We start from the raw sequence: 57,671 nt of genomic DNA, 5'->3' as shown, positions 1-57,671 counted from the left end.
ACACTTACCACTTCCTTTACACGCTCATTTAAAAATACTGCAGGTAAAGAGCAAGCTATCACGGCTTATGCAAATAACATGAAACGAAAGCGAAGAAGCTCAATTACTAACAGCTTAGCTTTATTTGCTTAATTATAAATTAAACCTCCAGAATATAATTAATGAGCACAACCTCGTTGCAAACCTGAGGTAAGCACTCTTTACAACTAATGCTTAGCAAATTGTCCAAGAATAAACCAAATCCATCATTTTTAGTGTTAATTTGCATTTTAGTGGGCAAATATTATTCATACCTTAATATCCACACGCTCTTTTAGTTAAAGACCATATAGATTGTTAATTACGATTGAAAAATAAAACTGTGTGTCTTGTTTAGTTAAGTCGCGTATTGGCTGTAAGTAAAAGTTAAAGTGGGTGTCTTATTAAAAGAGTTTAAAAAGTGGATTTTACTAGGCTAAGTTATGCGTATCAGTGATAAGTACGCATTATCTATATGCAAAGCTCAACATTCATCACACAATCAATTTAATGCATAGTTACACCTGCAAAAACATAAAACCACACTTTAATTTGCAATAAAAACATACAAAAATGAAAATATAGAAAAATTAATGCAAAATAACACTTTTGCGGTTGACATCAGTTTCTAAAACACTTAAAAATACATCTAACATTTTTTAAACAACAGCCTTCTAGTCGGCTGTGATTTTTAGAAGAAATTAATAAACAATGAATATTAGCCGTCACCTTTTAGTCGTCAATGTACTCGTACTGGTCTTAGTAACAAGCCCAGCGGGAGTCTATTAAAAGGTGAAAGCACGCTTTTTAAAAAACCCCCGCCCTATGCGGGGGTTTTTTTATGCATTTATGCTTGCACACACAGAGGAATGAGGATGAGTACAACAGAATACAATGGATCCGAACTAGTTGTTCGGGCACTTAAAGAATTGAATGTAAAGTATATTTTTGGTTACCCTGGTGGTTCTGTACTTGATTTATACGACGCATTATTTCAGCAAGAAGATATTGAGCATATTTTAGTTCGACATGAGCAAGCCGCAACACATATGGCCGATGGCTATGCCAGAGCAACAGGTGACGTTGGTGTTGTTCTTGCCACCTCAGGTCCGGGTGCAACAAACTGTATTACGGGTATTGCAACCGCTTATATGGATTCTATTCCTATGGTGGTGCTTTCTGGGCAAGTGCCTACAGGTTTAATTGGTGACGATGCTTTCCAAGAAACAGATATTGTTGGTTGTTCTCGTCCAATCGTTAAACACAGTTACAACTGTCGCAGCGCTAAAGATATCCCTACTATTTTAGCTAAAGCATTTTACTTAGCGAGCACCGGACGCCCAGGCCCAGTTGTGGTTGAATTACCAAAGGATATGTTAAACCCTGAGCTTAAGTTTCCTTTTGAGTTTCCAAAAACAACTGAACTACGTACTTATAATCCAAATACCAAAGGTCATTCAAAACAAATTCGTAAAGCTGTCACAGCAATTTTAGAAGCGAAGAAATTAGTGATCTATTCTGGTGGCGGTATTATTTTATCAAATACCTCTGAGCAACTAACGCACTTGGTTGAATCATTAAACGCACCAATCACTAACACCTTAATGGGCCTAGGCGGTATCAGCGGCACTCACCCTAACTTTATTGGCATGTTAGGAATGCATGGTAGCCTTGAGGCAAATAAAGCCATGGCGAACGCGGATGTGATCTTAGCGCTAGGTGCACGATTTGATGATCGGGTTACGAATAACGTTAAAAAATTCTGCCCAAATGCAACCATAGTACATGTTGATGTCGATCCAACTTCAATCTCTAAAACAATTAAAGCGCATATCCCGGTTGTTGGCTGCTTAAAGACCGTACTCGAACAATTACAAGCGGCTATTGATAAGAGCTCAATATCGATAGACCGTTCTGCGCAAGAAGATTGGTGGCGACAAATCATCAGCTGGCGTGAGCAAAAATGCCTTAGCTACAGCACAGATGGCGATAAAATCAAACCACAAGCAGTTATCGAGGCAATTTACAAAGCAACCAATGGCGATGCTTACATCAGCTCTGACGTAGGCCAGCATCAAATGTTTGCAGCTCAATATTATCCATTTAAACATCCTCGCCAATGGATTAATTCTGGTGGTTTAGGCACCATGGGTTTTGGTCTACCAGCGGCAATGGGCGTTAAGCTTGCTTTTCCTGACAAAGAGTCAATCTGTGTAACTGGTGATGGTTCAATCCAAATGAACATTCAAGAGCTATCAACATGCTTACAATACAATTTAGCAGTAAAGGTTGTGTCGTTGAATAACCGCTCACTGGGCATGGTACGTCAATGGCAGGATATGATGTATTCAGGACGTCACTCATCTTCTTACATGGAATCACTTCCTGATTTCGTAAAATTAGTAGAAAGCTATGGCCATGTAGGTATTCGCGTTGATCATATTGATGAACTACAGCCTGCTATTGAAAAAGCCATGTCGATAAACGACAGACTGGTATTTTTAGATATCTGTGTTGATGAAAAAGAACATGTTTACCCAATGCAAATTAAGCTAGGGGCTGTAGATGATATGTGGTTACGTAAAGGAGTAAAAGCATAATGCGCCGTATTTTATCAATCTTATTAGAAAACGAACCTGGTTCACTATCGCGCATTGTTGGCTTATTTTCACAACGCGCTTATAACATCGACAGTTTGACTGTTGGTACAACTGACGATCATTCATTATCACGAATTACCATTACCACCATGGGTGATGATCGTATTGTTGAGCAAATCACCAAACAAGTTAATAAGCTAGTCGATGTACTAAAAATTATCGATCTAACTGAGATGGCACATATTGAGCGTGAACTGTTATTAGTTAAAGTATTCGCACAAGATGAGAATACACGTGCTGCTGTTACACGAGTTGTTGATGTATTCCAAGGGGCTATCTTAGATATGGGCCGTCACAGCTATACTCTGCAGCTTGTAGCGAGCACAGAGAAGGTTGAATCCTTCCTTGATACATTACGTCATGAAAGTGATTTGATTGAAGTAGTTCGCTCTGGCGCGGTTGGTATTGGTCGTGGTGATAAAGCGTTAAAGGCATAAGCCTTTTTCGCCACTTCGATTCAAATATAACAAATACAAAAAAAGGGCTATAAGCCCTTTTTTCAATATAAACCTAGTTACCCAATTATGGATTAACTTGGTCTTTAAGACCTTTACCCGCTTTAAAGCTTGGGATAGTTGCTGCTGCGATTTGAATTTCTGCACCAGTTTGTGGGTTACGGCCAGTACGCGCTGCACGCTCTTTTACTGAGAAAGTACCGAAACCAACTAATGCTACTGAGTTACCTTCTTTAAGAGAATTAGTAACTGCGCCAGTGAATGCATCTAGTGCACGCGTTGCTGCCGCTTTTGAGATTTCTGCATCAGTAGCAATTTTTTCAACTAATTGAGCTTTATTCATTGTTAGATTCCTATTCGTTATTATTTTGCCTTCGCAAAACCTATCTTTATGCATTTTTGAGAAGTTAGCAACAGCAAATTGCTATTTTTACGTAATTTGTTCAAAAATGACTACTATTTAACTATCAAAAACGAGGTTAGCGACGTTAATATTAATAAAGACTTAATTTAATCAACATCGCGAAGTTTTCTGGTAATTAAACGATTACTCGATTTTCTCGATAACTAAGGTTACTTCCCCGACCTCGATGCCAAACTTATCAATAGCAGTGCGGTTTATCAAGCGTGATTGTGTTACCAAGTACATCCAATCATCGAAATTTACCACTAAAGTACTATCATCATATGGAAGCTCGACAGAATATGTCCAATGGAACACACTGCCATTACTTTCACCTTTTGCTTCGCCAATAACATCTGATGCCGTACCTGTTATACTGCCATCATCATTAATGGTGATGTACCAAACACGTGTTTGCGTTTCACCGTCATCATAAACAAATTGCTCGTCAATCACGCCTTTGTTGCCATCCCAGCTTGCTTGCATGTCGACTACCAGCTTACGAGTTAATTCGCCTTTATGGTCCTGTACTACCCCATAGGCTTTTAGCTCACCACTAAAAAACTGCTTAAAGTTAAATTCAGGTTCTGTACCTCGATAATAATCAACATCGGGCGCAGAGCAGCTGGTAATTAACATTACCATAGCTAAAATAAGGATTGCTTTGAGTTTAATCATGTTTCCCTCCAATAAGCTGTTTGCGTAGTGATGGCTCAGAAGTCTCTGCGCTTAGCCAGATTGCTAAAAAGTTATCGGCAAACTTGTCATCATTTATCTGTCCAAGTGCCTTGCCATTAAAGTAAAAGGTCCCTATTGCCTGCTCATTTGTTTGAAACGTTAATGAATCGTTTTTAGAAATATCGGGCCATAAGTCCAACAGCTGTTTGTCGTAAGCCCCTACCATTTCATCTAAGCCTAAATGCTGCCATTGCTCGTTAGTGGCTTTAACAATGTCTTTGGCTTTAAAATCACGCAAATAGGTAAGTGTTAATTTACTAGGGTGTTGACCGAATGTGTAAGTGCCGTTGGGAGTCTCAAGTTTGGCGTTATAAACATCCCAAAATAAATACTCCATTTTAGCTTGGCCAACGGTTTTAAAACCATTTGCAGCAACATCTGCCATAAACAATGAGCACATAAATGCCGCTATAGTCATACACTGTTTCATCGTCTTATCCTAAAAAACTAGTTATGCAATGTTACGTAAAACCATCACTAACTGATCATTTAGCGGCTAAAAAACGCTTATTAAAGGTAATAATGCATACAAACATCGTTGCCCAGCCTAAACCGTAATACAGCCAAAAACTTACAACAGTCAGATCCGTGCTTAATACACCAAATCGTATACCTGCATAATAGCTAGCCGGAGCAAAGGCTAAACAAACCAACCAAGCGAAATACCAAGGAAGCTTTTGCAAAAACTGCATAGACGTATTAATGGTAAGTAATAGTGCAGCCCAAAGAAAAGCGAGCCATAGAGGCAATGGAGATACTTTATAATTAATTAGCTCAAAACCACTTGCAAGCCATTCATAGCCCAGCGCAATTGGTAGACCACATGCTAAAAGCAGTATGTCTTGCTTGCGTTGCTCTGATAAAAAAAGCATTAAACAAATAATAAAAGAGGCAGGGATTACCGCATCGCGCTCAAGGAGTAAGGCACTAAACCATACTCCTTGAAACAACACAAAATTAATAATCGAGCGCAATGCCATCGTCAGAGTGTCCAAATCGCGGTTTACGGGCTACGAGGTGCACAGTGCTTATTGCACGAGTTCTAAATGCACCTTCACAATAGGCTAGGTAAAACAACCATAAACGATAAAAGCGCTGATCAAACTTAACTTTATCAATTTCAGGCCAGCTGGCAACAAAGCGCTCTCGCCAATCAGCCAATGTTCTTGCATAGTGAACACCAATATCTTTTACACTATGTACCACCATGTCAGTTTGCTGTTTAATTTGCTTATTCATTTCGTCTAAGCAAGGGAGACAACCACCCGGGAAGATATACTGCTGAATGAAGTCAGAGTTTTTCAGGTAATGACTATAACGTTGATCAGCAATGGTAATGGCTTGGATCAGCATTGCGCCGCTGTCTTTCAACAAAGAGTGACATTTGGCAAAAAAGCCTGGTAAATATTCATGCCCAACAGCTTCAATCATTTCAATAGACACGAGCTTGTCGTATTTGCCCTCTAAGAGACGATAATCCTGCTTTAATAAGGTGATTTTATGCTCAAGATTTAGCTCTTTAACTTTTTCTTCAACATAGGCATATTGCTCATCTGAAATAGTTGTAGTCGTTACATGGCAGTCAAAATGCGTTGCCGCGTAAATCGCAAAGGCGCCCCACCCTGTGCCAATCTCAATTACTGAGTCACCTGGCTGTAGATCAACTTGCTCACAAATTAATGCCAGTTTGTGATCTTGGGCTTGTTCAAGAGTGGCTTGTTTTGAAGGGTACACGGCACATGAATACAACATTTCATCACTTAAAAATGCACTATAAAGGTCGTTACCTAAGTCATAATGCGCTGCGATATTTTTCTTAGAACCTTGAGCTGAATTTCGATTTCTAAAATGGTTTAAGCGATGAGCTATACCACTAAAAAAAGCGAATTTTTTCTCAAAAGCATCAAGCTCGTCTTGGTTTAAGGCAAATATTTCAATTAATTTAGTAAGGTTATCACAATCCCAGAAACCTAGAATGTAGGCTTCACCAGCGCCCACGCTTCCTGACAATGCAAACAATTTATACATAGCTGCATCGTTAACTGTAACAGTGGCGTGTATATCACTGGTTGTATCACCAAATTGTGTACGGTCATTTCCTTCAATTAAAGTAATGCGACCAATTTTGATGCTATTAAATGCACCTATTACTAATTTTTTGTATAGTTTTGCCACCCAACCTGTTGCTTGAGTCTCAGTCAAATTTGATACTTTTTCCATCACATCACCTAGTTTAATTCTCTTGTTTGCCCGAATGACCAATAAATGGCACACGTTTACAAAATAGTTTCAGCGCGTGAATATAAATACCTTTGAATATACTCAACGTCATTGCTGGAAACTGCTTGAGCACCGCACTCATCCTCTCTTTATTGAGTGGATGCTTTTGTAAACGTAGCGTTGCGTCAAACAAGAGTGTGTCGTCTTTTTTATTTTCAATATGAATCATGGTGTTATCAGGATTCATTCTGATATGCCAATAATAGTTCATATCTAAGTTCATGAAAGGTGATACGGAAAAAACCTTTTTAAAGTTCACTTTTTTTTCGAGCGGCACGACATAATAATGACGTTCATTCCACGGAGTATTACTTACTTCAGCAAGCATATGCGTGAAATTACCATCATTACTTTGGTAGAAAAAAAAGTTAACAGGACTGAAATATATTCCCATACAACGAAGTTGCCCAAGCATATACACTTTAGTAAAGGTTTGCTTTACACCTAATTCAGCTATCTTGGCGAGCGCACGTTGCTGTACTGATAGCTGCATGTTTGTCTGAAAATTAAAATAATCGCTTTGTTTAAACTTTAGAGGTTTAAAGCCTGAACAGCCCAGCCATGGGTGAATGTTATTAAGTTCTTCAGGCTGAGCTAAATCGACCCACATCATGTAAAGTGGGTATTTGAAATGATGTTTTTTAACTGCAAAACGTCGGTGTCTTACGTCACCGACATAAATGGCGCTATTCAAATTCAACCCCAAGCTGCTTTGCCACGTTGACCGCACTTCTTACACCATCTTCATGAAAGCCGTTATACCAATAAGCGCCACAGAAATAGCTATTATTTTTGCCGTCGATTAATGACTTTTGCTGCTGTGCGGCAATCGATTCTTTATTAAATACCGGATGGTGGTAGGTAAACTCGCGTAAAATTTTATCTTTATTGATACCGTCAAGGTGGTTAAGGGTTACACAAAATTGCGTGTCGCTTTGAATACCTTGCAGAATATTCATTTGATAAGTCACAACAGCCGCTTTGTCTGTGTTGTTATTCAACAAATAGTTCCAGCTAGCCCAAGCTGCCTTGCGTTTTGGCAACAACGCTGTATCAGTATGTAAAACCACTGAATTAGCAGTATAAGGAATGGCTGAAAGTACATTCTTTTCGTCTTCACTTGGGTCAAGTAATAACTTTAAAGCCTGATCAGAATGGCAAGCAAACACCACTTTGTCGAATATTTCACTATGACCATCATCAAAATGAACGTGAACACTGTCATCTTTTCGAGATACCGAGCTGATATTGCTATTTAAACGAATTTTATCAGCGAAGCCTTGGATCATGGGTTTAATGTATTCGCGAGAGCCACCCGGAATAACATACCACTGCGGACGATTAGTGATATCCAGCAAACCGTGGTTATAAAAAAACTTAACAAAAAACTCTACGCCAACTTGTGCCATTTCTTTAATACTGGTTGACCAAATAGCAGCGCCCATCGGCAAAATATAATGGAAGCGAAAGAACTCGTTAAAGTCATGCTCATCCAAAAACTCGCCTAATGTTTGATTGGCCTTGTAGTTTTGTTGTGCATGCAATGATTTACACACTTCATTGAAGCGCACTATGTCTTTTAAGAGTTTCCAAAACTTAGGACGAAAGATATTACGCTTTTGAGCGAACAAGCTCCAAAAAGTATGACCGTTATATTCAAAGCCCGTTTGCTCGTTATGCACACTAAAGCTCATTTGAGTTTTCTGACGCTCGACACCCAAACGCTTAAGTAATTTTTCAAAATATGGGTAAGTGCGGTCGTTAAATACAATAAAACCTGTGTCTACAGCGTATTCAACGCCATCAACCTTTACGTCAATGGTTGCAGTATGGCCACCTATGTAGTCGTTTTTCTCAAATACGGTTACATCGTAGTGCTTATGCAATAGGTGCGCACAGCTTAAACCCGCTATGCCAGATCCAATAACAGCCACTTTTTTCAACGTGATAATCCTTTTGCTAGCTTCAGCCAAAGTGGCGTAGGAAGCATTCTTAAAAATTTCAAAATGAAGGTAAAACGGTGCGGAAAGTGCACTTCTTTGCGCCTTTTCGCGACCCCTTTATAAATATAATTTGCCGCTTTTTCAGCACTCACCGCCATTAGCATTGGAAAGTCGTTTTTATCAGTCAGCGGCGTTTTAACAAAACCAGGGTGAACTAAAGTCACATCAACATCTTTTAAATCAACCGCTAAGCTATTAGCTAAATAACTTACACCGGCTTTAGACGCGCCATAAGCCTGGCTGCGCGGTAGCGGTAAGTAAGTCACACTAGAGCTTACAATCACCAGCTGACCACCGGATTTTATCTTTGGCAGTAATGCCTCAAGGCAATAGCCCATACTGAGTAGATTAGTGGTGATCACACGTTCGAATAAACTGCTATCAAAATTACGAGCATCATCAATATATTCACAATTGCCTGCATTTAAAATGACACGATCGAATTGTGTATAGGCGACTGTGCTCGAACGTATATCCTGAAGGTCTGTTGCATCAAATTGGCAAGACTCAATGTTTTGATGTTGGCTCAATTTAGCAAGCTTTTCTGTGTTCCTGCCGCATGCAATCACATGCTCATTATTGTCTGCGTATAGCTTTGCTAATGACTCGCCAATACCTGAAGTTGCGCCTGTAATTAATGTTGTCATTATGCACTCGCCCTTTTATCAATAAATTTAACAGCCGAGCCAAGTACAGGGATATGCCTGTAAAGCATAGCGCCTACGTCAAAATAATCGCGATGATTAATTATTTTATCACCAGCAAACTTTAAACGGCTATGACCTGCAACCGAGATTGCTTGCCCTTTATTGAGCTTGGGATGACGGTATTGCATGGTCCAGTAGATAAAGGCGGTATCATCGTTGCTCTGAGTATTTTCAGTAACATAGCTGTCTTCAATAACAAATTCGCAAGATATAACGTTAGCATAGAGGTTTTTGAAATACTCACGTAGCTCGCCAAGACCATTTACCGCATGCAAGGGATCTGCAAAGTGAATATCTGGATGATAGATTTCATCCAGTAGCTGTAAATTGTCTTTATTGAGTGTTTGATAAACATCAATAAATCTATCAAGGATCGCCTTGTCCATGTCACACCTTAAATGCGTTTAGCGCTCGCTCTCGCGCGGCTTTATGATCAACAATTGCTGGCCAATAACTGCTCGACTTACCCTGTTTCGCTAAATAATCATGCGGAAAATGGATTTGCTTTGCAGGTACTTTTTCCAACTCTGGTAGATATTTACGGATAAATTCACCATCTGGATCAAATCGCTCACTTTGGGTGATTGGATTGAAAATTCGAAAATACGGCTGAGCATCACATCCCGTACTTGCAGCCCATTGCCAGCCACCGTTGTTAGAGGCAAGGTCGCCGTCTATAAGGTGCTGCATAAAAAAGCGCTCGCCTTTACGCCAATCTATTAATAAGTGCTTAGTTAAAAAGCTTGCGACCACCATGCGCAAACGATTATGCATCCAACCAGTTTGCAGTAACTGCCTCATTGCAGCATCAACTAGTGGGTAGCCTGTTTTACCTTCGCACCACGCTTTAAAGTCGCTCTCATCATCACGCCATTTCACAGCGTTGTATTTATCATTGAAGTTGTCGTATTTACTTAGGCTTGGATAAATAGCAATAAGGTGACGATAAAACTCACGCCAAATCAATTCGTTAACCCAACAAAACAAGTTACTTTTGCTGCTACGTAGTACATCAGGATGGCGCTGCTGAATAAGTGCCAATAATTGCTGAACGCTAACAATACCCAAGGCTAAATATGGGCTTAATCCCGAAGTGCCTTTAATGCTTGGGATATCACGCTGGTCTTGATAAGTTGCTAGCTTTTCTTCAATAAAGCGTGCGCAAACGTGGCTGAGGGTATCATCATCAACAGGCCATTTTTCTGAGCTGCCGTCAGAGTCTAATAACTCATTTGGCTGCCATTCAATGGCCTCGAACATCTTAGGCGGCTCAGCAAAATAAAAGTGGGTGTCTTGATAAACTTTTAGCCATGCATTTTTAAATGGCGTGAATACTTTGAACATTTCGCCGCTTTGATTTTTGATGCTTCCAGGTGGCGCAATTACATCGCCGTCGTATGCATAAAAAGCAATATTTTTACTGTCAGCATGCTGTAAAAACGCTTTATCACGGTTTACTTCGTTAAGCTCATATTCGTTGTTAGCGTATACATTTTTTACCTGATGTTGCTCACAAAATGACGCTAATTTTTCAACGCACCCATCGTAATCAACCGCATCAATGACATATAATTTAATACCTTTACTGGCTAAAAGCTCACCTAAAAAGCCAAGCCTACGCTTTAGTAAATCAAGCTGTATAGTTGCCACATCATGTTTTTGCCATTGCTTTTCAGTAATAAAAAAAACTGCATTCTCGCAACCATTTTCGATTGCCTGATATAGTGCATCGTTATTAAAAAGGCGCAAATCGCGCCTAAACCAAAATAAAGTGTTCATTAAATTCCGTAGCGTAGTTTTAATTCGTTCGGATAGGGGTCTAGATAAACTTGTTTCGCCAAGTATTCATTTGGGTGAACTTTTAAATGATGCTTAATTAATGTCAGTGGAACATAAAGTGGTACGAGACCTTTACGGTATTCGTCAATTGCATCTCTTAGTTCTTGCTTTTCTATTTTAGAAAGTGACTTTTTGAAATAACCCTGTAAATGCATCAAGGTATTTGCATTGTTTTTGCGAGAAGCTGGTTTTTTGAGGGCTGTCATTAACCCTAGAATATATTCATCTGCCAAGGCTTGGATATCTTCACCATCAAAGGTGCCCAGTAAATTCCCTAAACTACGGTAAGCTTCGTAATTATGTGCCATCAATAAATACTTATATTGAGCATGGAACTGGGTCAGTCTATGAACTGTGAGTGGCTGCTCACATAGTGTTTGCCAATGCTTGTAGGTGTAAACGCGCATAACAAAGTTTTCGCGAAGATGCATATCGTTTAAACGACCGTTTTCTTCACAAGGCAACAATGGATTGTGCGCCATTATTTGCTCTGCAAAAAAGCCGACACCTTCTGAGGTGTTACCTGTACCCGCTTCGTTGTAGATTTTAATACGTTCCATACCGCAACTAGGGCTTTTGGCACAAAACACAAAGCCGCTTAACTCAGCGGTTTGCTCTGTTGCCACTCGTTTACCATATTCTGTTAGTTTAGGGCCAACATCGCCAGTACCATCAGGACGGCACACTTTAATGGTGTCGCCAACTCGCACTTGGCGAATCGTTGGTCTAGGGATTGGCAACCCTACCGCTACTTCAGGGCAAAACTTTTTATACTCAACATGATTAGCCAACTCATCCATGCAAAAATTAGATTTTTTGTGTCCACTGTCAAAGCGAACTTTGTCGCCTGCTAAACAGGCGCTTAAACCAATTTTAATTGTCGATTGCTGCATATAAACTCTACTAATAGATTAGATTACCAATTGGATTTAGTAATTTACTAATACCTTTATTGAAGTGTAGGGCACTACTAACAACTGTAAAGCACAAGCACCCTTCAATTGTTTTTGGCGTGTGATTGTGGCGACCATCTAACATCATAAAGTCACCTGGAACATAGTGTCCGTCTTCATCACTAAACTCACCATCTAATAATAAAGTTAGCTCAAACCCCGTATGCGTGTGCTCAGGTATTTCACCACCCGCATCAATGTGCAATAGACTTGCTCGTAATGGGCCGTCGTCTAAATCAATGCGAGAGCGGGCAAGTTTACCTATTTGCATAAAGTTACTGTGACCAATACGCGTAAGTGCTCTAGGTAATGTGTAGGTTTTATCTTTAACATCAACCGATACCTGTGCTTGCTCGTATACCTCATCGATTGACTCGTCAGCTATGATGGCATCAAAAAGAGTTTTATCGAACATATCATCCATATCATTAGCAGATTCGATAAATATGTCGTCAGCATTTTTTGCCTCAAGCGCGGCTAACTCTTTTTGGCACACAGGACACATTTCAACATGAATAGCGACTGCAACACTCAAAGTGGCAGGTAAATTACCTTCACTGAACTTGGCAAGTAATTCGTTGCTAGGATGGTGCTTAATCATGGTGGTCTCCCATTTCATTGCGTAACTTCTGCAAGGCTAAGCGAAGACGGGACTTCACTGTGCCTACGGGAATATTTAAATGCTCAGCAAGTTGCTCTTGCGACATATCTTGAAAGTAAACGCCACGCACGACTTCACGTTGTGCAAGTGGTAATTTATCAAGGTATTGTTTAATTTGTTTATCTTCTAAGTGGTCACTAAATTCGTGTTGACCCGGCTGGGCTTCATCAATTAGAGGCCAAATATCTTCACTAATACACTCTTCTTTACTGCTCTTCATTTTTCTGAGCATGTCGAAAGATGCGTTACGCATCACGGTATAAACCCATGTCGTCGCCGCCCCTTTCTCTTTATGGTAAAGATGTGCTTTACGCCAAACTGAGGTTAACGTTTCTTGAACTAATTCCATTGCTTGTGCTTCAGAGCCGAATTGCTTTATCCCAAAACGTTTAATTTTTGGTGAGAAATATTGGAAAAGTATTGCAAACGCACGTTTATCACGGTGCGTAGCAACAGCAAATAATGCATCAGCAAGCTCTTTGCTTGGTGTATCTGGCATGGCAGAGTATTGACCTGTGTTAGGTTTACAACCTGTTTGAAGTTGTTGACTTACCATCTTTATGTCATCCAATTATTGTCGTTTGTAGTAATACGCCAAAAAGTTGATGTTAGATCACATTAATCAGTAAATTCGTTGTTAATTAGAGTATGGAGGAAACTTAGCAAGTTTTCAAAGCTAGATTTATAAGCAAGTTGTTGTTTTTTAACTAACGATATAGGCAGGATCTCTAGCCAACGAGCAGCGACCCAAGCAAGGTTATCAAATTGTGGAGTTTTATATAGACCCGCTAAGTCAGGCTGATTTGCAAACACAGCACGAAGTGTGTCACTTAGTAAGGTGTTTTCGTCATTAATTGGCGTGCTTACATACCACGAAGGTGACGTAGTTATTTCGATGTCAGCATGGCGTAGCTGCTGCTTGTCCTGACTAGCGTTGTGAATAGAAACCGCATGTTCAGCATAAACATCAATTAATAGTTGGCCATTATCATCTTGATTGAAATCGGTTATTTGCATTAAACAACCTATCTCGGGCAAGTTAAGGTCTGTGTCGTGTTGGTAAGTGCAAAGCACAAAACCTGTATTATCTTGCACAGCTTCTTTGACCATTGTTAAATAACGTTGCTCAAAGATTCTTAGCTTGGTGAACCCTTCAGGTAAAATAAAAACCGGTAAAGGAAAAATCGCACGCTTCATAAAGTCTACTATTCTAAAACCACATGCCTTTAATTACGTGCGCTTTCTATCCGCCGATCAATATTTCATGAAATCTTAATATCTACTTGTACTTTAGAAGTTGAACCATTGCGCAACGTTACGAAATAATTCGATTGATGCATATGCACTGAGTAAACTCAAAACCGGTGCAACCATAAGTAAAAATAAGCTGATTTCACTACTCATTGTCTTGTTTCCTTACTGCTTGTTTGTTGCTTTAGGAGCTTGAGCAACTTTTAACTCTTCTTCTTTCGAAGCAATTGCATCTTCACTCATGTAAGTATCTAGTAACTTTTGAGCATCAAACTCAATGCTGTTCATTACGCTTTGTTTCAATTCGTTACTTGCTTGTTGAACATAGCTTTTAACAGATTGTGTAATTGTGTTGCTGATATCTAATTCAAAGTCAGTAGCACTTGCTTGAGTTGACGCAAATACAAGTAACGCAGCAGTAGTTAATTTAAGTGAGTTATTCATAGTGGTATTCCTTGTCTCTTTAAGTAATTAGTCGTAATTACTTAATCAAAGGTTGTGCCACCCTGAAAATAAATTTTAAATTATTGATTTTAAAGAATTTAAAAATATATTTATTTTTTAACCTCATTCAGGGTTAGTTAATAATACCAACCAATTTAGATATTTTGACTAATATTTAGTGAAAAAATAAGCATTGCCAACTTCAGCGTACACTTGTACACTGAAACTGTTTTAATCACTCATTTTTAGTAGATAGATATGACAGAACAACTCCCCTACTCACGCCAAGAAGAACAACTTAACGTGCTCACTCACAGCATGGGAGTCCTGTTTGCGGTATATGTGCTGTGGGATTTAATATCACAATCTAACGTTATATCAGCTACGGTAAGTGCCATCGTCTATGGAGCAAGCCTACTGGTATTATTTTTAGCTTCTACTTTGTATCACGCAAGCACCAAGGAGCGTATACGGGCCATTTATAAAAAATGTGACCACTGTGCTATTTACTTGCTTATTGCGGGTACTTACACGCCTTATTTGGTTATTTCGTTATCAGGGGCATGGTCAATTGCAGCTTTAGTGTTTATTTGGTCTTTAGCACTTGGCGGCGTTGCGTATAAGTTACTAGTCAAAAACACCAATAAAAAGGTCTCACTCGCTACCTATTTATTAATGGGTTGGTTTGCATTAGCGCTTGTTTACCCACTTTATTTAAACCTTGATTTAAGCGCTTTATGGTGGCTGCTAGCAGGTGGGATTGCTTACAGTTTAGGCACTGTGTTTTACAGTGCTAAAACTCGCCATTACAGCCATGCAATTTGGCATGTATTTGTGCTGGTTGGCTGTGTTTGCCACTACTTATCAATTAGTTTGTATGTTTATTAGTGCCACTGATGCAAGCGCATATTAATTTTGGCCTTGTTAAAGGTAACGCCTTCACTGAGTAGTTTTTGTCGTTGCTCAAGATGTTTATTGCTACCCTCTGGAAACGATATTTTGCCCTGGCTATTTACTACTCGATGCCACGGAATACGTGAACCTTCAGGCATCACTTTCAATAACCGCCCTACTAACCTTGCGTTATTAGGATAACCTGCAAGCTTTGCAACTTGCCCATAACTGGCTACTTTTCCCGCTGGAATGGCGCAAATAATGGTATAAATTAAATCTTCTTTAGTTGCCTGCTGCACGACTAGACTCCAAATACTGTTTGCTGACTTCGCTAAAATCTTGCCAAATAGCTCTCGCAACAGGGCCATGATGGACAGAGTGCTGCCTAAAAACACGTATTTCAGCGCCAAACTGGTGTTCACGGTCAGTAATTTTTATTTGCTGCAACAAACCGGCTTCAATCTCAGCTTGGCAATGTTGCAAACTAATCATCGCCCAACCCGCACCAGACAGTAAAAACGACTTTACACTGGTTATATCGTCAATTTTCATTAATGCAGAGCCCAATGTATAAGACAACCTATCACTATCGAAACTCAAGTCACTCTCAAACATAGCCAAGCATGGGTAATTTTGAATATCAGCAAAGCTAATTTTACTAGGTACCACATTAGGTGCGCTGACTATACCGATATCAAATTTACCTATAGGCAAACTTTCAAGATCCCCTGTTGCATGGAACAGGTCAAACCAAGGCCCAATCCCTAAGTCCGCTTGATGACTGTTTACTTGTTCAAGGGATACAAAGCGTTTACCTGAAGAAATACTAAACTCAGTACTAGCAAAACGTTGGAAGGTTTCACTTATGACTTGATTGTAACTAGGTTGGTGGCAAAGTTGCTCGTAGCAAATTTTATAATTAGCTTCATTTCCTAGCGCCAACTCTTTAGCAAGCGAGCTCAGTTCACTGTTTGCGTTAAGTAACTGACGTGCCTCACGATAAAAAATACGGCCTTTTTCAGTAAGATGTAAGCGATACTGGCTACGGTCTAAAAGCTCAAACCCCAGCTCAGATTCGAGTTTTTTTATCGCCAGTGTTAGTGCAGGTTGGGTTTTATGAAGTTTTATAGCGGCTTGGCTCAAACTAGCACTCTGTACAATTGCATCTAAAATAACGAGTTGATTTAGGTTCATGATATAAAAACCACTATATAAATAAAATTAATGATGTTTCTAAAATTTAATAATTTTTATTTTATATGTTTGCAGCGTATCCTGCAGCTAATTTATGCATCATATCTATGGAGAAGACAATGAAATTGGCATTCGTTGCGATAACTACGAGCCTAATTTTGATGCTTGCGGCATGTTCTGAGCAGGCATCTAATACTGAGGTTGAGCCAGTTGTGCGCCCGGTAAAATTATTCACTATAAGTAATCTTTCAGATGAAACTATACGTAGTTTTCCAGCTGAAGTTGTTGCTAACCAAGGTTCATATCTCGCCTTTAGAGTGAATGGTGAGTTACTTGAGTTCCCAGCGCTTGCCGGTCAGCATGTTGAAAAAGGACAGCTGCTTGCCAAACTCGACCCTGAAGACTTTCAACTACAATATGATGAGCGCAAAGCGCGTTTTGAACTCGCAGAGTCTCAACTTGAACGTGTACAAAAGCTTTTTGACCGTTCAATCGCCAGTCAATCTGAGTTAGACCAAGCCCTTGCTAACAAGCAAGTAGCAGAATCAGCATTAAAGATAGCCAAAACGAATTTAGATAACAGTGAATTACGTGCGCCGTTTGCAGGCACTGTAGCAAAGGTGTTTGTTAAAAACTTTGAGAACATTCAAGCCAAGCAGAATATTTTACGACTTGAAACCCGTGATTTAATGGATGTTGTTATTCAAGTCCCAGAAAAACTCATTGCACGCATCGATAAAGATGTTGAATATCAACCTGATGTTGTCTTTGATGGCTATCCTAACAAATCTTATAAACTGTCTGTGAAAGAATTTGATACTCAAGCAGATCCAATCACCCTAACCTATAAAGTGGTATTTTCTTTACCGGTTCCTAAAGATTTTAATCTACTTGAAGGTATGACTGGCCGCGTTGATATTGATTTAAGCAAGATCACCAACTCACAATCACCCTATACATTATTACCTGTAGAAGCTGTTTTCTCTGAGCCAACCGAGCCTGAAAGTAACAATAGTTATGTATGGATTTATGACGAAGAAAGTGGCCTTGTCCATAAGCAAGCTGTAGAAGTAGGACAGCTACATCGTGATAGCATTGAAGTATTATCGGGTATCAAAGCAGGACAAAAAATAGTCGCTGCAGGGGTTAACTTTTTAGAAGAAGGCATGAAAGTTCGTCCTTGGCAAAAAGAGCGAGGCTTATAATGAGCTTTGCTGCACTTGCTATCGAAAGGAAAGTGGTAAGTTGGATGTTTGCGCTGTTTTTGCTTATTGGCGGAACAGTGGCTTACTTTGGCTTAGGACAACTTGAAGACCCTGAATTCACATTAAAAAAAGCCATGGTGATCACCCTGTATCCAGGTGCGTCGCCACAACAGGTTGAAGAAGAAGTTACATTTCCCATAGAGAATGCGATTCAACAACTGCCGTATGTTGATTACGTGACCAGTATTTCATCACCGGGTAAATCGCAAATTACCGTCGAGATGAAAAGCAATTATCGTAAACAAGACTTACGCCAAATATGGGACGAACTGCGTCGTAAAATCAACGACCAAGCAGCCTCAATGCCATCTGGGGTTTATCCGAGTAAAATTATGGATGACTTTGGTGATGTATACGGTGTGATGTACGCGGTAACTGGCGATGGTTACTCTTACGATGAACTGAAAGATTACGTTGATTATTTAAAACGTGAGCTTGTGTTGGTTGATGGCGTTAGTAAAGTAACTGTTGGTGGCGAGCAACAAGCACAGGTTATGGTTGAAATTTCAACCCGTAAACTTGCCCAGCTAGGTATTTCACCCAACCGCATTTATCAACTTTTACAAACTCAAAATAGTGTGTCGAACGCAGGTAAGGTGCGCGTCGGCGATGAGTCAATTCGCTTACACCCAACCGGTGAATTCAAAGACGTTAAAGAGCTTGAAAATCTTCTTATTTCAAAGCCAGGTGAAAATGAACTTATTTATTTAGGTGATGTTGCTAAGGTATTTCGTGAATACGCTGAAGTACCAAACAATATTATTCGCTATAACCAACAGCAAGCATTACTGGTAGGTGTGTCGTTTAGCACAGGCGTAAACGTCGTTGATGTAGGGGCAAATATTGATGCTCATTTAGCGTCACTCGAATACCAGCGACCGCATGGTATGGAAATCAACAGCGTTTATAACCAGCCAGCCGAAGTTGAGAAGTCAGTAAGTGGCTTTATTATCAGCCTGCTTGAAGCGGTTGCCATTGTCATTATTGTACTTTTAGTCTTTATGGGCTTTAAAAGTGGCGTATTGATTGGTGTAATACTTCTGCTTACCGTATTAGGCACCTTTATTTTCATGAAGTTGTTTGCCATAGATTTACAACGTATCTCATTAGGCGCCCTGATTATTGCCTTAGGTATGCTGGTTGATAATGCCATTGTTGTAACCGAAGGTATATTGATAAACCTCAAGCGCGGACAAACAAAACTGCAAGCAGCAACTAACATAGTTGATCAAACCAAGTGGCCGTTACTCGGTGCGACGGTTATCGCTATTACGGCATTTGCGCCAATTGGTTTGAGTTCAGATGCCAGTGGTGAATTTGCTGGCAGCTTGTTCTGGGTGTTGTTTATTTCATTATTATTAAGCTGGATCACAGCTATCACCCTGACGCCATTTTTTGCTGATTTAATGTTTAAACAAGCAACTGCAAAACAGCCACATCATGATGAAGACCCTTATCAAGGTGTTATTTTTAATGTCTATAAAGGCGTGTTACATGCGGCAATGCGTTATCGTAAAACCACATTGTTAATAATGGTTATCATGCTAGTGAGTTCTGTGTTTGGTTTTAAATTTATCAAGCAGTCGTTTTTCCCTGCATCAAATACACCTATGTTTTATGTTGATTATTGGCATACACAAGGTGCTGATATTCATACCACAATGGATGGCGTCGCAAAACTTGAAAAATTCTTACAAGCAGACCCTCTTGTAGAAGAAGTAACAACGACAGTCGGTCAAGGTGCCCCTCGCTTTATGCTGACTTACGCACCTGAAAAATCATACCCAGCTTATGGGCAATTGATTATTCGTGTAAAAGACCGTGAAGCCGTCACCACTATGATCAAAAAAGTACGTGATTACCAACACGAGCACGTACTTGATGCTCAGCTTAAAGTTAAACGTATGGAAATTGGCCCATCAACTGATGCAAAAATCGAAGCGCGTTTTTCTGGTGCTGATCCTGTGGTACTTCGCCAGTTAGCAAAAGAGGCAAAAGACATTCTGCATCAAGATGCAGGAGCATTTAACATTCGTGACGATTGGCGAGCACGTTCTAAGTTAATTCGCCCTCAGTTTAACGAGCAAAAAGCCCGTCGTTTAGGGATTGCCAAATCTGACCTCGATCAGCTGCTGTTAACCAGCTTATCAGGTAAGCAAGTGGGTGTTTATAAAGATGGCACGCAAATGCTGCCCATTATTGCCCGCTCGCCTGCAGAAGAGCGCTTAAACGTTGAAAGCCTGCGTGACTTACAAATATACAGCCCTGTGTTAGGTGTGTTTGTACCCGTTACACAAGTGGTTGATGACTTTGTGGTTGAGTGGGAAGACAGCTTGATCATGCGACGTGATCGTAAGCGTACTATCACAGTGATGGCCGACCACGATGTTATTGGTGATGAAACACCAGCAAAGCTCTTTGCACGTGTTCGCAAAGATATAGAAGCCATTAAACTTCCTAATGGCTATGAACTGCAATGGGGCGGCGAGTTTGAGTCGTCAAGCAAAGCACAAAAAGCCATTTTCGGTTCATTGCCACTTGGTTATTTAGCCATGTTCGCAATCACAGTACTGCTGTTTAACTCTGTTAAGCAACCATTAGTAATATGGGCGACGGTGCCGTTAGCAATCATTGGTGTATCGGCAGGTTTATTACTAATGAATGCAGCATTTAGCTTTATGGCACTGCTTGGCTTACTTAGTTTAAGCGGCATGCTCATCAAAAACGGCATTGTATTAGTTGATCAAATTAACCTTGAACTCGATAGCGGGAAAGACCCTTATAAAGCAGTGTTTGACTCTGGTGTAAGCCGTGTTCGCCCTGTAGCGATGGCTGCGATTACCACCATTTTAGGCATGATCCCACTGCTATTTGACGTGTTCTTCCAGTCAATGGCGGTAACCATTATGTTTGGCCTTGGTTTTGCCACAGTGCTGACCCTGATTGTTGTGCCTGTGCTTTATACCATGCTGTTTAAGATCAAAGTACCTAAACAGCGTCACGCTAATTAATACAGATTGACTCTCAACCAAAAGCCCTAACAGCAAACTGTTAGGGCTTTTTCTTTATTAGAATGACTGGTAACTAAAACCGCCACAGCATAAAAAGCTATTCAAACACTACATTTTAAAAGCTCAAGCTTACTTTTTCAGGCTTAATGTACCTGTGCGTTTGGTGCTGCTACGTTTCGTTTGATTTGGTTTTGCTGAGTGCGAATTGCCAGCCTTTGCTCTTGATTGACCTTGTTTGGCATCGTTGCGTGCTTTTTTCACGTATTTTGAAAAGTCGCGCTTTTTTTCTTCTTCATTGCGTGGTTTTTGCTTGCCGCGGGCTTGGGTTGGCTGTTTATTTTCATCAATTGAGCGCTCTTCTGTTTTACCTGAGTCGGCAATTGAGTTATTGATCTCTGCCATTTCTTGCTCGGTTAAATGACGCCACTGCCCTACTTTTAAACCTTTTAGGGTAACGTTCATAATACGTGTGCGTTTAAGAGTCACCACTTCATAACCTAAATATTCACACATGCGGCGAATTTGGCGGTTTAAGCCTTGTGTTAGCACAATGGTAAATTGCTGTGGGCCAGTTTGTTTTACCTTACACTTTTTAGTAACAGTATCAAGAATAGGAATACCATTTGCCATCTTGTTAACAAACTGGCGGTTTAGCGGTTTATCAACTGTCACTACGTATTCTTTTTCATGATTATTACCAGCACGCAGGATTTTATTAACGATGTCGCCTTCGTTGGTTAAAAAAATCAAGCCTTCTGAAGGCCTATCTAAGCGTCCGATTGGGAAAATACGCTCTGGGTAGTTAACCGCTTTAACAATGTTACTTTGAATTTTTCGCTCAGTTGTACAAGTAATACCAACAGGTTTGTTATAGGCGATATAAACTCGTTTAGGTTTTGCTTTTAATGGCTGACCATCAATCAGAACGTCATCATCATTGCTGACTTTTACGCCCATTTCAGGCAAGTTGCCGTTAACAGTTACACGACCTTCTTCAATATATTTATCTGCCTCACGGCGTGAACAAAAACCTGTTTCACTGATAAATTTATTTAATCGCTTTAACTCTGTCATGGCATACTTCTGTCTGGATTTTAAAGCCGCTAGTTTATACCAGAAGCCTTTGCCAAGCTAGGTAGAATCTAGGCTCTTTCGCAGCACTTTTAGTGCAGCGCTGCATTTTTAGGCTTTTCACTCAATAAATTATGCAGGGTATCAAAATCGAACGCGTACTCGCTACTTTTAGTGTTTTGCAGTAAAAAGGTTTCAAAGGGGATAACCGACCAGTCTTTAATATTTCTAAGCCAGCCATAACTTTTTATGTTGTGCTGTGTAATGACCCCAAGTTGAAACTTAATCGCATTATGGTTTTGCCAATAAGGATTACCATTTTTATGATCGACTAAGCTTATTAATGCCCACGCACCCATCATAAAATGCCCGCCAACACTGGCCGTGAGTTTTTGCTGTTCAATCAAGTCTAAATTTTCATCAAGCCAATCTATACCACCAATAAAATAGGCTTTCTCTGCTTTTTCTTTTACTGCTTCAAGTGCACCTTGTGCCATTAAATCAGAAGCGCACCAAATTACATTAGTATCTGGATATCGTTGTAATAAACGACTTACTTTATGCACTGCCTCTTGCTTGTTCCAGTTGGCATAAACAACTTGCTCAAGCTCGACATCTTGTTTACGTAAGTAATGAACAAGGCCATCACTGCGGGTATCTGATTCGGAGCCATAATGACCATTAATCGCAACAAAATGCGGCGTTTGCTTTGCAGCTATTGCCTCATTAAGTAAAGCTTTGCCAAGTTGCTCTCCCGCTTTAAAGTTATCGTGAAAAACCTCTCCTAACCAGTATTTAAAGCGCTGGCGAGGCTTACCAACTTCATCTCGCTCAACGCCGACAATGGTTTCTTCCAGTGTTATAAAGTTAACTTTGTGCTGCTCAAGTAGAGTCATTGACTGCTCAGCACCACCAGGGTAATTGATCAAGATAGCGTAATCTGGCTTGGGGTTATATTGTAGGTACTGTTTTAATTCAGCTAATTGAATATGACGATTACCGCCGCCGTAAATGGTCGTGAGATTGACATTATTTTGCTCGGCAGCCACGTGCATGATATCACTCACTTTTTGCCAAAATATGTCGGTTTTAACTGATGGATTAACGAGCAACACAGAAAACTGATCGCCTGCATAAAGTGGTGAACAGCAAAGCAATGTTAAAACTAACCAGCAAGTGCGCATAACCACTCCGTTTTGTTTTCTTTTATTGTAGTATACGAGACATTATCTCGACAATTTTCGCCAAATTAATTCACACGGACCATGTTTAAAGTACTGGCTATAGACTTTACAAAATACCAATTGAAAAACAAGCACACCCGCAATAACCAACCAATAATCTATTCGATCGAAATTAAGTGCAGCGCTTGAGAATGCAACTTTAAAAAACAGTATAAATATTACTGTTTGCATCAGATATAAAGTCAATGACATGCGTCCAGCCTGCTGTAACAGCAACCATTTACTGGATTTATTTTTAACTATTTTTACAATGATATGGCAATAGCAAATGGCCATAGCTAAAGCTGCTAGCCAATTTATAGGCTCGACAATCGCGTACATAAATACACTACTGTTAGGGTCTATCATCAACCTTACGAGTGTTAAACCAATAGCCGCTGGAACAATCATGTTAAGCTGAGCTTTCGTTAAGCCGTCAACAAAAACCCCTTGTTTATATAGATAAACGCCCACTAGCATTAGCCCTGCGGCCATCCACATAGTGATCAGCGGCACTGCAATAAGCATCACAGTAAACATTAATATGTTACTGACAAATCCAGCAAAGTAGGAAGAATAAGCCGCATCATAAGCCATCAAAAACGCGTCTGAACTTCGCGTTAAAGGCGTTAATTCAGGTTCGACAAAGGCAAGTAAAAATGAAATAAAGGCACCGAGAAGTAAAAACAACATGCCCATACGCAGTATTTTTTCGTTATCTTGCTGGCTAAATTTAAGGGTTAACCAACCAGCACAGGCATAAATAAACAAAATATCGCCGGCCCAAAGCAAAAAGCCGTGAGCAAGGCCAATATAAGCAAGCACTTTTAAGCGATTGTGTTGTTTATCTATACTTTGCCAAAGCTGCCATTGAATAACCAATGAGGCACCAAATAATAGGCAAAAAAGGCTTCTAAAACGTCCATCAATAAATAGCACATTAATGATGTTTATGACAGTATCAGAAAGTGGTGGCGATGAGCTTGGGGTATAATCATACTCAAACATAGCAAAGGTATAGATGTTCATAAACATCAAACCTAGCACCGCAATACCCCGTAAAACATCCATATTTATATTGCGCATAGTTCCCTTATAAGTTTTGTCTACAGCTATCGCTCCAATTTACCGCATTTTCGTATATTTTGGGAAGTTCCCCACTCTCAATATTTAAATAGGCAACTGCTTGCTCCAGTGCCCACCAGCTTCCTGTTTCGTATGCTTTAACAGTTTCGAGAATGTAATAGAGAATATTCTTTTCTTGCATTAATGCTGCATGTATTTCGTCAGGAAACGGCAATCTATCCAACAGCTTTTCCATCGGCTGATCTAATATTGCATCGAGTAATGAAAACAGCCCCGTTAAAAATGCCTCTCCGGTTTGTTGTTTTGCGACACGCTGCGCTATTAATTCACAAAAACGCGCTCTGACAACACAAAGCCGAGTAAGCTCGGCTGGTTTTGATTGGGCGCTATGGGCGGTGATGATCAAACTAACAAACTTTTTCAGTCGTTCATGACCTAGGTACACAAGCGCTTGCTTTAATGAACCTATTTTACTTTTTATTGGAAATACACCACTGTTTATTAAGCGTAATAGCTTGTAGGCAAGTGCAGTATCTAAAGAAAACAGTCCCGCGATTTCGCTAATATTAGGATCAGGGCGCATTACTTCAGCATAAATCGACAAAACTAATGCATAGTTGTAATCGATATCGCGATGTTGGATCATTTTTGGTTTTGCAAAAAAGTAACCTTGGAAAAAATCGAAACCCATTTTGTAGGCTTTCTCATAATCATCGGCAGTTTCAAGCTTTTCTGCTAATAGTTTTATTTTTTTATGCTTTTTCAGCTTCTGTAAAACAGGCGCAATGTCCTCAAAGGGGGTTTGCTTCACATCGAACTTAATCAAGCGAATTAACTTTAAAAAGCGGTCCCATTCAGGTTGGTATACGAAATCATCAAGAGCAAGTTTGTAGTTATTATGGAAAAGCTCCCGACAAAATTCATAGTTTTCGTCTGTTGGCTCCATCGTTTCGAGAAGCTCAATAACCACGTCTTGAGTTGGCAAAAACGCGCATAGGTCCAGTTTCAACGATTCTGGACCTATATTAATTAACGCCTTTTTGCCCGACGTAATATGGCGAGTGCCTAGATTGAGCTGGTTTTCCATAATCAGACGCGCAGTAGCTGTGCTCTCTGAAACATCCGGGAAACTGTTTTTTAAACTATCTCTAAATAGTAGCTCATAGGCGACAACTTGTTGACGACGATTAAAGACCGCTTGCCTAGCAACAAATACAGCCACTTTACCTACTTTTGAATTTTTATATCACACTAAGTAATTAATAGCTGAAATAGACAAAAAAGTCACTTAATTACCATGAATCACGCAATATTTATTGATATAAGCCTGATAAATAGCCATCTGCAACAGATCCCCATGTAAAACGAGCATTTTTAGCTTGTTCACATATCGAGCGCCATTGCTCAGGTTGCGACTTTTTAAGGTCTAGCGCATCACTAAAACCAGTAATAAGTTCGTAGCTTTGAGAGGCTAAACTCTCACCTCTAAAACTAAAACCACTGACATTATGCTCGACCGTATCCTGTAAACCGCCAACACCATGAACTAAGCATGGCTGTCCAGCGCGCATTGCTAACATTTGACTTATTCCACATGGCTCAAATGAGCTTGGCATTAAGAATAAATCACCCAAGTGATACATATATTCACCAACCAAGTGTGCATAGCCTTTTAAAAATAGCAGATTCTCTTGGCGTGCCATGACAGTTGTCATGATTTGCTCAAGTTCAGCATCACCAGAGCCAAGAATTATCATGTAGCCATCATGTTGCTTTAAGCGTTGACATAACTCATCTAAAACCAATGCTTTTTCATAAGGTTGACGCAGTAAAAGTGCCTTTTGATCTGTTAATCGACCAACACTCGTAACAAGCGGACCCGCAAAAGGTTTTGTTTTGAACTGTAATAAACGTTGGTGAGCAAGATAATAACTTGAATCTAAGATGGGGCTCTTCGCCATCCATTGAAATAGTGCCGACTCTGCATGATGGTAAAGTGTTGCAAGGCTGATATCTTTGAGTTCCATTCCTGGATATTCACAACCATTTAGGATCCCTACCACACGACCTTCACGATAGGCTGCCTGCAAATCAGCTTCTAGTCCTTCTCCACCAAAAAAACCATTTGCAGCATCACTCGGACGCAATACTTCTTGACAGTAGGTCGGTGAAACAAGGTGCACTTTATCAACTAAATTAATCGCTGCTCGCATCGGATTAAAACAATCGTGATAACGCGGATCGCACAATTTCTCGCCGTTATAATTTAAGCCCGGAAACCATGCTTCTAAACTTGAGCTATCGCCTTTAAATGGGCGAATACCCTGCAATGCCAAATTATGAACGGTATAAGCTAAAAATAACTTAGATAATGTACGGTAACGACCGTCATTTTTTAGTAATAATGCCACACAGGCGCTATGCCAGTCATGTAAATGCATTACATCAGGGATTCGGATAATTCCTTGTAGTAAGGCTTCACACACCGCCGCATTAAACAATGCAAACTTACTCGCATCGGTTGCAAAGGGCCTGCCAGGTTCATCATTACAATACACGGCACCATTATGGCGACTGAATTCCCAATGAGAAATAATCAGTTGCGTAACACCGTGTTCACTATTGGCAAGTTTCCACACGTCTAGTTGCTGCATATGCCCTGCAAATGGAACATGTACAACACCGATATGATGACGTTCAAGATAATGAAATCCGTAATCAGGGATCACAACATCAACAGTAAGGCCTTTATCAACTAACGCTTTAGGACAGTCCCTAACAACATCCGCTACACCACCGACTTTAGCATTCGGTAATGCGTCATTCTCTGCAGCCACCATCAACACATGCATGATTAGCAGTACTCCATAACATTAATTCTTACTATGAAACAAGGAGTAGCAATTGCTACTCCTTACTACACTATGACTTTACCATTAAACAAAGTATTTATTACTTTGCTTTTGTTGCCTTTGCTTTTTTCTCAAGCTCATTCAACATGTCTCGGGTAACAAGTACGATCCCCTTTTTCGACACTCTAAAGCCATTTTCTTTATCAGCTTCATTATCAAAACCAATTTCAAGGCCAGCAGGGATCTCACAGTTACGGTCTATAATAGCACGCCTAATGCGGCAATTACGGTTAATTTTAACCCCAGGTAAGATCACTGACTCTTCGATTTCACAGTATGAATGAACATATACATTCGAAAACAGCAGTGATTTTCTAACCATTGAACCAGAGATAATACAGCCACCCGATACCGTTGAATCCACAGCCATACCACGTCTATCATCATCATTAAAAATGAATTTAGCAGGTGGTAATTGCTCTTGATATGTCCAAATCGGCCATTTAGGATCGTATAAGTCAAGCTGAGGCTCTGGCATAACAAGCTCCATATTGGCTTCCCAAAACGAATCCAGGGTACCTACATCACGCCAGTATGGCTGGCCTTCATTTTCATCTCTAAATGGGTATGCAAATACATTGTGCTCTTCAATGATGGCCGGGATAATATCGTGACCAAAGTCACGACCAGAACCCTCTGTTTCTGCATCTTTTTTTAACTGTTCAAATAAGAACTCTGTGTTAAAAATGTAGTTACCCATTGACGCTAAACAAGTACCTGGTTTACCCGGCACTGAAGTTGGCTCAGATGGTTTCTCATCAAAACGGCGAACTCTGTTATTCTCATCAACAGTCATTACACCAAAGGTACCTGCGGCTTCTTCACACGGTACTTCGATACAGCACACTGTCATATCTGCACCAGTTTCAACATGCTTAGCAAGTAAACCGCCGTAATCCATGCAGTAAACGTGGTCACCTGAAAGAATCATCACGTATTTAGGCAGCTCATGACGAATGATATCCATATTTTGGAAAACGGCGTCTGCCGTACCACAATACCAATCATCACCTTTACGTTGTGATGCCGGCAGTATTTCTACCGACTCACCGAGTTCTTTCTTAAAGTGTCCCCACGCACGGTTTACATGGCGGATTAATGAGTGTGACTTGTATTGAGTTGCTATACCAACACGACGAATGCCTGAGTTAATACAGTTTGATAGAGGAAAATCGATTATTCGATGTTTCCCGCCAAAATACACTGCTGGCTTAGCACGCCAGTCTGTTAATTCATGTAAACGAGAACCACGCCCACCTGCTAAAATGAGTGCATACGTTTCTCTTGTTAAACTACTTATGTATCGATTTGCATAACTAGGCATAACTCTCTCCGTCTTAAGTTAGCTGCTTTTCTTCTGTGTGTTTTGCTTTGCGCTAATGTCTAACAGTGGTTCCAAGTGCCAGATGTCATCACTGTATTGACTAATTGTTCTATCGCTCGAAAACATGCCACTAGCCGCCGTATTTAAAATACTCATTTGCGTCCAGTGAGCAGTGTCTAGGTAAGCTTTTTCAACTTGCTCTTGTGCCTCAACGAAGCTGGCAAAATCATGGGCAACTAACCACGGATCGTGCGGGCTCTTAATCGCAGCAATAATGTCGTCGAATAGATTTGGTTCAAACAAGTTAAAGTGACCGCTTTCAAGTAACTGCATTACCTTGTATAGGCTGTCGGTTTGATGAATAATTTGCTCAGGATTATAGTGCGCTTTGATATCATCAATTTGTTCTGCTCGAGCACCAAACAAGAAGAAATTATCAGCACCTACTGCGTCACGGATCTCGATATTGGCACCATCTAACGTACCAATGGTCAAAGCACCATTCATCATGAACTTCATGTTACCGGTACCCGATGCTTCTTTACCTGCTGTTGAAATTTGCTCAGACAAATCCGTTGCTGGGCAAATAGTTTCCATTGCTGTCACGTTATAATTCGGTAAAAAAGCCACTCTCAAGTACGGTTTTGCCAATGGATCTTTATTGATCACTTCAGCAACATTATTAATTAACTTAATTATCTTCTTCGCCATGTAGTAACCAGGTGCGGCTTTACCACCTAATAACACACAACGAGGGACAATATTTGAAGTATCACCTTGGCGAATACGATCATATAAGTGAATAACATGTAATATATTTAATAATTGGCGCTTGTATTCATGAATACGTTTTACTTGCACATCAAACATCATTGATGGATCAAACTCAACGCCACAACGAGCCTTAACAAGTTCAACAAGGCGTTGCTTATTGCTATGTTTAACTGCTTGCCATTCTTTGTGGAATTTAGTGTCGTCGTATAAGCGACGTAATTGACTGACTTTACTGAAGTCACCTACCCACTCTTCACCTATGTGCTTATTGAGTAGTTTGGCTAAATCAGGGTTACAATGTGCAAGCCAACGACGTGGCGTAACCCCATTGGTCTTATTATTGAATTTTTCTGGCCAAAGCTGATAAAACTCATTGAATAAGCCCGCTTTAAGTAGCTCGGTATGAAGTGCAGCAACGCCATTTACTGAGTAACTACCAACAATTGCTAAATACGCCATGCGGATTTGTGGCTCTGGGCCTTCTTCAATAAGCGATAATGCTCGTTGTTTTTCAACATCTCCAGGCCATGCTTGAGCAACATCTGCTAAGAAGCGGGCATTGATTTCATAGATTATTTCTAAGATACGCGGTAATAATCGCGCAAATAATGATACTGACCACTTCTCTAATGCTTCTGGCAGTAAAGTGTGGTTAGTATAAGCCATGGTTTTAGTAGTAATAGACCAGGCTTCTTGCCAATCTAGCTCATACTCATCAACCAAAATACGCATCAGTTCTGCTACAGCAATACTTGGGTGTGTATCGTTTAATTGAAAAACATGGTAATCAGCAAAGTCAGAGAAATCTTCGCCATGTTTGCTAACCCACGTATCTATGATGTCTTGTAAGCTCGCCGATGATAAGAAGTATTGCTGGCGTAAACGAAGCTCTTTACCATTTTCACTGCTATCATTTGGATAAAGTACCATGGTGATTTGTTCAGCAAGGTTTTTACGAGCAACAGCTTCTGAATAACTCCCTGCGTTGAATTCGCTCAAATCAAATTCGTCAGTCGCCTCTGATTTCCATAAACGTAGCGTGTTTACGATATCGTTTTTATAGCCTGGAATTGGCACATCATAAGGCACAGCTAAGACATCGTGAGAATCAAGCCATTGACGGTGCTCACGTCCGTATTTATCAGTATAACTTTCAACATGACCAAAGAATTTTACACGCTTTGATTGCTCTGGGGCACTTAGCTCCCAAGGATGACCTTCGCGTAACCAGTTATCGGGCTGTTCAATTTGATGGCCATTTTCAATCGCTTGATTAAACATGCCATATTCATAACGAATACCATAACCAATCACAGGTAGTGCCAAGCTTGCACAACTATCCAAGAAACACGCAGCTAGACGGCCCAAACCACCGTTACCTAAACCTGCGTCGTGCTCAGCTTCTGCAACTGTCTCTAACTTTGTACAGTAATCTTGTAATGCTTTTGCAACTTGATCGTCTAAATCTAGGTTTAGAATGGCATTACCAAGAGCACGACCCATTAAAAATTCAAGAGATAAATAAGCAGTTTTACGACGCTTTTGTCCGTGAATTTGCTGATTAGTTACACGGCAACGTGCAACCAATCTGTCACGAATAGTTAATGCTAAAGCATGATATAAATATAATTGCGATTCACCGACTTTGTCACGCCCAAGGGTGTAATAAAAATGGCGAGATAAATCATCATCTAAGGTGCTTTCATCAACGGTAGGGGCATCCTGCCAGCCCTTAACAACACATACTTGATCGGCATTTTTAGCCATGATTAGGATCCTCTGAATTGGCGGTAAAAACCCAGCTGCTCATTGCAGCAATCTGTTGTTCCTTATCAACATCATAAGTTGACATAGGATGTATACTTGTCAGTGCTAAATGCCACTTCCCTTTCGCAAGAGGGGGTAATTGACAAGTAACAGACTCTGACCCAGCATTTAAAATGATCAATAAAGCTTGGTTTGTGTGTTTATCAGTCAGGCTATAAATCAACACTTGGCGATCAACTTGATGCCAATCGTCTTGTTCCATTGCAGTGCCTGATTCAGTGAACCACGCGACGTCGTAACGTGGATCATTATCATGAACAAAAAAACGATGCTTAAAGACACTAAACTGCTTTCGTAAACGCAAAACATCATCGATGAATCGGGTTAATGGATGATTAATTTGCGAGTCTTTCCATGCAAGCCAGCTAGTGCGATTATTTTGGCAATACGCGTTATTATTACCACCTTGTGAATGGGCCATTTCGCTTCCTAGTGAAAGCATTGGAACCCCTTTTGAAAGTAATAACGTCAATAGAATATTTTTTTGTTGCTGCAAACGTAATGCGTTAATTTCTTTATCGTCAGTAAAACCTTCTACACCACAATTAAAGGAGTGGTTGGCACTGTGTCCATCTCTATTTTGTTCACCGTTGGCTTCATTATGTTTCTGTTCATAACTCACTAAATCATTAAGCGTGAAACCATCATGGCTCGTCACAAAATTAATGCTGTTAAGTGGTCCTCTGAGATTATGCTCAAATAAGTCGAACGAACCATGTAAACGCTTTGCAAGCTCACCTATAACCCCCTGCTCTTGTCGCCAAAAACGTCGGATAGTGTCACGATACTTGTCGTTCCACTCACGCCAAGGTGCAGGAAAAGCCCCTAATTGGTAACCGCCCGGGCCAATATCCCATGGCTCAGCAATCAGTTTTACTTTACTCAAAACAGGATCTTGGTTGATTGCTTGGAAAAACGCATGCGCTTGATTAAAGCCATTAGGATTACGAGCAAGAATCGTTGCAAGGTCGAAACGAAAACCGTCTACCCCCATTACTTCAACCCAATATCGCAAGCTATCAAGCACCAGCTGTAAGGTTCTTGGTGAATCAATATTCACAGTATTACCACAGCCGGTATCATTGATATAATGCTGAGGTTTATCAGCCACAGTGCGATAATAGCCAAGGTTATCTAAGCCGCGTAAAGAAAGAATAGGCCCATCAGTTCCTGCTTCAGCAGTATGGTTATAGACAACATCTAAAATTACTTCGATATCAGCCTTATGAAGAGCCGCAACCATTTGCTGAAATTCGCCGATATCATCATTCACTAGATAATCTTTGTGCGGCGTGAAGAAATTAAGCGTGTTGTAACCCCAATAGTTTTGTAGGCCTTTAGCCGTTAAGAACTGCTCACTTATGAATGCGTGCACAGGGAGTAATTCAAGACAAGTCACCCCTATAGTGCGTAAATGCTCTATAAAACTCGGATGGCTTAAGCCTAAGAACTTACCTTGTAGTGCTTTAGGGATCATTGGGTGTCGACATGTTGCGCCAGTAACATGGCACTCATAAATCACCGTTTTACCCCAACTATGGTTAGGTTTTTTACCCGTATAAGGTGCAAGCTCGCGAACTCGAGACTTGGGCATATCAACAGCGTTATTGACTTGACTCAACTTACCTACAGGCATCTGACCATAATGGCGCTCACTCCAAGTAAACTCACCATGCAAGTCTCGCGCATAAGGGTCTAGTAGTAGCTTGTGATTATTAAAGAAAAGCCCTTTTTCTGGTGCATATTCACCATCTGCCCTGTAACCATACAATGCCCCTGCTTTTAAAGGGCTAACGTGCAATGTCCAAATGCCACCTTCGTTAAGGTGCATTGAAAGAGTCATTACTTCTGAATGACCGCTATTGTCAAATAAACACAATGACACATGCTGAGCTTGGGGTGCATACACAGCAAAATTAACACCGTTTTCAACAATAGATGCCCCTAGAGGCATCGTTGAACCGATTTGAAGCTCTACACTATGACTCATCGTTCACCTTCTTCAGGTAAATAGTTGCAAGCCCAGGTAAAGACACGCTTATACTTTGATTGTAACCATGACTCGCAGTAGGCTGACTAAAGATAAGTTGTTCTGTATTACCGCTAACTTCAACACCTGAACCAAAGTATTCTTCATTGTCAGAATTAAAGATAACTTGATAACGACCTGGCTTAGGAACGCCTATTACATAGTCATGATAAACTTGCGGTGTTAAGTTACTAATTACCAGAACAAAATCGTCAGCATGCTTGGCATAACGGATGAAACTAAACATGCTTTGCTCTGCATTAGAACTATCTAACCATGCAAAGCCCGCTGGGCTAGTATCTTGCTCATAGAGTGCAGGAGTCGTGGTATAAATATTATTCAGTTGTTTAATTGTTTGTTGCATACCACTATGACTAACATGCTCAAGCAAGTGCCAGTCAATTGATTGATCATGATTCCATTCACTACGCTGAGCAATTTCAGCTCCCATAAATAACAGCTTTTTACCTGGATGAGCCCACATAAATGCGTAGTATGCTCGTAAATTAGCAAACTTCTGCCAATCATCACCTGGCATTTTCTCTATCAATGAGCCTTTACCATGCACAACTTCGTCGTGACTTAATGGTAAAATGTAGTTCTCGCTATAGGCATACACCATTGAAAACGTCATTTCATGATGATGGTGGGCACGATATAAAGAATCACGCTGCATATAATGCAAACTATCGTTCATCCAACCCATATTCCATTTATAGCCAAAGCCTAAACCGCCATGATCGACCTGCCGTGTCACTCCCGGCCAAGCAGTTGATTCTTCAGCTACCATCATAATGCCAGGATTTTTACCGTAACAGCGCAGATTAACCTGCTTTAAACATTCTATTGCACCAAGATTTTCACGACCGCCATACTGGTTTGGGATCCATTGCCCTTCTTCTCGGCTGTAATCGAGATACAACATTGATGCAACCGCATCAACACGCAAACCATCAATGCCAAATTCATGCAACCAATACATTGCATTAGCTATCAAAAAGCTGCGAACTTCAGCACGATCATAATTGTAAATATAGGTATTCCAATCAGGGTGAAATCCCTGTCTTACATCTGCATGCTCGTATAAATGCGTGCCATCAAAACGATGTAAACCATGTGGATCACTTGGGAAATGACCCGGCACCCAATCTAAAATAATACCGAGATCAGCGTCATGGCATTGCTCAATAAAATATACAAAATCCTCAAAACTGCCATAACGGCTAGTTGGGGCAAATAAGCCCACAGGCTGATAACCCCAAGAACCATCAAATGGATACTCACTGATAGGCATTAATTGTAAATGCGTAAAACCAAGATCTTTAGTGTACGGAATAAGGTTATCGGCAAGCTCACGCCATGTTAAATAGCGGCCCTCATCATCGCGTCGCTGCCAAGAGCCTGCATGCACTTCGTAAATACTGATAGGTGCATCGATACTGTTACGCTTTGCGCGATTTGCTAACGCTTCATCAGACAACTGTATCTTCTTATTTAGCTTTTGTAAGACAGAAGCAGTACCCGGCGCTTGTTGCATTTTAAATGCAAACGGATCGGCTTTATCAAGTACTTCACCAGAAGGTGTACTAATCGCAAACTTATAGCACTGATGCTCTTTTAAACCTGGGATAAATAATTCCCAAACGCCACTGGCTGGGTGAAAGCGCATAAAATGACGGTTGCGCTGCCAATAATTAAATTCGCCAATAACTGAAACGCTACTCGCGTTAGGTGCCCAAACAGTAAATCGCACACCTTCAACACCTTGCTGAGTTACAAAGTGCGCACCAAAGTGCTGATAAGCGTGTTCAAGACTACCTTCGTTAAATAAGTACATAGCTTGTTCATCAAGTGTACTTGTAAAACGATACTCATCTTCTTGAAGATACTGACTGCCATCCCCATAATTCACATCCAGTTGGTAATCAGGGATTGATTTTGCTTTGACAGTTGCAATAAATAAATCGCTGTCACCTTGCTTTTTGGCCTCAATAACCTGCTTGCCTTGCAAAATTGACAACTGGCTTGCCCCAGGTAAAAAACAGCGAATCTCAAAGCTTGATGCACTAACTTTATGGGGCCCTAAAAAACTGAAAGGATCTTTATAACAACCTGAAGACAATGCATCGATATGTGCTTGATAAACCATGGGTTCAGCAAAAGGCTTTTGACCAACACGACTGCTCATTTATTGATTCCTTATCGAAATTAAATTGGCTAAAAATGCATGCTGAGCACGAATAATTTGCTCAGTTGGGCGTGAAAGAACGCGCCGCCAATTTGGGTATTCTTTATCAGTTCCGGGAATGTTCACCGGCAAAATTTGCTGATCTAAATCGTCAATTTGAATGGTAAATAATCTGGCTGGAGCAGCTGCTAACGATGAGGCTAATAACTCATACACCACAGACGCTTCAGAATCTAATGATAAGTGCTGCCCTGATTCTCTTGCGATAAAATTAAGCATACGATGCTTTTCGACATTTCTCGCTTCATGTTGCGCAGCGCTTTGTGCACTATCAAGCAAACCATACTCTTGCTTAACAGTAATATCGTGACCAGTCCACCACCCTTTAAATGGCGGTACATCATGATTAGCAATCATCAACAAACTATGCGGTGCAAAGTGCTCTGATGCTAAAAATTCACCTTGATAATCTTTTTCAAAATAGAACAAGCCATTTGAATAAATTGCACTTGCTTTTAGTGCTTCGCGAACCTCACTTGGTACAACACCTAGATCCTCACCTATCACGACACAGTGATTAAGATGGGATTCTATTTTCAGTATCGCCAACAAATGTTCAAATGGGTAGTAAACATAACATCCATCTTGCTGGGCGTTATTTTCAAAACACCACCACAGCCTTCTGATTGCCATCACATGATCTATGCGCAATCCACCAACATCTTCCATATTGGCGCGGATCAAAGAGCGATAGAAGGCAAAATTATTTTTACTTAACTTTTGAGGATTTAAAGCTGGCAACCCCCAATTCTGACCTTGTTCAGCCCAAGGATCAGGAGGCGCTCCCACATTTGCCCCCACTGCAAATAACTCTTCTTGGCTACGAAACTCACTGCCATCACCAGCGCAACCAACAGCTAGATCGTTAATAAGACCTATCGCCATATTTGCTTCATTTGCAATATGCTGACAATGATTTAGCTGTAAATGTGCCTGCCACTGCAAGTAACTGGCATATTCATTATCTTCAACTACCAAGGTTGCTAGACTGTGCTTATGATTACTACAAAACTGCTTAAACTCTGCTTTTCGTTCAGCTGACGCTGTCCGGCAAAATTGAGTGTATAAACAACGAAATGCATCATATTTAAATCGACTAACAGCAGAATAATCTATAAAAGGTTCAGTTGTAGCGGGTTTATCACTGAGCAATTGTGATAGTGAGTCATTATTCAATGCATCTTCACACAGTGAAATCGAAATATATAGCGGGTTTAACAACGCTCGGCTGTTAGGGCTATAAGGGCTAGCTCGCTCAGGACTGTGTTCAAATAATAAATGCAATGGATTAAGTAAAATGTAATCAATTTCTTGTTGCGCCACTTCACGGATTAAAGTTGCTAAATCAGCAAAATCGCCAATACCTAATCCTTGCGCATTACACAAACTGTAAAGTTGGATGGAAAGTCCCAAACGCTTTTTATCATCAATTGAGTAACACTCTTTAGGTGTTATCCATAATTGGCTATGAGCTTGTTGATCAGCAACCGTTATCACTGCATCATGATAACCAATAGGCATAGCAGGAACAGGTAAAGCGACTTCAAGGTAACGAACCCCATTAAAGCCATAGTCTCCTGTCACGGCAAGTCCTTGCAGATTTTCACGTGTCAGATTTAAGGACAAGGATGGTATGCTAAGGTGACAAGCTCGGCTCAACAAGCGTTCATCGATACGAACTTTTAAGTAAGGGTCATGTGCCTCAATAATGCTAGTTTGAGGCAACAAAGTCAGCCACGTTCCTGCATCTAAAACAAAATTTAACTGATTTATTTGATCAGAATTAGCTGTGTCTATACCACAACAGCTTAGTGCCTGGCGGCGTGTATTTTCTTCGAAAATAACATGCTCGCCAGTATACTTCGTATATTCATAGCCTATGCCATGCAGATAATATAACTGCGAAAGTGACTGCATCAACTCACCTAAACGCGTTGGGTATTAACAATACTATTATCTGTTCCAAATTCATTTGGAATATAGCCATCAGCCTGGTGGTCGTTATCCCACTCTTGACCATTAATTAGATAACGAAAATGAAATTCTTTATCAAGTGGTAGGCGTTGTTTACATTTAAACACTTGTTCTTTTTTATTGAATTTCATTGGCACTGGTTGCCAATCTGTAAATTCTGCAACTAACTGCACGTCATCTGCATCGGGACGCTTAAACTCAAAGGTAACTTCTGTTTCGTCTTTAGTCTTAAAAAAACGTTTACTTAACATAGTGGGCTCCAATCAACCAATTGGTAAATTTATCCTTGTCACAGTACCGCTTTTAACAACTTACTGCGCGAAACTGTGCGTTTAAGGTTTATTTATCTAGATACTTATGAAAATAAGTGAACTTAGTAAATCAAACCTATGTTTACGCATTATGACAGTGCATCAGCTTATTTTTTGCACCAAAAAAGAGCAAAAAACAAACTATCTTAACACCCATCATCTTGCTAACTTGTTATGAGCAATAACTGAACCAAGTTGGCTATAAAATATAGTTTAATTTCAATATGTTTTTTAGGTGTTGCTTTTAAAGCATTGTAAAAGTAGTTAACTTGCGGACTTTGGTAAAGTGAATAAATTTGAAGCTTATTTAGAGTAAAAACACTAAATACAACATCACACTTAATACAACAAGAATAAATACAACAAACTGCATGAGTAGTTAATTTCTAAAATAAAAACACACATTCAACAGCAACGAAAACTTAACCTTTATTTTTACTTATATTTTTAGGTTAAATAAACACAATAAAAACAGCATCACCTTATTATATTGCAAACAAATATATAGAATAAAAAGACCACTATATAAGCTGACGATACAATTTACATTTTTTAAAAAATATCTCAGCAATAAAACGAAGACAATAAGTAGAAAAGCGTAAATTTTAGACTTACATGCAGTCCCTTTTGAAAAGAACTTTCCAAATCTATGCAACAAGCTAATGATTTTTCCCTACAGTTTAAAACCAGTTCTCTCACTAATCTGTAAACACTTGAAACCTTAAAAACCACCAAAAACGCAACTTTTATACAAAAACAACCACAAAGAGAAAATTATCATACATATTGTTATTATAAATAAATTGATCATGCACAAAGAAATCATCACCTCAAATGCGCTAAACTAGAATATCTGCTCGATAATACGCTTACTCTGCTGCGACACAATTCAGCAATTAGCAACAATAGAAGAATTATTTGAGAAGGAAAAAGTTAGAGCAAATATACTAAACAATGTGAAATTTCACATTTACTTACACCCATTGTTCCATTAGACAAGAAAGGCTTTGTTAATTAAATTTACAAGCAATATACTCAAGGCATTAAGCTGGTGAGTTTTATAGTAAAACATTAACACCAAAACGGTAGTAATCTATGACCAAATCTTTTCGTATAACGTGCATAACCATAATAACCGTAATGGCTTTTTGTTATGGCTGTAACATACTGTTAACCAAGCAAGTTAATGATATACAATTCAATATTAATACTGCAGAATTGAGAACATTTGAGCGAGCGTTGTTAAATGTTGAGCCATCGCCTTGGTACAATGTGATACTATATGGTCAGAAAACGTTTCTCGCTGATGACTCTCAATTTGTCGTAATTCAAGCAACCCCAGTTGCAATTAATGCAATTGAGGCGAATAAACTTATCAAACTAACACTTTTATCACCTGTTAATATTATTGTTTTTCTTCTGCTTGCATTAGCAATAAGCCTGGTAGTTACAAGAAAAAAGCAATCAAGTAGTGAAAAGTATTTGTTAAAGGAGCTAAATAAGCAAACGACAGAGCTATTAGAAAACTTAAATGTTGTCCATGTGCCATCTGAGCCTACAGTTAAACCTATTATTCAACTTAAAAAAAATGTTCAAGCACTTAGCTCGCATATAACGACCTATACGAGAGAATCTGAAGTGAGTATTCATCAAGACAAACTCACCTTATTACTCGACCGCCATGCTTATATTGAATACCTCGCAGAACAATTACAAATAGCCGAAAATAACAAACTCAGATGTTCTTTATTATTCATAGATTTAGATGGCTTTAAGCAAGTTAATGACTCATTTGGGCACAGCTTTGGGGATGAAGTGCTCATTCAAGTTGCAGCCCGTTTAAGCAGTGTATTACGTCATCATAAATTAATAAATTTGTCTCCTAAAAGTCAGCTTGAACAAAACTTAGCTCGTTTAGGTGGTGATGAGTTTTCAATATTTATAAGCCAACAACTAGATCAACAAAAAACAGTTGAAGTTGCTCAAAATGTGTTGAGAGAGATTGAACGTGATTTTGTTCTTGGTAATAAGTTAATAAAAATTAGTGCAAGTATTGGTATTGCCGTTTACCCTGATAGTGCGGCTACACCGCAATCTTTATTACAGATGGCCGATGTTGCTATGTACCGCGCTAAAACAGATGGGCGCGGTATTTTCAAAGTTTATTCACCTGAAATGGGTAAAAAGATCCGCCGTTACCACTATTTACTTGAAGAAATGCGTTTAGCAATCGCAAGTGAAAGCTTTCATTTGTCTTTTCAACCCATCGTACATGTTGAGGATTGCGCGATAGATTACTTTGAAGCGCTGATCCGTTGGGATCATCCAGCTGAGGGCTCTATTGCTCCTGACGAATTTATACCAATCGCTGAAGAATCAAACCTAATCTTAGATTTGGGTGATTGGATAATGCTTGAATCGTGTCGACAAATGTCAGCATGGCATAACGCAGGCTTAAAGAAGGTTAAAATTTCAGTAAATATCTCTGGTGTGCAATTAAAGCATCTTGATATTTATAAATTCATCACAGAAAAACTAGCTAAAACAGGTCTACCAGCAACAGCACTGATGCTTGAAATCACAGAGTCTACGCTGATAAAAGCTAGTAATAAAATCATTCATTCTCTAGAGCGCTTGCGTGAAGAAGGCGTCACTATTGCAATTGACGATTTTGGTACAGGATTTAGCTCATTGAGTACATTGGCTGAATTACCAATTGATGTTATTAAACTCGATAGAATGTTTGTCTCACAGGCTGATCAAAATCCTAAATATAACCAGATATTACATACGTTGAGTGAATTAGGGCAAAAACTTGGATTAAAAATTGTTGCTGAAGGTGTTGAAGATCACAGCCAGTTTGAGCTTGTCAAATCGCTGGGCATAAGAAGTGTGCAAGGCTATTTAGTTAGCCACCCTGAATCATCCGTTTATGTAGGCCATAAAGTTTTACAAGACAACTTAAACTTTATGTCTGTAACAGGCACTGGTGTTTGGAATATACAGTAATTATCGTTATGACTATAATAGCGTGTACTTTTCCAAATATGTGCCTTAAATGTTAAAAAAAAGCCTATTATCTATATTACTGTTTTCCATCACGTTGATGGGAATTTTTGTAGCCTCTTCAATTTACACGCTTTACAGTAAAAAGCGTTTAACTGTTGACCCTAAAGTGAAAGAAATTTCAGGAATTGAATTTGATAAATATAAACGGCTATGGGCTATTAACGACAGTGGTGACCAACCGAAGCTCTATCGGCTCAATAAAGATGGCTCTATTGCTAAAGAAATCTTAGTGACAAATGCCAAAAACATTGATTGGGAAGATATGACACAAAATAAATTTGGTCATTTTTTTTTAGGCGACTTCGGCAATAATAACAATGATAGAAAGTGGTTAACCATTTATAAAATCGAAAACCCTATTGATATCAAAGGCGACACCACTGAAGCCGAAATTATCAAGTTCACCTATCCAGAAATGGATGGTAACCCCATTACTCCAGATCAAAGAAACTTTGATTTGGAAGCGTTTGTAGCTCTCGGTCGTCACCTCTATTTATTCACTAAAAACAGAACAGAACCATTTGATGGTATCACCAAAGTATATAAAGTAGGCGATCATGCCGCTAATTTTGATGCAGAGCTAATTGACTCATTTAAAACCTGCACCACCATGGAAAAACTCTGTTGGATCACTTCTGCAGCACTTAGCCCAGACCGCTCCAAGTTAGTACTGTTAGATTCAACTAGCATCTGGCTATTTGAGAATTTTCAAGGTGATAAGTTTTTCTCTGGCGACGTTTCGCTTATAGATTTAGGTATCGTGACCCAAAAAGAAGCGATTACTTTTTATGATGACAATACGATTGTTTTCACTGATGAAGAATTTAAAGGTATTGGTGGCAACGCTTATGTGATTGAACTTGATAAGGTTGAGAAAAAAGTCATCCGAAAAGCGCCTAAACCTAATCACTAAGGGCTACTTACTTTATTTGAAAGTGCCTTTTCAATATCGATTCCCAAAATCAGCACACCAATGTGCTGATTTTCATCATCCAATATGGGTACACTAAACTGCACCTGAAAGTGCTTAGTCGACTCATCAAACTCAACCGTGTCAATGTAGTAGTCATCATCTTGCAAATACATATTTAAAAACTTAGCTTCATCACCCTGCCAATAATCGGTTGTGACTTCACTGATTATGACATTCTTGCCTTGTTTATCGGTGACGATTATTTCTGTAATTAGGCCTTGCATTTGCTTTTGCCACACTTGTAAGAATTGTGAACCCTCAAGTTTGAGAAAGCGCTCTGCAAGTATTGGTTTATTGTCAATAACTTGCTTAGCCCACTGCTGATCAATCTGCTCTAACTGTTTGATTTCAATTGGCTCTTCATTACTTTTTATTACCGCTTGTTGCACCTGTTCTGAGCTTGCTAAATGCTGTATTTTTTCTAGGAGCACTTTCACTAATGTTAGTTTTTCAATTTTTGACAATATGAAGGGGTTTTGTGAACAGCTACTTATGTAGCTATTAAATATGTTTAAAAACTCAGGAAACTCCTTGAGCGTTTTATTTGCCGCAAATAAGCCAAGTGGAACATAGCGGTAAAATGCCTGCGCGTACTCGTCAGGTTTTATTTGCAGTTGCACAGCGTTGTATTCAAATTCTTCTAAATCAAGCAAAATTCTGTCTATACGCTGCTTTTTAAATACTTTCAGTAGTTCATGTGTGGTGTTAACTTCTACTTCAATATTTTTATTGCTTAGTTGATACCAGTCAGCCTGATGGCTTCCCCTAACAACCCCATAACGAAGGTCTTCTTCAGCGATCGTCGCTGAATCTGCATGGGTAAACCAGTACCAATTTTCTAAATACATAGGTGCAGAAAGTTCACCATACTCTTGCATTTGCGATAACAGGTTTGCGGTAAAGTAACCATCGAGCCGATTTAACTGCACTTCCCTTTTTGCTCTGAGCCAAGGTAGCTTATGTAACTTAAATGGCACATTGATTTGCTTAAATATACATTCAACATGACTTATTGCATTATGAGGTACGTTAATTGGCAGATTCGTTCCTATCTGAAGCGGTTGAGCCACAGTGAGAGAAAGCAAAAAAGAAGCAAGCATTAATATCAGCCTAAACAACTAATAAATTAATTTTATTATAGACAATAAGCGCATTTTTACTTGCTAAACAATTAACGCTTAAATTTTGTCTCTAAAATCACCGACGAGGTCGTACGCTCAACACCATCTAAGTTACCAATGTCATCTAAAAGGTGGCTCAGCTTTTCAAGGTTTTGGGCTTGTACAACAGCAATCAAATCAAATTCACCGCTAATTGCATAGAGCTGTGAAATAGCATCTATCTGCTTTAGCTCTATGTTAGTTTTAGTGGTGAGTTTCTGTTTAACCTTGATTGAAACATGCGCTGACACCATTTGGTTCAAGTAGGCATCTCCATAATCAACGCTGTAGCCTTTTATTACACCTGACTCTTCTAGTTTTAACATACGACTTTGTACTGTTGAGCGAGAGAGATTAAGCGCTCTAGCTAAGTCTGAAATACTAGCGCGGGCATTAGTTCTTAAGATAGATAAGAGCTTTTCATCTTGAGGAGTTATCACTTTGTTCACTTTCATCGTTAATTTGCTTTTTATTTTAGTCATTTTTCACAAAATAGCACTGCAAATTTAAGTTCCTAACCAAGATAATAAGAAAAATAGATAAGAAAAATAATCTCATCGTGCTTAATTAGGCAGGAACGGCTTAACTGATCTAATTTTCGCAATATACTTTTTTCATACTAAGCCAGATTTAGGTGCAACAAATGCAAGTAACAAGAGAACTTTTTAACGACGTAATGGTACCAAACTACAACCCATCAGAAGTGATCCCTGTAAAAGGTCAAGGCTCGCGTGTTTGGGATCAAGACGGTAAAGAATTTATCGATTTTGCAGGTGGTATTGCCGTTAACTGTTTAGGTCATTGTCATCCAGCTCTTGTCAATGCCCTAAAAGAGCAAGGCGAAAAAATTTGGCACTTATCAAACGTAATGACCAATGAGCCTGCACTGCGCTTAGCTAAAAAATTAACAGACGCAACGTTTGCAGATAAAGTGTACTTTGCAAACTCAGGCGCAGAGGCTAACGAAGCAGCATTAAAATTAGCGCGTCGCTGGGCATTAGATGTACACGGCGAGCAAAAAAATCAAATCATCGCGTTCAACAAGGGCTTCCACGGTCGTACATTCTTTACCGTTACCGTAGGTGGTCAAGCCGCTTACTCAGATGGTTTTGGTCCTAAGCCAGCTGCAATCGATCACTGTGATTATAACGATTTAGCAGCTTTTGAAGCACTTATCAGTGACAATACATGTGCAGTGATGATGGAACCTCTGCAAGGTGAAGGCGGTATTATTTCACCTACAAGCGAGTTTATCGAAGGTGTACGTGCATTATGTGATAAACACAATGCTTTACTTATTTTTGATGAAGTACAAACAGGTGTTGGTCGTACAGGCGATTTATACGCATACCAAGGTACTAATGTAACTCCAGATATTCTTACAACAGCTAAAGCATTAGGCGGTGGCTTCCCAATTGGTGCGATGATCACAACAGCTAGTATTGCAGAGCATCTAAAAGTTGGTACACATGGCTCTACTTACGGTGGTAACCCACTTGCATGTGCTGTAGCAGAAGCTGCTTTTGATACCGTAAATACAGCAGAAGTACTTGCTGGTGTGAAAGAGCGTGAACAGCTTTTCCGTGAAGGCTTAACGGCAATCAACAACAAATATGATGTATTTAGTGAAGTTCGTGGTAAAGGTCTTTTATTAGGCGCAGCACTAAATAGTAAATTTGAAGGCCGTGCACGTGATTTCTTAGTTGCAAGCACAAAGCATGGCTTAATGAGCCTTGTTGCTGGTACAAACGTTGTGCGCTTTACGCCATCTTTAGTGATCCCACTTGAAGATATCAAAGAAGGTTTAGCTCGCTTTGAAAAAGCGGTTGCAGACGTTGTAAACGGTTAATTCTAGTTGGCGCATGCTTTTAAGTGTGCGCCATTGGAGTGCAATTAATGCAAGTATTACGTCCTATCACAGCAAATGATTTTGCTGCGTTGAAACAAATTGCTATCGAGTCAGGCCATGGTTTTACCTCACTGCCAGTCGATGATAATTTATTACAACAAAAAATCGAACGCGCAGAACGCAGTTTTGCTAAAGATATAAATAAACCACAAGACGAAACCTACTTATTTGTACTAGAAGACAGCAAGACCGGTGACGTTATTGGCACAACAGCTATCGAAGCCGCTGTGGGTATGTCGGTTCCTTTGTACCATTATCACTTAGGAAAAACCGTTCATCACTCCCCTACACTAAATGTTTATAATACTGTCGATATCTTGAGCATGTGTAATGATTACACCGGTTGCTCTGAGATTTGTACATTGTTTTTGCGTGAGCAAAACAGAAAAGGCTTAACTGGTCGCTTTTTATCACGTTCGCGTTTTTTGTTTATGGCGCAACATAGTGAGCGTTTTGCCGATACCATCATTGCAGAAATGCGAGGTGTAAGTGATGAAGACGGTCACTCACCTTTTTGGCAATGGCTACAAGAACACTTCTTTAGCATTGAATTTCCACAAGCTGATCACTTAGTTGGCCTAGGCGATAAAGTGTTTATCAGTGAGTTAATGCCTAAGTACCCTATCTATGCCAACCTGCTTAGCAAAAAAGCACAAGCTGTCATTGGTCAGGTTCATGAAAAAACCAAACCTGCACTGAAACTTTTAGAAAAAGAAGGGTTTGAGCATCGTGGTTACGTCGACCTATTCGATGCAGGACCAACTGTAGAGGCAAAACTTGGTAATATTCGCAGTGTTCGAGAGTCACAAGTATGCCCTATTACTATAGGTGAACTTGATCATATCAATGAGAAATGCTCAGACACACTGGCAATTTGTAATCAAGGCGTGAATGACTTTAGAGCCACTTTTACTAAACATGCTCATTACAATCACGCTAAGCACACCTTAATCGTCAGCCAGGAAGTGGCAGAAGCACTTAAATTAAAACAAGGGGATGCAGCACGGTTCTTCCGTCTGTAACCACTTAAGGAGTTTAAAATGAGTGTAACAACTCAACTTATAGATAACCAATGGCAAGCTGGCCTTGGTCATGATTTTAGTTCAATCAACCCAAGTAATGGCGAGGTTGTTTGGCAAGGTAAAACCGCCACCGCTGAACAAGTAGCTGATGCAATTAAAGCAGCCCGCAATGCACAGCTTGGCTGGGCTGATATGAGCCTTGAAGATCGTATTGTTATTCTTGAAAACTTTGCAGCCGAGCTTAAAGAAAACAGCGAAGAGTTTGCGACTATTATCGCCCGTGAAACAGGAAAACCACTTTGGGAAACACGTACTGAAGTAGGTGCAATGACGGGTAAGATTGCTATCTCTATTAAGGCATACCATGAGCGCACGGGTACGACAGAAAACCCTATGCCGGGTGCTAAAGCATTTATTCGTCACAAGCCACATGGTGTTGTTGCGGTGTTTGGCCCATACAACTTCCCAGGTCATTTACCAAATGGCCATATTGTTCCTGCTATTTTAGCGGGTAATACGGTTGTATTTAAGCCATCAGAACTAACGCCTCATGTTGCTGAGTTCACCTTAAAACTTTGGCTAAAAGCAGGCTTACCAGCCGGTGTCATCAACCTTGTTCAAGGTGAAGTAGAGACAGGTATTGCTCTTGCATCTCACCAAGATATTGATGGTTTATTCTTTACGGGTAGCTCAAATACAGGTCACCTATTACATAAACAATTTGCAGGTCACCCAGGTAAAATTTTAGCACTGGAAATGGGTGGTAATAACCCACTGATCGTAAAAGATGTCGCAGATGTAAGTGCCGCTGTTCACGACATTATTCAGTCTGGTTTCATTACGTCAGGCCAACGTTGTACCTGTTCTCGTCGTTTATTTATTGAGAACTCAGCAAATGGTGATGCAATTTTAGAAAAATTAATTGCTGCAACAAAAAACATCAAAGTGGCAGACAGCTTCAGCGAAGATCAACCATTTATGGGTGCAATGATCAGCGAAAAAGCAGCACTAGGTATGGTTGCAGCTCAGCAGCAGTTACTTGATATGGGAGCGACATCTCTTGTTGAGCTTAAGCATCTCGAGCCGGGCACAGGTTTTGTAAGCCCAGGTATTATTGATGTTACTGCTGTCAAAGATATGCCAGATGAAGAGCATTTTGGTCCTCTTATCAAGGTATATCGTTATACAGATTTTGATAGCGCGATTAATGAAGCAAATAACACCTCGTTTGGTTTATCTGCAGGTTTATTAAGTGATGATAGCAACGACTACCAGCATTTCTTAAAACGTATTCGTGCCGGTATCGTTAACTGGAACCGACCAATTACAGGCGCATCAAGCGCTGCACCGTTTGGTGGTATTGGTGCCAGTGGTAACCACAGAGCAAGCGCGTATTATGCTGCTGACTACTGTGCATACCCTGTTGCTTCTGTTGAAGCCGATAAAGTTAACTTACCACAGACCCTTGCGCCGGGCTTAATTATTGAATAATTGATTGGCGGCCTTGCCGCCTTAATTGAAGGAATTAAACATGCACACAGATGTAAACGCCCTATTTGAAAATCTATGGGAAAACTATTTATCAGTTACGCCTTCGGCAGTAAAAGTACACGAGCTACTAGGCTCTACACAAAAAGATGACGTGATTAACGATCACATCGCTTTACGTACTTTTAATCACGAAAAAATCGGTTTAGAAAAACTAGCTGCGCACTTTTTAGCTGTTGGCTACAAAGAATGCGGCGAGTATCATTTCGAAGCGAAAAAACTATACGCAAAGCACTTCGAACATTCAGATCCTAAACAACCTAAAGTTTTTATCTCTGAATTACTTGTTGAGCAATGCTCAGAAGAATTACAAGCTATTGTGAACGACATGGTTGATCAGATTGACGAAAGTGCAGTAACAGCTGATAACTTCCTTTACTCTGGAACGCACTGGCAAGTAAGTTCAGACACTTACAAAAAGCTGTTAGCAGAAAGCGAATATGCAGCGTGGATGTCGGCGTGGGGTTACCGTGCTAATCACTTTACTGTGAGCATCAATGAATTAGCAAAATTCGATGATATCGAAAGTGTTAACCAAGCACTTAAAGATGCTGGGTTTGCATTGAATACATCAGGCGGCGAAATCAAAGGTTCGCCTGAGGTATTGCTTGAGCAATCTTCAACCCTTGCTGATGACAGCGAAGTGGAATTCAGCGATGGCAAAATGGCTGTACCAAGCTGTTTTTATGAGTTCGCACTACGTTATGCAAAACCAGATGGCGAGCTTTACACAGGCTTTGTAGCAGCATCTGCCGACAAAATTTTTGAGAGCACCAATGCTCGATAAGTAACGGCTTGTTAGCTAAACCAATAATTAAAAAATCCCCTTTTTTGGGGATTTTTTTCGTTTAATAAAATCTGTTTCTCTAGAGTATCAAAAATTTAAATCGTTATAATTAATTAAAAATCAACAGGTTAAAAATATATTTCTGTTTTTGAAATTTTTTATTGCGCAAATAAAAAAGCAGATCTATTATCACGCCGCTTCTTGATGATAGCCAATCCGAGTACATTACAAACACTGTTTGTAGCAAGGCGATAGAGCAACTATCCAAGAGTGTATTTGATTGCACAGAACATACTGTGCGCTTAATAACACTCAACTGACTCGGACTTCCATTTTTTTCCGGGCAGTTGCTTAATTGCCGGAGAGTAAAATGGCTATTTCAACCCTTACACAAGACTTAACAATCAAAGTACCTGCAGCGTCGGTTGCTGCAAATGAATCAATTGCACAACCATCAAACCAATTTATTGAGCAACTTGTTGCACAACATGGCGCGCCATTAATGGTGCTAGATTGTGAATCTGTTCGTCATCAATACCGTGCATTGAGCCGTGCTTTACCTGGCGTTGTTTTACACTTTGCATTAAAGCCACTGCCTCATCCTGCGGTTGTTCGTGCGCTTTTAGAAGAAGGTGCCAGCTTTGATTTAGCAACCAGCGGTGAAGTAGACTTAGTCGCCAGCCAAGGCGTACCAAGTGATCGTACTATTCACACGCACCCTATCAAACGTGATCGTGATATCCGTGATGCACTTGAATACGGTTGTAATGTGTTTGTGGTTGATAACATCAATGAATTAGAAAAGTTCATTGCATACAAAGACCAGGTGGAGTTACTTGTTCGCTTAAGTTTTCGTAATGCGGAAGCATTCGCTGATTTATCGAAAAAATTTGGTTGTAGCCCAGCAATGGCCATTGAGATTATTAGCTACGCGCAACAATTAGGTATTCGTATCAAAGGGCTGTCGTTCCATGTTGGTTCACAAACAGCGAGTCCAACTAAATATGTCACTGCCATTGCTGCATGTAACCAAGTGATTAACGATGTAGCCGCATTAGGATTACCTGCGCTTAGCACGCTTGATATCGGCGGTGGTTTCCCAGTGCCATATCACAAAGACGTGCTGCCAATTGATGAATTTTGTGCGCCGATTAATGATGCCTTAGCGCAGTTACCAGAGACAGTTCGCGTAATTGCTGAACCGGGTCGTTTTATTGTTGCTAGTGCTGTAACCAGTGTTGCATCGGTAATGGGTCAAGCGGTACGTGATGGCAAACCTTGGTATTACTTGGATGATGGTATTTACGGCTCATTCAGTGGTTTATTGTTTGATGAAGCCTCGTACCCTATCGACTCGTTCAAACAATCAAACGAACGTGTTGAGTCAGTGTTAGCAGGCCCAACTTGCGATAGCATCGACGTAGTGAGTGAGTCAATCATGCTACCAAAATTAAACAATGGTGATTTAATCATCAGCCGTATGATGGGTGCTTACACATTAGCAACCGCAACAGATTTTAACTTCTTCAAACGTGCAGAAGTTATCGTGTTGAATGATGTAGTACAGGTTGACGCACTCACCGGTTAATCGTTTCCTCGACTAAAAGCATGTAAGGCAACATGCTTTAACTCTTAAAATGCAGCTGCTCATTCCAGCTGCATTTTTTTATACCAATTCGCTTAATTAAGTCTTATTGCAGGTTGGTCTTAAATAAAGAGTGGTTTGTAATCGTTTTCTAATTGCTCAAACGACAAGTTACCAATAAAACGGCCAAAGCTCAGCCATGTTGCTAGGCCTCGTAAGTCTTTAAAGTGTGGCGGAATAAATTTAGGGTCTTCAATCACACCTAGATCATGCAATTGTGATATCAGTCTAAAATCATCAATCGAAATTTTACCGACCAATAACAAGTGCAATTGATCAATTCGACCTAACTGAATGGCAACTCGTATAAGGTTATACACCAACACGAAACCTTTGATATAGGCGATATCTTTGGTAAAAGGTAAGCCTGTTGCTGTACTGCCTCTAAACACTCGTTGTGTGAGTGTATAGCTGTCGTCTTTACTCAAACCTTGCGCTACATAGTCACGATAAATATCAACAAACTCAGCGCCATCAATAACCTTAGTAATACCTTGAATACGGTTCACTAATTTTGCTAAACGTCGTGGCGTCGACTTTAAGGTAATAATTTCGGTCAACACCGCAAGGCCTTCTTGGGTGACGGTAGAGCTCGGTGTGCCTTTACTTAAACAGGTTAAATATGGCTGAGCAAGACCGTTTTGCGTCGTACCCACATGGATCCAGCCTTCATGCACTTCAAGAATATCAAGCTCACGCTGAGAGAACTTAACATCTTGATTAAGTTTAATATTATTTGCACCAGCTGCGGCATCACTGACGATACCATCACTCAGAATGACCTCAACATCAATGCCTGGCATCGTTTGAGACACTTGAGCTGCTAGAATTTTCACCGCGTCTTCTGCATCTATATTTTTTGGATCATCAGGCAAGATATCGGCATCAAGCATACTCTTTAGTGGCTGCTCAAGCATAGTTGCAAGCTCTGAAAGTGACGGCTCTCCAGCATGGAATAAATCTTTAGGATGACCGAACAGCTCTACAGACAGATCATGAAATTCAGGGGTACCACGATACTCAATCATACTAAGTACGGTTTTATATTCAGTACACATCTTGCTCATGTATTGCGCAATCGGGTTTAGTTGCCCTAGTTGGCTGATGATATCGCGATTTAAATCAGAAAACGCACGGCGCAGTTCGCTTGGTACAAAGCCAAGGTCACGCTGTTGGTAATAGGCTTGATCAACTGTTGGGTTTTTCTGGCATTTATGCTTAAAAAACTCTTCTTTGATTTGTTTATCCCAGTTGATCGCATCAAGGATACGAATGGGTGTTTGCAGTGCGATTAATCGGTCAGATAACTCGCGTGTTTTTGCTAATAATGCCTTATCTATCATGCTCTAGGCTCACTGTGTAATGAGCCTTGAGCATAGGCTAAATTTGCATAATTACAAAGCAAAATCACACGGTTTTTATTAAAATTTAGCCTGTGTTGAGACTATTTTTCCATCGTTGTAAAGAAGTAAACTGGGTACCGAATTAATGCCATTTTCGATAAATAACTCATTTCCATAATCGATTGAAACTGGCATGGTTACAGAGAATTTATCAATATATTCTTGCACTGCACTTTGATCTGTCCATAACTGACTCACTTTAACCTCGACATCTATTCCTTGCTTTGCCAACTGATTAACATGTTGCTGCGCTAATTCACACTGCTTTGCCATTGCAGGACGAGTGTCAGCTAAGTACCAGTCGCACCATGTTGCGGTGAATAGCACTGCTTTTTTGCCTTTATTCGGAATAACCAAAGGAGCCGCTTTACCTTGCTTTTCACCTAGTAATCGCACTTTTTCAACTTTACCATTGTGTGACAACAAACGTAACGTGTTATCAAGCGGCTTATCAGCTTCGTGGCCTTGAAAAATAACTTTTTCATCGCTATCAATTAACACATGAAAAGGGGTGCCCATAAATTCATAATGTTTAGCAACCCGGCCTGTATGATCGGTAAATAATGGCATGCTAAGTGAAAAACGCTCTTTAACCTTAGCAACAGCGTGTGCATCATCATTGAGGTCGATATTAATTGCTACAAATTGAATTTTATCGCCATACTGTTCGTAAGCATGCTGAAAATGCGGCATCTGCTCCATACATGGCTTGCACCAAGTAGCCCAAAACTTTAAGTAAACTGGTTTTTTGCCTAAGTAGCTTTCAAGTTTGACTATTTTCCCTGTTTCATTTTCTAAAACAAGGGGGGCTGTATTTGCTGATATGCTTTGGCTTACAAGCAACAAGCCTGTTAGTAGTATCAGTAGTATTAATTTATAACTCATTGTGCGTCCCTCAAATAAAACCAATTTTAAGTTTAAGGTAAGACAAAATATTGTAAATTTTCGACATCTGCTGGCTAAATGCAGATTTAATGATTTATCGCAAACTAAGCCATAGAAACACTCAAAACATTAAAAATAGCACTAAACTTTTTATAGATATGCAACGTACTACATTAAAAAGGAGTCATCATGAAAAATGAACTAGACGGTAAATTAATTCTTTCTGTGTATGAAAAAATCATTCAACACGGTGAAGACCATGAAGATGGAAAGCTTTACGAAGGTATTTGCGCTTTTTCTGATATCGATGGATATACAGTCTATCTAAAAGGCAGTGGTGTATTACTTCGCTTTGGTTTTCATAATACCTATCACCTTGACTATCAACACGAAAAAAACAAAGAAGACTTTATGAAGAAAGTGCTTTATATCGCAGAGCAGGAACTATAAATAAGTAATGAAACGACGGGTAAAAGCTGAATCCAAGCAGCAAGTTGCATTTATCAATCAGGTTATTAATGAATTAAAAAATGACCCAAGTAAGCTAGATATTATTCGCGACAATCTTAGCTACTATCGTGAGCAACAGTTTCTTAAACGAGGTTTTTTACTTGCTATTGAGCGTTTTGATTGGGTGTTTGAAGCAACGAATGATGTAGAGCAAATCTGTGCGCAAATTCTAGCCGATGATTACATTGGTAAGCGTTTGCGCCGCTATCCCTTGCTATATAAGGGCGTATTGGAACGTACCTATTAGATTTCCCACCGCTAAAACATGATCTGTCCGGTAAAAAATGCTAGGTTAGCGCCATTTTGAAATAACGAGAACTGGACATGTCAAAAACTATAAACTCTCACAACACCCATGAGGGTGGCAATAATGGGTTGTTTAACCGATTTTTAGCCACCGTTGAATTTTTGGGTAATATGCTCCCCCACCCAATCACATTATTTGCAATGTTTTGTGTTGCTATTATTGTATTTAGTGGCATTGCAGATTGGTATGGTTTAAGTGCCATCGACCCACGCCCAGAAGGCGCTGCTGGACGCGACCCCGATGGTGTTATTGAAGTTGTCAGCCTGCTCAGTGCCGAAGGCCTACAGCGTATCGTCACTGGTCTTGTTACAAACTTTACAAGCTTTGCACCACTTGGCACAGTACTGGTTGCTTTATTAGGTGTGAGTGTTGCAGAGCACTCAGGTTTACTTTCTGCAGCTATGCGAGGCATGGTAATGGGCGCGTCTAAACGCCTAGTTACTTTCATGGTGGTATTTGCTGCGATTTTATCAAATACAGCATCAGAGCTTGGTTATGTCGTACTGATTCCACTAGCAGCCATGATATTCCACAGCCTTGGTCGCCACCCACTTGCGGGCCTTGCTGCAGCATTTGCAGGTGTTTCAGGCGGTTACAGTGCCAACCTATTGCTAGGCACCATTGACCCTCTTCTTGCTGGTATTACTACACCTGCAGCACAAATGATTGATCCAAATTACCAAGTTGGCGCTGAAGCAAACTGGTATTTCATGATGATCTCAGTATTTTTAATTGCCATTTTAGGCACGTTCGTTACCGAGAAAATCGTTGAGCCACGCCTTGGCAAATACAACCCAGATGAAGCAAGCAATGATTTACCTAAAAATGACATTGCAGGTTTAACCGATAAAGAAAAATCAGGCCTTAAGTGGGCGGGTGTGTCACTGTTAGTGGTATCATTATTACTTGCATGGACAATTGTTCCTGAAGACGGCATTTTGCGTAACCCAGAAACAGGCCTTGTTGCACACTCACCATTTTTAAAAGGCATTGTGGTATTCATCTTTGTTACTTTCGGTATTCCGGGTTTTGTTTACGGCCGTGTTGTTGGCACTATGAAAAACGATAAAGATGTCATTGATGCCATGAGTAAAAGCATGAGCTCGATGGGGATGTACATTGTGCTGGTTTTCTTTGCCGCGCAGTTCGTTGCCTTTTTTAAATGGACTAACCTAGGCACAATTTTAGCGATTAACGGCGCTGCTCTGTTACAAGCTCTAAACCTAACAGGTCCAGAAGTATTCGTGCTATTCATTTTAATGTGTGCATTGGTAAACTTAAGTTTGGGATCTTCTTCAGCGCAGTGGGCTGTAACTGCACCTATCTTCGTGCCAATGTTAATGCTAATTGGCTACGCGCCAGAAACTATTCAAGCGGCGTATCGAATTGGTGACTCAGTTACTAACCTTATTACACCAATGATGAGCTATTTTGGCTTGATACTGGCTGTTGCAACTAAGTATAAGAAAGACATGGGTATTGGTACATTGGTTGCGACCATGCTTCCGTACAGTATGATCTTCTTTGTTGGTTGGGTGGCGTTATTCTACTTATGGGTATTTGTACTGGGCTTCCCTGTTGGCCCTGAATCACCGATTTACTATCAACCTTAATCTCATCAAAGAGATGAAAAAAGCCAAGCTAATGCTTGGCTTTTTTATTTTTTAACGGCGTACTTTTTGCGAGTAACGTCTATAAAGCGTATATAAGAAGAGATAAACAATTAAACCTAGAGGTAATGAACCTCCACGTGTTTTACTCTCAACAGTTACCCGTTTTTTAGAGTTCACTAAAACATTAAATTGCCCCTCAACAGTACCACCATCACCGTCTGATACTGTAAATGTCACCGTATCGATCCCTTCAAAACCAACGTTTGGTGTATAGGTTAAGGTGTTATCAGCATTGATAATGACCGTACCATTATTTGCCGATGCGAAAATAATAATGAATGAATTATTATCTTCATCTGACACATTTGTTAAAACGTCTACAGTTACTGGGTTTTGATCCTCAGTGCTTACATCCACGATGAGAGAAATACTTGGTGCTTTATTTTCAACAACATCAACATTTACCTTAGCGTAGCTTGAACCACCTTGACCATCAGAGATTGCATAGGTAATGCTTGCCGTTCCTAGATGCTCTGCTTGTGGAGTGAAATACAATTGATTATTAGCAATACTAACTTGGCCAATATCAACTGAGGCAGATGTTAAGGTCAATGAGTCGCCATCAGCATCACTATCATTTGATAACACATCAAGATAAGCAGCTGTATTACGTTTAACCACAACAGTATCGTTTTGCGCATCAGGTTTAGTATTTGTGCCGGCTAACGTTGCTAAACCACTTGGGTCTTCGATTGCACGATTGACTAGTCCATCCGCATCATTAGGACCACCATCTTCGATAGTCAATTGCACACACCAGTAGCCTTCTTTTAAGCCTTCTTCATATTGTGCATCACGAGGTGGTGGGCAGAACCCCTCAACACCCGGTGCTGAAGCGATACTATTCTTACTATCTACGACAAACTCAGTCCAACCTATAGGCATCAACTTGCGATAAACCGCATTGCTCGGAACCGGAGAAAATTGCGCCATAACAATACTCACAGATTGCCCTGGCACTGGTATATCAGTCACATTGAAGTCAAATACACCATTTTCATAGTTAAAGCTTGCATCAACAACGTTGTTTTGACTGTTACTTGCGAATTGCTCAACTTCTTCTCCAGTAATTCCCGTTTGCGTACCGTGTGCAACAAAGGCAACATGTCCTAGGCTAAGCTGCAAGCCTGGCTCTGTTTCCATTAAGAAAAACTCACTTTCGTTGAACTTCTCTTGCAACACATTTTTCGCCAAAGAGACTGAATCGATATAATCAGGAATACCGTCATTATCACTGTCACCATAACCTTCTTGTAGATCACTAATACCGTCAAAATCGGTATCTTCTGAAGTGAGTAACGGTGCAGACTCTAAAATTGTTAATTCTAATTTCATTGAGCCTGTTTTATCACCATCACTGGCAACAATGGTAAATTGATAAGTACCATTTTCCACATTGCTAGGGTCAAAGCTAAATTGATCGTCAATCTGATCGATATCTACAATACTGTCGCTCGACACACTCCAATCATAACTATGGGTATCAGCTAAGTTTGCATCGATCACTAATGAACTAATCGTCACTTCACCAGCATGCTTATCTATTATTCGTGTAGTAAGGCCGTTTTGACTTGCAAATAATTGTACGCTTGGCGCGACATTACCCTCTGCAATAGTCAATGTATGTGTACCTAAAGGACCAATTACAGCACTTTGTGGATCAGACAGGCTAACTACGACTGTTTCGCTGCCTTCTTCAAACTCATCTTGTGCTAAATTTACAATAAGTTGCGCCTCTCGCTGTCCTTTGTTAAAGACAAACTCTCCATCCACTAAATCATGGTCAAGCCCTTGTGTTGCATCGCCTGACACTGAGTATGGAACAATAACAGGGTAACTTACTGCATCACCATTGAGAATGGCTTTAATCGTCACTGTTGTCCCTTCTGTAGCTGTTTGGTCTTTACTAAAGTTGACTTGGGGTACAACATGGATCAGCTGAGTTGCCGAAACTTGGTCACTGCCTTCACCAGCAGTCCACACAACGGTATGGGTACCTGATGCAAAAAATCCTTTAGAGCTAGCTGTTACTCGCACTGGATTACCTAAAGAATCAAGTGCAATCGCCGTTCCCATGTTTACTTTTGTGAATAACCCCTCAGATGCAATTGTTCTGTCATCTGGCGCTGTAATTGTAATGTTCTGTGATGTTGAGACTAACGAAACAACTAAAGTCACTTCGGTTATTTCACCACTGCTATCTCTAATTTGGTAAGTGATTACAACTTCACCAATCATTCCAACAGGTGCGAGATACTCAAGCTTATTATCAACAATCCGGACAACACCTGCACTGGCTGTAGCATTGAGAATAGTTAACTCATCGCCATCTGCATCACGATCATTTGCCAGCACGTCTAAAATCACAAACTCATTTAAGTCAGTATTAATCGTAAAGCTATCCGGCACAGAGATAGGTGCATCACTTACTGGATTTACTATGATAGTAACGGTGGCAAGCTCTGAACTTACTTTTCCATCTGATACTTGATAACTAAAGCTGTCAGTACCGTAAAAGTCAGCATTAGGCTGGTACGTGAAACTATTAGCATCCATCGTTAACGTACCATTACTAACCGGTGTCACTAGGTTGAATGTCAGATCATCGCCATTTTCATCAAAATAGCTGAGTGTAAAGGTGATGCTCTCGTCTTCATTTGTGCTAAGTTGTTCACCGTTAGCCACAGGCGCAGTGTTTGCAATAATAACAGGGCTGGTTGCACCCGATGTAAAGGTCTCAGTATTACCGTTGCCATCAACATAGGTTACTACAACCGTTATCGTCGCGCCGATATCAGCATCGGTTAGCATGTACTCCGATAGTGTTGCACCCGAAATTAATACCCCATTGCGCAGCCATTGATAGGTAAATTCACCTACGCCATCAGGGTCTTCAATGGTTGACTCAACACGCAAGGTTTGACCTTGTTTAGCCTCGCCACTGATACTAATACCACCGGTTGCTTCATCGTTAACATCGGCAACTGTGATAACAAAGGTTTGTGTATCAGTTAATCCTTCGGCATCAGTTACTAATAAAGTAACAGCATGAGTACCCACATCATCATTAGTGGGTGTACCACTTAGCTCACCTGTTGCAAGATTAAAATTAAGCCAACTTGGCAGTTCTGGGGCGCTCAACTTATAGTGATCTGATTTAATGGCACCGCACACTTTTGTGAAGGATAATTAGTCCAACAACAAAGGTGTGAAAATGACCCAACG

49 protein-coding genes (1 of these 49 running past the window's edge) are annotated in these 57,671 nt (G+C 40.1%); 16 read left to right on the top strand and 33 right to left on the bottom strand.

Annotation, left to right across the window (positions count from 1 at the left end):
* From ACSFVZ_RS08645 to ilvN, 3 genes are all read left to right on the top strand, one after another.
* Positions 1-132, top strand: partial view of a transposase gene (locus tag ACSFVZ_RS08645; protein ID WP_235383435.1) — the 3' end only. The gene continues 843 nt to the left of window position 1, outside the view; the window shows 132 of its 975 coding nt (coding positions 844-975); its start codon lies beyond the left edge, outside the window; the stop codon is at positions 130-132.
* Between the two features lie 761 nt (positions 133-893).
* Positions 894-2,618, top strand: coding sequence for an acetolactate synthase 3 large subunit (locus ACSFVZ_RS08640; RefSeq protein ID WP_135926386.1), 1,725 nt, complete (start codon positions 894-896; stop codon positions 2,616-2,618).
* Entirely contained in the window at positions 2,618-3,115 is a 498-nt protein-coding gene (gene ilvN / locus ACSFVZ_RS08635) for an acetolactate synthase small subunit (protein WP_135926385.1), read from the top strand. The genes ACSFVZ_RS08640 and ilvN overlap by 1 nt, the downstream gene beginning before the upstream one ends.
* 85 nt (positions 3,116-3,200) lie before the next feature.
* On the opposite strand, the gene ACSFVZ_RS08630 is transcribed toward ilvN, so the two are convergent.
* From ACSFVZ_RS08630 to ACSFVZ_RS08560, 15 genes are all read right to left on the bottom strand, one after another.
* Entirely contained in the window at positions 3,201-3,476 is a 276-nt protein-coding gene (locus ACSFVZ_RS08630) for an HU family DNA-binding protein (protein WP_036972004.1), read from the bottom strand.
* 204 nt (positions 3,477-3,680) lie between these two features.
* Positions 3,681-4,214, bottom strand: a complete 534-nt coding sequence (locus tag ACSFVZ_RS08625) for a DUF3833 domain-containing protein (RefSeq protein ID WP_138557710.1) — start codon at positions 4,212-4,214, stop codon at positions 3,681-3,683.
* Positions 4,207-4,704, bottom strand: a complete 498-nt coding sequence (locus ACSFVZ_RS08620; RefSeq protein WP_235383434.1) for a chalcone isomerase family protein — start codon at positions 4,702-4,704, stop codon at positions 4,207-4,209. The genes ACSFVZ_RS08625 and ACSFVZ_RS08620 overlap by 8 nt, the downstream gene beginning before the upstream one ends.
* Positions 4,705-4,759: 55 nt before the next feature.
* The gene (locus ACSFVZ_RS08615; RefSeq protein WP_138557711.1) at positions 4,760-5,254 is read right to left on the bottom strand and encodes a DUF2878 domain-containing protein; all 495 of its coding nucleotides are present in this window, start codon (positions 5,252-5,254) and stop codon (positions 4,760-4,762) included.
* The gene (locus ACSFVZ_RS08610) at positions 5,232-6,494 is read right to left on the bottom strand and encodes an SAM-dependent methyltransferase (RefSeq protein ID WP_199527755.1); all 1,263 of its coding nucleotides are present in this window, start codon (positions 6,492-6,494) and stop codon (positions 5,232-5,234) included. Before ACSFVZ_RS08610 ends, ACSFVZ_RS08615 begins: the two co-directional genes overlap by 23 nt.
* A 13-nt stretch (positions 6,495-6,507) precedes the next feature.
* Positions 6,508-7,248, bottom strand: coding sequence for a DUF1365 domain-containing protein (locus ACSFVZ_RS08605; protein WP_199527756.1), 741 nt, complete (start codon positions 7,246-7,248; stop codon positions 6,508-6,510).
* Positions 7,241-8,497, bottom strand: a complete 1,257-nt coding sequence (locus tag ACSFVZ_RS08600) for an NAD(P)/FAD-dependent oxidoreductase (RefSeq protein ID WP_135926380.1) — start codon at positions 8,495-8,497, stop codon at positions 7,241-7,243. Before ACSFVZ_RS08600 ends, ACSFVZ_RS08605 begins: the two co-directional genes overlap by 8 nt.
* Complete coding sequence (locus tag ACSFVZ_RS08595; protein WP_435558609.1) at positions 8,494-9,204, bottom strand: SDR family NAD(P)-dependent oxidoreductase; 711 nt, start codon at positions 9,202-9,204, stop codon at positions 8,494-8,496. The genes ACSFVZ_RS08600 and ACSFVZ_RS08595 overlap by 4 nt, the downstream gene beginning before the upstream one ends.
* Entirely contained in the window at positions 9,204-9,650 is a 447-nt protein-coding gene (locus tag ACSFVZ_RS08590; protein ID WP_235383431.1) for a nuclear transport factor 2 family protein, read from the bottom strand. Before ACSFVZ_RS08590 ends, ACSFVZ_RS08595 begins: the two co-directional genes overlap by 1 nt.
* A 1-nt stretch (position 9,651) precedes the next feature.
* Complete coding sequence (phrB, locus tag ACSFVZ_RS08585) at positions 9,652-11,043, bottom strand: deoxyribodipyrimidine photo-lyase (RefSeq protein ID WP_235383430.1); 1,392 nt, start codon at positions 11,041-11,043, stop codon at positions 9,652-9,654.
* Complete coding sequence (locus ACSFVZ_RS08580; RefSeq protein WP_135926376.1) at positions 11,043-11,996, bottom strand: YbgA family protein; 954 nt, start codon at positions 11,994-11,996, stop codon at positions 11,043-11,045. Before ACSFVZ_RS08580 ends, phrB begins: the two co-directional genes overlap by 1 nt.
* A 10-nt stretch (positions 11,997-12,006) precedes the next feature.
* Positions 12,007-12,657, bottom strand: a complete 651-nt coding sequence (locus tag ACSFVZ_RS08575; protein ID WP_135926375.1) for a ChrR family anti-sigma-E factor — start codon at positions 12,655-12,657, stop codon at positions 12,007-12,009.
* Positions 12,650-13,273 carry a sigma-70 family RNA polymerase sigma factor gene (locus ACSFVZ_RS08570; RefSeq protein ID WP_135926374.1) on the bottom strand — a complete coding sequence of 208 codons (624 nt, stop codon included), beginning with the start codon at positions 13,271-13,273 and terminating at the stop codon, positions 12,650-12,652. The genes ACSFVZ_RS08575 and ACSFVZ_RS08570 overlap by 8 nt, the downstream gene beginning before the upstream one ends.
* Positions 13,274-13,335: 62 nt before the next feature.
* Complete coding sequence (locus ACSFVZ_RS08565) at positions 13,336-13,914, bottom strand: LON peptidase substrate-binding domain-containing protein (protein WP_135926373.1); 579 nt, start codon at positions 13,912-13,914, stop codon at positions 13,336-13,338.
* 219 nt (positions 13,915-14,133) lie between these two features.
* Positions 14,134-14,412 (bottom strand): hypothetical protein, encoded by a 279-nt coding sequence (locus ACSFVZ_RS08560; protein ID WP_135926372.1) that lies wholly within the window; start codon positions 14,410-14,412, stop codon positions 14,134-14,136.
* Positions 14,413-14,670: 258 nt separating this feature from the next.
* On the opposite strand from ACSFVZ_RS08560, the gene trhA reads away from it, so the two are divergent.
* On the top strand, positions 14,671-15,300 hold the full coding sequence (gene trhA, locus ACSFVZ_RS08555; RefSeq protein WP_235383427.1) for a PAQR family membrane homeostasis protein TrhA: 630 nt from the start codon (positions 14,671-14,673) through the stop codon (positions 15,298-15,300).
* Here trhA and ACSFVZ_RS08550 read toward each other — a convergent pair.
* Positions 15,297-15,605: an MGMT family protein gene (locus ACSFVZ_RS08550; protein ID WP_235383426.1), complete on the bottom strand. Its 309-nt coding sequence runs from the start codon at positions 15,603-15,605 to the stop codon at positions 15,297-15,299. The genes trhA and ACSFVZ_RS08550 overlap by 4 nt on opposite strands.
* A complete protein-coding gene (locus ACSFVZ_RS08545; RefSeq protein WP_135926369.1) occupies positions 15,589-16,500 on the bottom strand; it encodes a LysR family transcriptional regulator in 912 nt (303 codons plus the stop codon). The genes ACSFVZ_RS08550 and ACSFVZ_RS08545 overlap by 17 nt, the downstream gene beginning before the upstream one ends.
* A gap of 119 nt (positions 16,501-16,619) precedes the next feature.
* On the opposite strand from ACSFVZ_RS08545, the gene ACSFVZ_RS08540 reads away from it, so the two are divergent.
* Together ACSFVZ_RS08540 and ACSFVZ_RS08535 are read left to right on the top strand one after the other, a co-directional pair.
* Positions 16,620-17,705, top strand: a complete 1,086-nt coding sequence (locus tag ACSFVZ_RS08540) for an efflux RND transporter periplasmic adaptor subunit (protein ID WP_135926368.1) — start codon at positions 16,620-16,622, stop codon at positions 17,703-17,705.
* Positions 17,705-20,776, top strand: coding sequence for an efflux RND transporter permease subunit (locus ACSFVZ_RS08535; protein WP_435558608.1), 3,072 nt, complete (start codon positions 17,705-17,707; stop codon positions 20,774-20,776). Before ACSFVZ_RS08540 ends, ACSFVZ_RS08535 begins: the two co-directional genes overlap by 1 nt.
* A gap of 129 nt (positions 20,777-20,905) precedes the next feature.
* Here the strand turns inward: ACSFVZ_RS08535 and rluF are convergent, their stop codons facing one another.
* The 11 genes from rluF to ACSFVZ_RS08480 form a co-directional block, all read right to left on the bottom strand.
* Positions 20,906-21,850, bottom strand: a complete 945-nt coding sequence (gene rluF, locus ACSFVZ_RS08530) for a 23S rRNA pseudouridine(2604) synthase RluF (protein WP_235383424.1) — start codon at positions 21,848-21,850, stop codon at positions 20,906-20,908.
* A gap of 89 nt (positions 21,851-21,939) precedes the next feature.
* On the bottom strand, positions 21,940-23,031 hold the full coding sequence (locus ACSFVZ_RS08525) for an ABC transporter substrate-binding protein (RefSeq protein ID WP_235383423.1): 1,092 nt from the start codon (positions 23,029-23,031) through the stop codon (positions 21,940-21,942).
* Between the two features lie 42 nt (positions 23,032-23,073).
* Complete coding sequence (locus ACSFVZ_RS08520) at positions 23,074-24,156, bottom strand: DUF418 domain-containing protein (RefSeq protein ID WP_435558607.1); 1,083 nt, start codon at positions 24,154-24,156, stop codon at positions 23,074-23,076.
* 7 nt (positions 24,157-24,163) lie between these two features.
* Positions 24,164-25,378 (bottom strand): EAL and HDOD domain-containing protein, encoded by a 1,215-nt coding sequence (locus tag ACSFVZ_RS08515; RefSeq protein WP_135926363.1) that lies wholly within the window; start codon positions 25,376-25,378, stop codon positions 24,164-24,166.
* Positions 25,379-25,469: 91 nt separating this feature from the next.
* Positions 25,470-27,008, bottom strand: coding sequence for a glycogen synthase (locus ACSFVZ_RS08510; RefSeq protein WP_235383421.1), 1,539 nt, complete (start codon positions 27,006-27,008; stop codon positions 25,470-25,472).
* 100 nt (positions 27,009-27,108) lie between these two features.
* The gene (gene glgC, locus ACSFVZ_RS08505; RefSeq protein WP_135926361.1) at positions 27,109-28,392 is read right to left on the bottom strand and encodes a glucose-1-phosphate adenylyltransferase; all 1,284 of its coding nucleotides are present in this window, start codon (positions 28,390-28,392) and stop codon (positions 27,109-27,111) included.
* A gap of 18 nt (positions 28,393-28,410) precedes the next feature.
* Entirely contained in the window at positions 28,411-30,933 is a 2,523-nt protein-coding gene (locus ACSFVZ_RS08500) for a glycogen/starch/alpha-glucan phosphorylase (RefSeq protein WP_435558606.1), read from the bottom strand.
* Positions 30,926-32,983, bottom strand: coding sequence for a glycogen debranching protein GlgX (gene glgX, locus ACSFVZ_RS08495; protein WP_235383419.1), 2,058 nt, complete (start codon positions 32,981-32,983; stop codon positions 30,926-30,928). Before glgX ends, ACSFVZ_RS08500 begins: the two co-directional genes overlap by 8 nt.
* Positions 32,973-35,210, bottom strand: coding sequence for a 1,4-alpha-glucan branching protein GlgB (gene glgB / locus ACSFVZ_RS08490; protein ID WP_135926358.1), 2,238 nt, complete (start codon positions 35,208-35,210; stop codon positions 32,973-32,975). Before glgB ends, glgX begins: the two co-directional genes overlap by 11 nt.
* Positions 35,211-37,187: a 4-alpha-glucanotransferase gene (gene malQ, locus ACSFVZ_RS08485; protein WP_235383418.1), complete on the bottom strand. Its 1,977-nt coding sequence runs from the start codon at positions 37,185-37,187 to the stop codon at positions 35,211-35,213.
* A gap of 8 nt (positions 37,188-37,195) precedes the next feature.
* On the bottom strand, positions 37,196-37,495 hold the full coding sequence (locus ACSFVZ_RS08480; protein WP_135926356.1) for an isoamylase early set domain-containing protein: 300 nt from the start codon (positions 37,493-37,495) through the stop codon (positions 37,196-37,198).
* 1,200 nt (positions 37,496-38,695) lie between these two features.
* Between ACSFVZ_RS08480 and ACSFVZ_RS08475 the strand changes: the two genes are divergently transcribed.
* Together ACSFVZ_RS08475 and ACSFVZ_RS08470 are read left to right on the top strand one after the other, a co-directional pair.
* Complete coding sequence (locus tag ACSFVZ_RS08475; protein ID WP_235383417.1) at positions 38,696-40,564, top strand: putative bifunctional diguanylate cyclase/phosphodiesterase; 1,869 nt, start codon at positions 38,696-38,698, stop codon at positions 40,562-40,564.
* Between the two features lie 49 nt (positions 40,565-40,613).
* A complete protein-coding gene (locus tag ACSFVZ_RS08470) occupies positions 40,614-41,537 on the top strand; it encodes a hypothetical protein (protein ID WP_199527766.1) in 924 nt (307 codons plus the stop codon).
* On the opposite strand, the gene ACSFVZ_RS08465 is transcribed toward ACSFVZ_RS08470, so the two are convergent.
* Both ACSFVZ_RS08465 and ACSFVZ_RS08460 read right to left on the bottom strand, forming a co-directional pair.
* Positions 41,534-42,697, bottom strand: coding sequence for a cellulose-binding family II protein (locus tag ACSFVZ_RS08465; RefSeq protein ID WP_235383416.1), 1,164 nt, complete (start codon positions 42,695-42,697; stop codon positions 41,534-41,536). The two genes, ACSFVZ_RS08470 and ACSFVZ_RS08465, sit on opposite strands and share 4 nt — an antisense overlap.
* Positions 42,698-42,768: 71 nt before the next feature.
* Positions 42,769-43,197 (bottom strand): Lrp/AsnC family transcriptional regulator, encoded by a 429-nt coding sequence (locus tag ACSFVZ_RS08460; RefSeq protein ID WP_135926352.1) that lies wholly within the window; start codon positions 43,195-43,197, stop codon positions 42,769-42,771.
* Between the two features lie 203 nt (positions 43,198-43,400).
* On the opposite strand from ACSFVZ_RS08460, the gene ACSFVZ_RS08455 reads away from it, so the two are divergent.
* The 5 genes from ACSFVZ_RS08455 to ACSFVZ_RS08435 all read left to right on the top strand — a co-directional run bounded on the left by ACSFVZ_RS08455 (position 43,401) and on the right by ACSFVZ_RS08435 (position 49,611).
* Entirely contained in the window at positions 43,401-44,606 is a 1,206-nt protein-coding gene (locus ACSFVZ_RS08455) for an aspartate aminotransferase family protein (protein ID WP_135926351.1), read from the top strand.
* Positions 44,607-44,653: 47 nt separating this feature from the next.
* Complete coding sequence (gene astA / locus ACSFVZ_RS08450) at positions 44,654-45,688, top strand: arginine N-succinyltransferase (protein WP_135926350.1); 1,035 nt, start codon at positions 44,654-44,656, stop codon at positions 45,686-45,688.
* Positions 45,689-45,706: 18 nt separating this feature from the next.
* Positions 45,707-47,179 (top strand): succinylglutamate-semialdehyde dehydrogenase, encoded by a 1,473-nt coding sequence (gene astD / locus ACSFVZ_RS08445; RefSeq protein ID WP_235383415.1) that lies wholly within the window; start codon positions 45,707-45,709, stop codon positions 47,177-47,179.
* Between the two features lie 40 nt (positions 47,180-47,219).
* Positions 47,220-48,023 (top strand): DUF1338 domain-containing protein, encoded by an 804-nt coding sequence (locus ACSFVZ_RS08440; protein ID WP_135926348.1) that lies wholly within the window; start codon positions 47,220-47,222, stop codon positions 48,021-48,023.
* Positions 48,024-48,393: 370 nt separating this feature from the next.
* Positions 48,394-49,611 carry a type III PLP-dependent enzyme gene (locus ACSFVZ_RS08435; protein ID WP_235383414.1) on the top strand — a complete coding sequence of 406 codons (1,218 nt, stop codon included), beginning with the start codon at positions 48,394-48,396 and terminating at the stop codon, positions 49,609-49,611.
* 119 nt (positions 49,612-49,730) lie between these two features.
* Here the strand turns inward: ACSFVZ_RS08435 and ACSFVZ_RS08430 are convergent, their stop codons facing one another.
* Both ACSFVZ_RS08430 and ACSFVZ_RS08425 read right to left on the bottom strand, forming a co-directional pair.
* Positions 49,731-51,011 carry a flavohemoglobin expression-modulating QEGLA motif protein gene (locus tag ACSFVZ_RS08430; RefSeq protein ID WP_135926346.1) on the bottom strand — a complete coding sequence of 427 codons (1,281 nt, stop codon included), beginning with the start codon at positions 51,009-51,011 and terminating at the stop codon, positions 49,731-49,733.
* Positions 51,012-51,089: 78 nt separating this feature from the next.
* A complete protein-coding gene (locus ACSFVZ_RS08425; protein WP_328247986.1) occupies positions 51,090-51,956 on the bottom strand; it encodes a TlpA family protein disulfide reductase in 867 nt (288 codons plus the stop codon).
* A gap of 189 nt (positions 51,957-52,145) precedes the next feature.
* Between ACSFVZ_RS08425 and ACSFVZ_RS08420 the strand changes: the two genes are divergently transcribed.
* The 3 genes from ACSFVZ_RS08420 to ACSFVZ_RS08410 all read left to right on the top strand — a co-directional run bounded on the left by ACSFVZ_RS08420 (position 52,146) and on the right by ACSFVZ_RS08410 (position 54,386).
* Positions 52,146-52,406, top strand: a complete 261-nt coding sequence (locus ACSFVZ_RS08420) for a DUF3081 domain-containing protein (RefSeq protein WP_135926344.1) — start codon at positions 52,146-52,148, stop codon at positions 52,404-52,406.
* 7 nt (positions 52,407-52,413) lie between these two features.
* Positions 52,414-52,713: a hypothetical protein gene (locus ACSFVZ_RS08415; RefSeq protein WP_138557731.1), complete on the top strand. Its 300-nt coding sequence runs from the start codon at positions 52,414-52,416 to the stop codon at positions 52,711-52,713.
* Between the two features lie 77 nt (positions 52,714-52,790).
* Positions 52,791-54,386 carry an AbgT family transporter gene (locus ACSFVZ_RS08410; RefSeq protein WP_135926342.1) on the top strand — a complete coding sequence of 532 codons (1,596 nt, stop codon included), beginning with the start codon at positions 52,791-52,793 and terminating at the stop codon, positions 54,384-54,386.
* Positions 54,387-54,437: 51 nt separating this feature from the next.
* Here ACSFVZ_RS08410 and ACSFVZ_RS08405 read toward each other — a convergent pair whose 3' ends face one another.
* Entirely contained in the window at positions 54,438-57,587 is a 3,150-nt protein-coding gene (locus tag ACSFVZ_RS08405; protein WP_435558604.1) for an Ig-like domain-containing protein, read from the bottom strand.
* Positions 57,588-57,671 lie beyond the last annotated feature (84 nt).

Source organism: Pseudoalteromonas nanhaiensis, assembly GCF_051235485.1.
Classification (GTDB): Bacteria; Pseudomonadota; Gammaproteobacteria; order Enterobacterales; family Alteromonadaceae; genus Pseudoalteromonas; species Pseudoalteromonas lipolytica_C.
This window is presented reverse-complemented; position numbering and strand designations above follow the sequence as displayed.

Coding starts and splice junctions, on each gene's coding strand:
- ACSFVZ_RS08640 (WP_135926386.1), top strand. CDS start 894: ATGAGTACAACAGAATACAATGGATCCGAACTAGTTGTTCGGGCACTT.
- ilvN (WP_135926385.1), top strand. CDS start 2,618: ATGCGCCGTATTTTATCAATCTTATTAGAAAACGAACCTGGTTCACTA.
- ACSFVZ_RS08630 (WP_036972004.1), bottom strand. CDS start 3,476: ATGAATAAAGCTCAATTAGTTGAAAAAATTGCTACTGATGCAGAAATC.
- ACSFVZ_RS08625 (WP_138557710.1), bottom strand. CDS start 4,214: ATGATTAAACTCAAAGCAATCCTTATTTTAGCTATGGTAATGTTAATT.
- ACSFVZ_RS08620 (WP_235383434.1), bottom strand. CDS start 4,704: ATGAAACAGTGTATGACTATAGCGGCATTTATGTGCTCATTGTTTATG.
- ACSFVZ_RS08615 (WP_138557711.1), bottom strand. CDS start 5,254: ATGGCATTGCGCTCGATTATTAATTTTGTGTTGTTTCAAGGAGTATGG.
- ACSFVZ_RS08610 (WP_199527755.1), bottom strand. CDS start 6,494: ATGGAAAAAGTATCAAATTTGACTGAGACTCAAGCAACAGGTTGGGTG.
- ACSFVZ_RS08595 (WP_435558609.1), bottom strand. CDS start 9,204: ATGACAACATTAATTACAGGCGCAACTTCAGGTATTGGCGAGTCATTA.
- ACSFVZ_RS08590 (WP_235383431.1), bottom strand. CDS start 9,650: ATGGACAAGGCGATCCTTGATAGATTTATTGATGTTTATCAAACACTC.
- phrB (WP_235383430.1), bottom strand. CDS start 11,043: ATGAACACTTTATTTTGGTTTAGGCGCGATTTGCGCCTTTTTAATAAC.
- ACSFVZ_RS08580 (WP_135926376.1), bottom strand. CDS start 11,996: ATGCAGCAATCGACAATTAAAATTGGTTTAAGCGCCTGTTTAGCAGGC.
- ACSFVZ_RS08575 (WP_135926375.1), bottom strand. CDS start 12,657: ATGATTAAGCACCATCCTAGCAACGAATTACTTGCCAAGTTCAGTGAA.
- ACSFVZ_RS08570 (WP_135926374.1), bottom strand. CDS start 13,273: ATGGTAAGTCAACAACTTCAAACAGGTTGTAAACCTAACACAGGTCAA.
- ACSFVZ_RS08565 (WP_135926373.1), bottom strand. CDS start 13,914: ATGAAGCGTGCGATTTTTCCTTTACCGGTTTTTATTTTACCTGAAGGG.
- ACSFVZ_RS08560 (WP_135926372.1), bottom strand. CDS start 14,412: ATGAATAACTCACTTAAATTAACTACTGCTGCGTTACTTGTATTTGCG.
- trhA (WP_235383427.1), top strand. CDS start 14,671: ATGACAGAACAACTCCCCTACTCACGCCAAGAAGAACAACTTAACGTG.
- ACSFVZ_RS08545 (WP_135926369.1), bottom strand. CDS start 16,500: ATGAACCTAAATCAACTCGTTATTTTAGATGCAATTGTACAGAGTGCT.
- ACSFVZ_RS08540 (WP_135926368.1), top strand. CDS start 16,620: ATGAAATTGGCATTCGTTGCGATAACTACGAGCCTAATTTTGATGCTT.
- ACSFVZ_RS08535 (WP_435558608.1), top strand. CDS start 17,705: ATGAGCTTTGCTGCACTTGCTATCGAAAGGAAAGTGGTAAGTTGGATG.
- rluF (WP_235383424.1), bottom strand. CDS start 21,850: ATGACAGAGTTAAAGCGATTAAATAAATTTATCAGTGAAACAGGTTTT.
- ACSFVZ_RS08525 (WP_235383423.1), bottom strand. CDS start 23,031: ATGCGCACTTGCTGGTTAGTTTTAACATTGCTTTGCTGTTCACCACTT.
- ACSFVZ_RS08520 (WP_435558607.1), bottom strand. CDS start 24,156: ATGCGCAATATAAATATGGATGTTTTACGGGGTATTGCGGTGCTAGGT.
- ACSFVZ_RS08510 (WP_235383421.1), bottom strand. CDS start 27,008: ATGCATGTGTTGATGGTGGCTGCAGAGAATGACGCATTACCGAATGCT.
- glgC (WP_135926361.1), bottom strand. CDS start 28,392: ATGCCTAGTTATGCAAATCGATACATAAGTAGTTTAACAAGAGAAACG.
- ACSFVZ_RS08500 (WP_435558606.1), bottom strand. CDS start 30,933: ATGGCTAAAAATGCCGATCAAGTATGTGTTGTTAAGGGCTGGCAGGAT.
- glgX (WP_235383419.1), bottom strand. CDS start 32,983: ATGAGTCATAGTGTAGAGCTTCAAATCGGTTCAACGATGCCTCTAGGG.
- glgB (WP_135926358.1), bottom strand. CDS start 35,210: ATGAGCAGTCGTGTTGGTCAAAAGCCTTTTGCTGAACCCATGGTTTAT.
- malQ (WP_235383418.1), bottom strand. CDS start 37,187: ATGCAGTCACTTTCGCAGTTATATTATCTGCATGGCATAGGCTATGAA.
- ACSFVZ_RS08480 (WP_135926356.1), bottom strand. CDS start 37,495: ATGTTAAGTAAACGTTTTTTTAAGACTAAAGACGAAACAGAAGTTACC.
- ACSFVZ_RS08475 (WP_235383417.1), top strand. CDS start 38,696: ATGGCTTTTTGTTATGGCTGTAACATACTGTTAACCAAGCAAGTTAAT.
- ACSFVZ_RS08470 (WP_199527766.1), top strand. CDS start 40,614: ATGTTAAAAAAAAGCCTATTATCTATATTACTGTTTTCCATCACGTTG.
- ACSFVZ_RS08465 (WP_235383416.1), bottom strand. CDS start 42,697: ATGCTTGCTTCTTTTTTGCTTTCTCTCACTGTGGCTCAACCGCTTCAG.
- ACSFVZ_RS08455 (WP_135926351.1), top strand. CDS start 43,401: ATGCAAGTAACAAGAGAACTTTTTAACGACGTAATGGTACCAAACTAC.
- astA (WP_135926350.1), top strand. CDS start 44,654: ATGCAAGTATTACGTCCTATCACAGCAAATGATTTTGCTGCGTTGAAA.
- astD (WP_235383415.1), top strand. CDS start 45,707: ATGAGTGTAACAACTCAACTTATAGATAACCAATGGCAAGCTGGCCTT.
- ACSFVZ_RS08440 (WP_135926348.1), top strand. CDS start 47,220: ATGCACACAGATGTAAACGCCCTATTTGAAAATCTATGGGAAAACTAT.
- ACSFVZ_RS08435 (WP_235383414.1), top strand. CDS start 48,394: ATGGCTATTTCAACCCTTACACAAGACTTAACAATCAAAGTACCTGCA.
- ACSFVZ_RS08430 (WP_135926346.1), bottom strand. CDS start 51,011: ATGATAGATAAGGCATTATTAGCAAAAACACGCGAGTTATCTGACCGA.
- ACSFVZ_RS08425 (WP_328247986.1), bottom strand. CDS start 51,956: ATGAGTTATAAATTAATACTACTGATACTACTAACAGGCTTGTTGCTT.
- ACSFVZ_RS08420 (WP_135926344.1), top strand. CDS start 52,146: ATGAAAAATGAACTAGACGGTAAATTAATTCTTTCTGTGTATGAAAAA.
- ACSFVZ_RS08415 (WP_138557731.1), top strand. CDS start 52,414: ATGAAACGACGGGTAAAAGCTGAATCCAAGCAGCAAGTTGCATTTATC.
- ACSFVZ_RS08410 (WP_135926342.1), top strand. CDS start 52,791: ATGTCAAAAACTATAAACTCTCACAACACCCATGAGGGTGGCAATAAT.